The organism is Luteibacter anthropi, from assembly GCF_011759365.1.
Lineage (GTDB): Bacteria > Pseudomonadota > Gammaproteobacteria > Xanthomonadales > Rhodanobacteraceae > Luteibacter > Luteibacter anthropi.
The window spans coordinates 394,945-451,342 of sequence record NZ_JAARLZ010000003.1 but is presented as its reverse complement, the minus strand read 5'-3'; the positions used below and the strand labels follow the sequence as shown (position 1 = coordinate 451,342).

Annotated in this window: 52 protein-coding genes, 1 tRNA gene and 1 pseudogene (2 of these 54 running past the window's edge); 21 read left to right on the top strand and 33 right to left on the bottom strand. The window is 64.2% G+C overall.

The features are described from left to right. Positions 1-2,451 carry the 5' portion of an aconitate hydratase AcnA gene (acnA, locus tag HBF25_RS07585; protein ID WP_166947239.1) on the bottom strand. Its footprint begins 291 nt before the window's first position, so only the first 2,451 of its 2,742 coding nucleotides appear in the window; its start codon is at positions 2,449-2,451; the stop codon falls past the left edge of the window. 190 nt (positions 2,452-2,641) lie between these two features. Here acnA and HBF25_RS07580 point away from each other — a divergent pair, with 190 nt between their 5' ends. Then, positions 2,642-3,610, top strand: a complete 969-nt coding sequence (locus HBF25_RS07580) for a LysR family transcriptional regulator (RefSeq protein WP_243853109.1) — start codon at positions 2,642-2,644, stop codon at positions 3,608-3,610. A 193-nt stretch (positions 3,611-3,803) separates the two neighbouring features. Here HBF25_RS07580 and hflD read toward each other — a convergent pair whose 3' ends face one another. The 3 genes from hflD to HBF25_RS07565 form a co-directional block, all read right to left on the bottom strand. Next, positions 3,804-4,430: a high frequency lysogenization protein HflD gene (hflD, locus tag HBF25_RS07575; protein WP_166947238.1), complete on the bottom strand. Its 627-nt coding sequence runs from the start codon at positions 4,428-4,430 to the stop codon at positions 3,804-3,806. A gap of 196 nt (positions 4,431-4,626) precedes the next feature. Continuing rightward, a complete protein-coding gene (mnmA, locus tag HBF25_RS07570) occupies positions 4,627-5,721 on the bottom strand; it encodes a tRNA 2-thiouridine(34) synthase MnmA (protein ID WP_166947237.1) in 1,095 nt (364 codons plus the stop codon). Then, positions 5,718-6,206, bottom strand: a complete 489-nt coding sequence (locus HBF25_RS07565; protein WP_166947236.1) for an NUDIX hydrolase — start codon at positions 6,204-6,206, stop codon at positions 5,718-5,720. The genes mnmA and HBF25_RS07565 overlap by 4 nt, the downstream gene beginning before the upstream one ends. Before the next feature lie 122 nt (positions 6,207-6,328). Between HBF25_RS07565 and clpS the strand changes: the two genes are divergently transcribed. After that, positions 6,329-6,661, top strand: coding sequence for an ATP-dependent Clp protease adapter ClpS (gene clpS, locus HBF25_RS07560; protein WP_166947235.1), 333 nt, complete (start codon positions 6,329-6,331; stop codon positions 6,659-6,661). Positions 6,662-6,737: 76 nt separating this feature from the next. Continuing rightward, positions 6,738-9,005 carry an ATP-dependent Clp protease ATP-binding subunit ClpA gene (clpA, locus tag HBF25_RS07555; protein ID WP_166947234.1) on the top strand — a complete coding sequence of 756 codons (2,268 nt, stop codon included), beginning with the start codon at positions 6,738-6,740 and terminating at the stop codon, positions 9,003-9,005. 158 nt (positions 9,006-9,163) lie between these two features. Here the strand turns inward: clpA and HBF25_RS07550 are convergent, their stop codons facing one another. Continuing rightward, the gene (locus HBF25_RS07550) at positions 9,164-9,817 is read right to left on the bottom strand and encodes a sigma-70 family RNA polymerase sigma factor (protein ID WP_166947233.1); all 654 of its coding nucleotides are present in this window, start codon (positions 9,815-9,817) and stop codon (positions 9,164-9,166) included. Positions 9,818-9,874: 57 nt separating this feature from the next. Between HBF25_RS07550 and HBF25_RS07545 the strand changes: the two genes are divergently transcribed. Beyond that, complete coding sequence (locus tag HBF25_RS07545) at positions 9,875-10,474, top strand: ATP-dependent Clp protease proteolytic subunit (protein WP_166947232.1); 600 nt, start codon at positions 9,875-9,877, stop codon at positions 10,472-10,474. Between the two features lie 63 nt (positions 10,475-10,537). On the opposite strand, the gene infA is transcribed toward HBF25_RS07545, so the two are convergent. Together infA and HBF25_RS07535 are read right to left on the bottom strand one after the other, a co-directional pair. Beyond that, a complete protein-coding gene (infA, locus tag HBF25_RS07540) occupies positions 10,538-10,756 on the bottom strand; it encodes a translation initiation factor IF-1 (protein WP_019466733.1) in 219 nt (72 codons plus the stop codon). Positions 10,757-10,853: 97 nt separating this feature from the next. Beyond that, positions 10,854-11,132 (bottom strand): polyhydroxyalkanoic acid system family protein, encoded by a 279-nt coding sequence (locus HBF25_RS07535; RefSeq protein WP_166947231.1) that lies wholly within the window; start codon positions 11,130-11,132, stop codon positions 10,854-10,856. A 128-nt stretch (positions 11,133-11,260) separates the two neighbouring features. On the opposite strand from HBF25_RS07535, the gene HBF25_RS07530 reads away from it, so the two are divergent. The 11 genes and pseudogenes from HBF25_RS07530 to HBF25_RS07480 form a co-directional block, all read left to right on the top strand. Then, positions 11,261-12,034, top strand: a complete 774-nt coding sequence (locus HBF25_RS07530; RefSeq protein ID WP_166947230.1) for an FHA domain-containing protein — start codon at positions 11,261-11,263, stop codon at positions 12,032-12,034. A 78-nt stretch (positions 12,035-12,112) separates the two neighbouring features. Further along, the gene (gene serC / locus HBF25_RS07525) at positions 12,113-13,198 is read left to right on the top strand and encodes a 3-phosphoserine/phosphohydroxythreonine transaminase (RefSeq protein WP_166947229.1); all 1,086 of its coding nucleotides are present in this window, start codon (positions 12,113-12,115) and stop codon (positions 13,196-13,198) included. Positions 13,199-13,277: 79 nt separating this feature from the next. Further along, positions 13,278-14,378 carry a prephenate dehydratase gene (pheA, locus tag HBF25_RS07520; RefSeq protein ID WP_166947228.1) on the top strand — a complete coding sequence of 367 codons (1,101 nt, stop codon included), beginning with the start codon at positions 13,278-13,280 and terminating at the stop codon, positions 14,376-14,378. Next, the gene (gene hisC, locus HBF25_RS07515) at positions 14,375-15,487 is read left to right on the top strand and encodes a histidinol-phosphate transaminase (RefSeq protein WP_166947227.1); all 1,113 of its coding nucleotides are present in this window, start codon (positions 14,375-14,377) and stop codon (positions 15,485-15,487) included. Before pheA ends, hisC begins: the two co-directional genes overlap by 4 nt. Next, positions 15,484-16,791, top strand: coding sequence for a 3-phosphoshikimate 1-carboxyvinyltransferase (aroA, locus tag HBF25_RS07510; RefSeq protein ID WP_166947226.1), 1,308 nt, complete (start codon positions 15,484-15,486; stop codon positions 16,789-16,791). Before hisC ends, aroA begins: the two co-directional genes overlap by 4 nt. A gap of 174 nt (positions 16,792-16,965) precedes the next feature. Further along, positions 16,966-17,751, top strand: a complete 786-nt coding sequence (gene kdsB / locus HBF25_RS07505; protein ID WP_166947225.1) for a 3-deoxy-manno-octulosonate cytidylyltransferase — start codon at positions 16,966-16,968, stop codon at positions 17,749-17,751. A 208-nt stretch (positions 17,752-17,959) separates the two neighbouring features. Further along, positions 17,960-19,783 carry an excinuclease ABC subunit UvrC gene (uvrC, locus tag HBF25_RS07500; RefSeq protein WP_166947224.1) on the top strand — a complete coding sequence of 608 codons (1,824 nt, stop codon included), beginning with the start codon at positions 17,960-17,962 and terminating at the stop codon, positions 19,781-19,783. Between the two features lie 44 nt (positions 19,784-19,827). Then, entirely contained in the window at positions 19,828-20,442 is a 615-nt protein-coding gene (pgsA, locus tag HBF25_RS07495) for a CDP-diacylglycerol--glycerol-3-phosphate 3-phosphatidyltransferase (protein WP_166947223.1), read from the top strand. A gap of 38 nt (positions 20,443-20,480) precedes the next feature. Next, positions 20,481-20,556 (top strand) — tRNA-Gly (locus tag HBF25_RS07490). Positions 20,557-20,780: 224 nt separating this feature from the next. Continuing rightward, positions 20,781-22,724, top strand: a complete 1,944-nt coding sequence (locus HBF25_RS07485) for a tyrosine-type recombinase/integrase (protein ID WP_034012210.1) — start codon at positions 20,781-20,783, stop codon at positions 22,722-22,724. Between the two features lie 243 nt (positions 22,725-22,967). After that, a pseudogene (locus HBF25_RS07480) lies at positions 22,968-23,312 on the top strand (LysR substrate-binding domain-containing protein); the annotation flags it as partial. A 160-nt stretch (positions 23,313-23,472) separates the two neighbouring features. Here the strand turns inward: HBF25_RS07480 and HBF25_RS07475 are convergent. The 6 genes from HBF25_RS07475 to HBF25_RS07450 all read right to left on the bottom strand — a co-directional run bounded on the left by HBF25_RS07475 (position 23,473) and on the right by HBF25_RS07450 (position 31,893). After that, positions 23,473-26,592, bottom strand: a complete 3,120-nt coding sequence (locus HBF25_RS07475; RefSeq protein WP_166947222.1) for an efflux RND transporter permease subunit — start codon at positions 26,590-26,592, stop codon at positions 23,473-23,475. Beyond that, the gene (locus tag HBF25_RS07470; RefSeq protein ID WP_013391832.1) at positions 26,589-28,100 is read right to left on the bottom strand and encodes an efflux RND transporter periplasmic adaptor subunit; all 1,512 of its coding nucleotides are present in this window, start codon (positions 28,098-28,100) and stop codon (positions 26,589-26,591) included. The genes HBF25_RS07475 and HBF25_RS07470 overlap by 4 nt, the downstream gene beginning before the upstream one ends. A 15-nt stretch (positions 28,101-28,115) precedes the next feature. Further along, the gene (locus HBF25_RS07465; RefSeq protein WP_013391831.1) at positions 28,116-29,351 is read right to left on the bottom strand and encodes a TolC family protein; all 1,236 of its coding nucleotides are present in this window, start codon (positions 29,349-29,351) and stop codon (positions 28,116-28,118) included. Between the two features lie 172 nt (positions 29,352-29,523). After that, a complete protein-coding gene (locus HBF25_RS07460; protein WP_016445093.1) occupies positions 29,524-30,492 on the bottom strand; it encodes an IS5 family transposase in 969 nt (322 codons plus the stop codon). Between the two features lie 161 nt (positions 30,493-30,653). After that, positions 30,654-30,965, bottom strand: coding sequence for a hypothetical protein (locus HBF25_RS07455; protein WP_006226245.1), 312 nt, complete (start codon positions 30,963-30,965; stop codon positions 30,654-30,656). 286 nt (positions 30,966-31,251) lie between these two features. Continuing rightward, the gene (locus HBF25_RS07450; RefSeq protein WP_013391828.1) at positions 31,252-31,893 is read right to left on the bottom strand and encodes a LysR substrate-binding domain-containing protein; all 642 of its coding nucleotides are present in this window, start codon (positions 31,891-31,893) and stop codon (positions 31,252-31,254) included. A gap of 107 nt (positions 31,894-32,000) precedes the next feature. Here HBF25_RS07450 and HBF25_RS07445 point away from each other — a divergent pair, with 107 nt between their 5' ends. After that, entirely contained in the window at positions 32,001-32,306 is a 306-nt protein-coding gene (locus HBF25_RS07445; RefSeq protein WP_013391827.1) for a helix-turn-helix domain-containing protein, read from the top strand. Between the two features lie 4 nt (positions 32,307-32,310). On the opposite strand, the gene HBF25_RS07440 is transcribed toward HBF25_RS07445, so the two are convergent. From HBF25_RS07440 to HBF25_RS07400, 9 genes are all read right to left on the bottom strand, one after another. Next, the gene (locus tag HBF25_RS07440; protein WP_013391826.1) at positions 32,311-33,201 is read right to left on the bottom strand and encodes a LysR family transcriptional regulator; all 891 of its coding nucleotides are present in this window, start codon (positions 33,199-33,201) and stop codon (positions 32,311-32,313) included. Positions 33,202-33,432: 231 nt separating this feature from the next. Further along, on the bottom strand, positions 33,433-33,717 hold the full coding sequence (locus HBF25_RS07435; RefSeq protein WP_003090336.1) for a CopK family periplasmic copper-binding protein: 285 nt from the start codon (positions 33,715-33,717) through the stop codon (positions 33,433-33,435). A gap of 128 nt (positions 33,718-33,845) precedes the next feature. Further along, positions 33,846-34,757, bottom strand: coding sequence for a copper homeostasis membrane protein CopD (gene copD, locus HBF25_RS07430; RefSeq protein WP_425483444.1), 912 nt, complete (start codon positions 34,755-34,757; stop codon positions 33,846-33,848). Between the two features lie 19 nt (positions 34,758-34,776). Continuing rightward, a complete protein-coding gene (gene copC / locus HBF25_RS07425) occupies positions 34,777-35,163 on the bottom strand; it encodes a copper homeostasis periplasmic binding protein CopC (protein ID WP_008063308.1) in 387 nt (128 codons plus the stop codon). Positions 35,164-35,304: 141 nt separating this feature from the next. Continuing rightward, positions 35,305-37,743 carry a heavy metal translocating P-type ATPase gene (locus HBF25_RS07420; protein WP_425460460.1) on the bottom strand — a complete coding sequence of 813 codons (2,439 nt, stop codon included), beginning with the start codon at positions 37,741-37,743 and terminating at the stop codon, positions 35,305-35,307. A 155-nt stretch (positions 37,744-37,898) separates the two neighbouring features. After that, positions 37,899-38,171 (bottom strand): DUF2933 domain-containing protein, encoded by a 273-nt coding sequence (locus tag HBF25_RS07415; RefSeq protein WP_013391823.1) that lies wholly within the window; start codon positions 38,169-38,171, stop codon positions 37,899-37,901. A 33-nt stretch (positions 38,172-38,204) separates the two neighbouring features. Beyond that, positions 38,205-38,618, bottom strand: coding sequence for a DUF411 domain-containing protein (locus tag HBF25_RS07410; RefSeq protein ID WP_425483443.1), 414 nt, complete (start codon positions 38,616-38,618; stop codon positions 38,205-38,207). Positions 38,619-38,727: 109 nt separating this feature from the next. Next, entirely contained in the window at positions 38,728-39,708 is a 981-nt protein-coding gene (locus tag HBF25_RS07405; protein WP_013391821.1) for a copper resistance protein B, read from the bottom strand. Between the two features lie 25 nt (positions 39,709-39,733). Then, the gene (locus HBF25_RS07400; protein WP_013391820.1) at positions 39,734-41,638 is read right to left on the bottom strand and encodes a copper resistance system multicopper oxidase; all 1,905 of its coding nucleotides are present in this window, start codon (positions 41,636-41,638) and stop codon (positions 39,734-39,736) included. 253 nt (positions 41,639-41,891) lie between these two features. Between HBF25_RS07400 and HBF25_RS07395 the strand changes: the two genes are divergently transcribed. Further along, positions 41,892-42,584 carry a heavy metal response regulator transcription factor gene (locus HBF25_RS07395; protein WP_003097513.1) on the top strand — a complete coding sequence of 231 codons (693 nt, stop codon included), beginning with the start codon at positions 41,892-41,894 and terminating at the stop codon, positions 42,582-42,584. Beyond that, on the top strand, positions 42,565-43,992 hold the full coding sequence (locus tag HBF25_RS07390) for a heavy metal sensor histidine kinase (protein ID WP_425483442.1): 1,428 nt from the start codon (positions 42,565-42,567) through the stop codon (positions 43,990-43,992). Before HBF25_RS07395 ends, HBF25_RS07390 begins: the two co-directional genes overlap by 20 nt. On the opposite strand, the gene HBF25_RS07385 is transcribed toward HBF25_RS07390, so the two are convergent. The 3 genes from HBF25_RS07385 to mobH are packed head-to-tail and all read right to left on the bottom strand — an operon-like array spanning position 43,952 to position 46,341. After that, positions 43,952-44,209, bottom strand: coding sequence for a heavy-metal-associated domain-containing protein (locus tag HBF25_RS07385; RefSeq protein ID WP_013391817.1), 258 nt, complete (start codon positions 44,207-44,209; stop codon positions 43,952-43,954). The two genes, HBF25_RS07390 and HBF25_RS07385, sit on opposite strands and share 41 nt — an antisense overlap. 33 nt (positions 44,210-44,242) lie before the next feature. Continuing rightward, positions 44,243-44,467, bottom strand: a complete 225-nt coding sequence (locus HBF25_RS22125) for a hypothetical protein (RefSeq protein WP_034012201.1) — start codon at positions 44,465-44,467, stop codon at positions 44,243-44,245. Next, on the bottom strand, positions 44,464-46,341 hold the full coding sequence (gene mobH, locus HBF25_RS07375) for a MobH family relaxase (protein ID WP_016445100.1): 1,878 nt from the start codon (positions 46,339-46,341) through the stop codon (positions 44,464-44,466). The genes HBF25_RS22125 and mobH overlap by 4 nt, the downstream gene beginning before the upstream one ends. Before the next feature lie 299 nt (positions 46,342-46,640). Between mobH and HBF25_RS07370 the strand changes: the two genes are divergently transcribed. From HBF25_RS07370 to HBF25_RS07360, 3 genes are read left to right on the top strand one after another with little or no spacing between them, the layout of a single operon-like run. Further along, the gene (locus tag HBF25_RS07370) at positions 46,641-46,958 is read left to right on the top strand and encodes a type II toxin-antitoxin system PrlF family antitoxin (protein WP_013391814.1); all 318 of its coding nucleotides are present in this window, start codon (positions 46,641-46,643) and stop codon (positions 46,956-46,958) included. Next, positions 46,958-47,416 carry a type II toxin-antitoxin system YhaV family toxin gene (locus HBF25_RS07365; RefSeq protein ID WP_013391813.1) on the top strand — a complete coding sequence of 153 codons (459 nt, stop codon included), beginning with the start codon at positions 46,958-46,960 and terminating at the stop codon, positions 47,414-47,416. The genes HBF25_RS07370 and HBF25_RS07365 overlap by 1 nt, the downstream gene beginning before the upstream one ends. Positions 47,417-47,442: 26 nt before the next feature. Next, a complete protein-coding gene (locus HBF25_RS07360; RefSeq protein ID WP_013391812.1) occupies positions 47,443-47,820 on the top strand; it encodes a DUF3742 family protein in 378 nt (125 codons plus the stop codon). A 15-nt stretch (positions 47,821-47,835) separates the two neighbouring features. Here HBF25_RS07360 and HBF25_RS07355 read toward each other — a convergent pair whose 3' ends face one another. The 8 genes from HBF25_RS07355 to HBF25_RS07320 form a co-directional block, all read right to left on the bottom strand. Continuing rightward, complete coding sequence (locus tag HBF25_RS07355; RefSeq protein ID WP_013391811.1) at positions 47,836-49,353, bottom strand: conjugal transfer protein TraG N-terminal domain-containing protein; 1,518 nt, start codon at positions 49,351-49,353, stop codon at positions 47,836-47,838. Between the two features lie 13 nt (positions 49,354-49,366). Further along, positions 49,367-49,738: a hypothetical protein gene (locus HBF25_RS07350; RefSeq protein WP_013391810.1), complete on the bottom strand. Its 372-nt coding sequence runs from the start codon at positions 49,736-49,738 to the stop codon at positions 49,367-49,369. Beyond that, positions 49,735-51,129, bottom strand: a complete 1,395-nt coding sequence (locus HBF25_RS07345) for an integrating conjugative element protein (protein ID WP_013391809.1) — start codon at positions 51,127-51,129, stop codon at positions 49,735-49,737. Before HBF25_RS07345 ends, HBF25_RS07350 begins: the two co-directional genes overlap by 4 nt. A 9-nt stretch (positions 51,130-51,138) precedes the next feature. After that, positions 51,139-52,089: a TIGR03756 family integrating conjugative element protein gene (locus HBF25_RS07340; protein ID WP_003116802.1), complete on the bottom strand. Its 951-nt coding sequence runs from the start codon at positions 52,087-52,089 to the stop codon at positions 51,139-51,141. After that, positions 52,086-52,532 (bottom strand): TIGR03757 family integrating conjugative element protein, encoded by a 447-nt coding sequence (locus HBF25_RS07335; RefSeq protein WP_003116803.1) that lies wholly within the window; start codon positions 52,530-52,532, stop codon positions 52,086-52,088. Before HBF25_RS07335 ends, HBF25_RS07340 begins: the two co-directional genes overlap by 4 nt. 163 nt (positions 52,533-52,695) lie before the next feature. Next, complete coding sequence (locus HBF25_RS07330) at positions 52,696-53,190, bottom strand: JAB domain-containing protein (protein ID WP_003116804.1); 495 nt, start codon at positions 53,188-53,190, stop codon at positions 52,696-52,698. Between the two features lie 175 nt (positions 53,191-53,365). Beyond that, complete coding sequence (locus tag HBF25_RS07325) at positions 53,366-54,130, bottom strand: DsbA family protein (RefSeq protein ID WP_003116805.1); 765 nt, start codon at positions 54,128-54,130, stop codon at positions 53,366-53,368. Positions 54,131-54,143: 13 nt separating this feature from the next. After that, on the bottom strand, positions 54,144-56,398 hold the 3' portion of the coding sequence (locus tag HBF25_RS07320) for a conjugative transfer ATPase (RefSeq protein ID WP_166947221.1). Its footprint extends 628 nt past the window's final position; only the last 2,255 of its 2,883 coding nucleotides appear in the window; its start codon lies beyond the right edge, outside the window — the gene reads right to left on this strand; its stop codon occupies positions 54,144-54,146.

The window sequence follows — 56,398 nt, the reverse complement described above, 5'->3', positions numbered from 1 at the left end:
GGTGATGACAGCCTTGACGCCCAGCAGCAGGGTGCCCTTGGCTGCCCAGTCACGCGACGAACCGGTGCCGTATTCCTTGCCGGCGAGCACGACCAGCGGGGTGCCGTCGGCCTTGTACTTCATGGCGGCATCGTAGATGGCCATCTGTTCGCCGGACGGGATGTACTTGGTGTAGCCGCCTTCGACGCCATCGAGCATCAGGTTCTTGATGCGGATGTTGGCGAAGGTGCCGCGCACCATCACGTCGTCGTTGCCGCGACGCGAACCGTAGGAGTTGAAGTCCTTCGGCTCCACGCCCTTGGAGATCAGGAAGCGGCCCGCCGGGCTGTCCTTCTTGATCGAGCCTGCCGGCGAGATGTGGTCGGTGGTGATCGAGTCACCGAAGATACCCATGGCGCGGGCGCCGTGGATGTCCTCGATGGTGCCGGCTTCGGCGGACATGCCGTCGAAGTAAGGCGGGTTCTTGATGTAGGTGGAGTCGTCCCACGCGTAGGTCTGGCCATCCGGCGAGGCGATCTGGTTCCAGCGGCTGTCGCCCTTGAACACGTCGGCGTAGCTGTCCTTGAACATCTGCGGCGTGATGGCGCCGGCGATGAGGTCGCTGATTTCCTGGTTGCTCGGCCAGATGTCCTTCAGGTACACCGGCTGGCCATCGCTGCCCGTGCCGATCGCGTCCTTCGTGAGGTCGATGTTGAGCGTACCGGCCAGGGCGTAGGCGACCACCAGCGGCGGCGAGGCCAGGTAGTTCATCTTCACTTCCGGATGCACGCGGCCTTCGAAGTTGCGGTTGCCCGAGAGCACCGACGCCACGGCGAGATCGCCTTCGGAGATGCCCTTGCTGATTTCGGTCGGCAGCGGACCCGAGTTGCCGATACAGGTGGTGCAGCCGTAGCCGACCACGTAGAAGTTGACCTTTTCCAGCTCGGCGAGCAGGCCGGTCTTCTTCAGGTATTCGGTGACCACGAGCGAGCCCGGTCCGAGCGAGGGCTTCACCCACGGCTTGGAGGTGAGGCCACGCGCGGCGGCCTTCTTCGCCACCAGGCCGGCGGCAAGCATCACGGCCGGGTTGGAGGTGTTGGTGCACGAGGTGATGGCGGCGATCACGACGGAGCCGTCGTTGATGCGGAAGTTCTGGCCGTCCTTGTGGACGAGCACGCCTTCCTCGTTGATGCCGTTGGCTTCGTTGCCGATGGCGGTGCCGCCGCCTTCATTGCTGAAGCGCGAGGTGTCGCCGTTCTTGGTCTTGCGGTTGGCGGTGAGCGGACCCACGACGTCGAGGAAGCTCTGCTTCACGCCTTCGAGCAGCACGCGGTCCTGCGGACGCTTCGGGCCGGCCAGCGACGGCTTGACCGTGGCCATGTCGAGCTCGAGCACCGTGGTGAACTCGGCTTCCGGCGTGTTGGCGTCGTGCCACAGGCCCTGGGCCTTGGCGTAGGTTTCCACCAGCTTGATCTGGGCGTCGTCGCGACCGGACAGGTGCAGGTAGTTCAGGGCTTCCTGGTCGACCGGGAAGATGCCGCAGGTGGCGCCGTATTCCGGGGCCATGTTGGCGATGGTGGCGCGGTCGGCCAGCGGCAGGTTCTGCAGGCCGTTGCCGAAGAACTCGACGAACTTGCCCACCACGCCGAGCTTGCGCAGCATCTGGGTGACGGTGAGCACGAGGTCGGTGGCGGTGACGCCTTCGGAGAGCTTGCCGGTGAGGCGGAAGCCCACGACCTGCGGGATCAGCATGGACGACGGCTGGCCCAGCATCGCGGCCTCGGCCTCGATACCGCCCACGCCCCAGCCCAGCACGCCGATGCCGTTGATCATCGTGGTGTGCGAGTCGGTGCCGAACACGCTGTCGGGGTAGGCGAAGGATTCGCCGTCCACTTCACTGGTGAACACGACGCGCGCCAGGTTCTCGAGGTTCACCTGGTGGACGATGCCGGTGCGCGGCGGCACGACGGCGAAGTTGTTGAAGGCCTTCTGGCCCCAGCGCAGGAAGGAGTAGCGCTCCTGGTTGCGCTCGAATTCGATTTCGACGTTCTTTTCGAGGGCCGACTCGGTACCGAAGGCGTCGACCTGCACGGAGTGGTCGATGACCAGCTCGGCCGGCACCAGCGGGTTGATGCGCTTGGCATCGCCGCCGAGCTTCACCACGGCGTCGCGCATGGCGGCGAGGTCGACCACGCAGGGCACGCCGGTGAAGTCCTGAAGGACCACGCGGGCGGGCATGAAGGAGATTTCGGTGTCCGGCTCGGCCTTGGCGTCCCACTTGGCGACGGCCTCGATTTCCTTCGAGGTGACGTTCACGCCGTCTTCCTGGCGGAGGAGGTTCTCCAGGAGGATCTTCATGGAGTAGGGCAGGCGCTTGAGGTCGAACTTTTCGCCGAGCTTGGCCAGGCTGGCGATGGCGTGGCGCTTGCCGTTGACTTCGATACTGTCTCGGACCGAGAACGAGTCTTTCATGCTGTACTCCTGGCGTGACGTTCTTTAGCTGGGGAGGCCTGACGGACCCGGTCGGGTCCGTCAAAGCGTCGATTATCGCGCAGTCTGCCGCCCGTATGCGACCGCCATGCGGCCTGGGTGCGGCTACAATGCGCGGTCCGTGGCGCAAGCCGCGCGAAATTCGGCGGCTGAAGGATGAAGGCGGGGACGCATGGGCGCAAACGCATTTGATGGCACGCAGCGTTCGATGATTTCGATGGCCCTGTCGTCGGTGTCGTTGCGCGACCTCGCGCTCGTCCAGGCCGTGGCGCGTGAAGGCAGCTTCAACAGCGCCGCGCGGGCCATGTACATCAGCCCTTCTGGGCTTTCCCACCAAGTGCAGAAGGTGGAGCAGGCCCTGGGCATGCCGCTCTTCGAGCGCGGTGGCCGGCGGGTTGCGCCCACGGCCAGCGGTCAGCGTCTGTTGGGTTACATCGACAGCGTGTTATCGGCCGCGGAGCATCTGGAGCACGCCGCGCGGGCCGGTGACGTGGCCTTCGGTGGGGAATTGCGACTGGGCGTGCCATCCACGCTGGGGCCTTATCTGCTGCCGCATGTCATCGAGCCGTTTCCGCAGCGCTTCCCGGATACGCGCCTGACCATCTCCGAAGGCAAGCCACGCGGACTGCTCCGGCGACTGGGCGAGGGCGAACTGGATGCCGTGCTGGCGCCGCCGAGCACGGCCATGACGGGGCTGGATTCCGTGGCGCTGTTCTTCGAGCCCTATGAGCTGATGCTGCACAAGGGTCACCCGCTGGCGGGCCAGGAGGCCATTGCCCTCACGGAACTGGATGCCGCCGATGCGACCCTGATGGCGGAAAGCCACGGCAACGGGGTGTCGGATCTGGGCATGCCCGGCGCGGCGCGGCCGGAGCGCATCCAGGATCTCAGCATCGAGAGCCTTGCCACCCTGGTGGCCCTGCGCGGCGGCTATTCGCTGGTGCCGATCCTGGCCCACGAGCGACTCAATTCCATCCCGAACGTGGTGCTGGCGGCAGTGGAAGGCGCGCGACCCGGGCGGCATATCGCCCTCTACTGGCGCAGCGCCACCCCCTGGCGCGACGACCTGGTGGGCTTCGGCGAACTGCTCAGAACCCTCGCAGGCACCATCCCCGGCCTGGACACCACCACCCCCCTGTAGGAGCGCGCCTAGTGCGCGACCTGCATGGCGCTACGACGGAACGGTCGCGCGCAGGCGCGCTCCTACAAGGCGGCGGTCAACTGGCGGCACCGTCTCCCTGTAGGAGCGCGCCTCGCGCGCGACCTGCATGGCGCTACGACAGAGCGGTCGCGCGCAGGCGCGCTCCTACAGGAGGGCGGGCTATGCCAGGGGCTCAGAGGCCGTTATCGAGCGTGGAGCCGGTAAGAAGGCCGCGGGCCAGCATCGCGCATTGCTTGCGATAGAACAGGATCTGCCACTGCCGTCCGCCGATCTGGTGCCACAGCACCGCGGAACGCACGGCGGCCAGCAGTGCGGCGCGCACGCGCTCCACGTTCGCCTTCTGCTGGAGATGGGCCGGGGTGCCGGTGACCATCACCCGCGGTTTCAGCGTGGACAGGGTGCTCGCATACACCTCGGCGAGCCGGGCGGTGACGTTCGGATGGTCCATTCCGAAATGCTCCACCTGGCGCTGGGTGGCGACGATGCCTTCGCGCAGGCGGTCGAGCAGGGGGCGGTTACGCGACAGCGAACGTTCCAGGCGCAGCACCGTGACGGCCATGCGCATCACGGCGATGTCGCGGGTCTGGTCCTCGAACTGGGCCACGAGGGTGCGCAGGCCTTTCCGCACGCCGGCCACGCCGCCGTAGACACCGGCCACCGTATCCGCGTCGATGCGGAACACGCTGGCCATGCTGGCTTCGAACGCGACGTCGTCGCAGCGGCCGTCGGTGGCAAGCTGCTGGGCGAGGGCGGCCCCCTGGAAAACTCCGGCAAGGGCTAGGACGCGTTCTTCATTCATTCGTGAGACTCGGAAAACATTTCATGTAGGAGCGCGCCTCGCGCGCGACCGGTATCGCGATATGGCTGAACTGTAGGAGCGCGCCTTGCGCGCGACCCACATCGCGAGCATCTGCGGAAAGCGGGGGCCCTGTGTTCTTCAGCCATATCGCGATACCGGTCGCGCGCAAGGCGCGCTCCTACAGGGGGATGGGGGTTCATGTCAGGCCGCCGTAGGCTGCATCCGTGGCGGCTATCACCGCGCCGCCCAGGCAGGCCTCGCCGTCGTAGAGCACCACGGACTGGCCCGGGGTGACCGCGCGCTGGGGCTCGTCGAAGACGACATGCAAGGTGTCACCACGGACCTCGACCGTGCAGGCCTGGTCGGACTGGCGGTAGCGGGTCTTGGCGGTGCAGCGGAACGACAGGCCGGGCGCCTCGCCGGCCACCCAGGTGGCATCGGTGGCTTCCAGCCGCGTGGACTGCAGCCAGTGGTTCTCACCACCCTGTGCGACGATCAGCACATTGCTGGCGACGTCCTTGCCCACCACGTACCAGGGATCGTTCGAGGCGCCCACGCGCCCGCCGATGCCCAGGCCGTTGCGCTGGCCCAGCGTGTAATACATCACGCCCTGATGCTCTCCGATGACGTTGCCGTCCGGATCGACCATGGCGCCCGGCTTCGCGGGCAGGTACTGCGACAGGAAAGCGCGAAAATCCCGTTCGCCGATAAAGCAGATACCGGTGGAATCCTTCTTGGCATGCGTGGCGAGGCCGGCTTCACGGGCCAGCTCGCGGACCCGTGGCTTCTCGATTTCCCCCACGGGGAACAACGTGGCCGCCAGCTGCTTCTGGCCCAGGGCGTGAAGGAAATAGCTCTGATCCTTGCTCGCATCCACGGCGCGCAGCAGGCGGTAGTGGCCGTCGCGAAAATCCACCCGGGCGTAGTGGCCCGTGGCGATCTTCTCGGCGCCGAGCGCCTGTGCATGCTCAAGGAAGGTCTTGAACTTGATCTCGCGGTTGCACAGAACATCCGGATTGGGCGTGCGCCCCGCTGCGTATTCGGCCAGGAAATACTCAAACACGCCATCCCAGTACTCGCCCGCGAAGTTGCGCGCGTGGAACGGGATGCCCAGCCGGCCGCAGACGGCCACGGCGTCCTTGCGGTCCTCGTCGGTGGTGCAGGGGCCGGAGCGGTCGTCTTCTTCCCAGTTCTGCATGAACATGCCTTCCACCTCGTGACCGGCCTGCTGGAGCAGGAGGGCCGCGACGGAGGAGTCCACGCCACCGGAGACGCCCAGGATCACCTTCATGCCGGGTTCTCCGGCAGCAGGCTGGCCACGGCCTCCAGCGGCAGGCGCCGCCCGGACAGCCAGGTGTCGATGGTGGTGAGGATGAGCGGGCTGCGCAGGCGCGGGCCCAGGGCCTCGATTTCGTCGCGGCGCATCCACAGGGCGCGGCGGATGCCGGTGTCCAGCGGGCGCGCGGGATCGTGCAAGACCGAGTGCCCGCTGAAGGCGAACCTGATCACCTGTTCGCCGTGCTCGGGGCTCAGCCACTGCCAGGCACCGAGGAAGGCATCCAGTTCGATGGTGTGGCCGGTTTCCTCTAGCGCCTCGCGGATGGCGGCGGTGCGGAGGCTCTCGCCCGGATCGAGGTGGCCGGCGGGCTGGTTATAGGCCAGTTCGCCGAAGACCTCCTCCTCGACCATCAGGAAGCGGCCTTCGTGCGCGACGACGCAGGCCACCGTGACACGGGGGCACCAGACGTTTTCGGCCGGGACGGGGCGGGAAGTCATGACTTGGGAGGGGAGGGGCTCTGGAAATCGGCCTATTGTGCCATCACCTCGGGGGATCGACCCGAAAGCCCGGCGAAAATCGGGTGTATATAATCGAATCGCGTACCCAAGGTTCTTCTTACATGTCCCAGGAACACGAACACGAACAGGAAGGCGACCGTGGGCATGGCCTGGCCGTCGAGACCAGCCGCCCCGAGACCGCACGGCCGCCGCTTTTCCAGGTCGTCCTGCTGAACGACGACTTCACGCCGATGGATTTCGTGATCGAGGTACTGCGCAGTTTCTTCGGCATGGACCAGGAGAAGGCGGTCCAGGTGATGCTCCACGTCCACACCCGCGGAAAAGGCGTGTGCGGCGTGTTCACCCGCGAGGTGGCAGAAACCAAGGTGACCCAGGTCAACGAGTACTCACGTTCCAATCAACACCCGCTGTTGTGCACTATGGAAAAGATGTAGCCAGTCCCCCATCTGGAATACATGCGGCAACCAACGGGTTACACCCCGCCGCCCACAGCTATCGGAGACGGTCCGTATGTTCAGCAAGGATCTCGAAGTCACCATCGGGCACTGCTACAAGCAGGCCCGCGAGCAGCGCCACGAGTTCATGACCGTGGAGCACCTGTTGCTTGCCCTTACCGAAAACACCTCCGCCCTGGCAGCCTTGCGCGCCTGCGGTGTCGACCTGCCGCGCCTCGCGGCCGACCTCCAGCGGATCATCGCCGAGACCGTCCCGGTCCTCCCCGCCGGCGACGAGCGCGACACGCAGCCCACGCTGGGTTTCCAGCGCGTGCTCCAGCGCGCCGTCTACCACGTGCAGTCCTCGGGCCGGAAGGAAGTCACCGGCGCGAACGTGCTGGTGGCCATCTTCGGCGAAAAGGACTCCCACGCGGTCTATTTCCTGCACCAGCAGGAGATCACCCGCCTGGACGTCGTCAACTACATCTCACACGGCATCGCCAAGATCGGCGACGAATCCGCCGCGGCCGCGTCCAGCAATGAGCGCGACAGCGAGGAGGGCGGCGAGGGCAAGGGCAACCCGCTCAGCGAGTACGCCTCCAACCTCAACGAGCTGGCCATCCAGGGCAAGATCGATCCGCTGATCGGCCGCCACGACGAGGTGGAGCGCACCATCCAGGTGCTCTGCCGCCGCCGGAAGAACAACCCGCTCTACGTGGGTGAGGCGGGCGTGGGCAAGACGGCCCTGGCCGAAGGCCTCGCCAAGCGCATCGTCGAAGGACAGGTGCCCGAGGTGCTGGAAGACTGCACCATCTGGTCGCTCGACCTCGGCGCGCTCGTGGCCGGCACCAAGTACCGTGGCGACTTCGAAAAGCGCCTGAAGGCGGTGATCGCGCAGCTGAAGAAGCAGCCGAACGCCATCCTCTTCATCGACGAGATCCACACCATCATCGGTGCGGGTTCGGCGTCGGGCGGCACCATGGATGCCTCGAACCTGATCAAGCCCATGCTGGCCTCCGGCGAGCTGCGCTGCATCGGTTCCACCACGTTCCAGGAGTTCCGCGGCGTGTTCGAGAAGGATCGCGCCCTGGCCCGCCGCTTCCAGAAGATCGACGTGGTCGAGCCCACCGTGGCCGACTCCATCGAGATCCTGCGCGGCCTGAAGACCCGCTTCGAAGAGCACCACTCGGTGGAGTACACCGGTGAGGCGCTGCGTGCGGCGGTCGATCTGTCGGTCAAGCACATCCCTGACCGCCTGCTGCCGGACAAGGCCATCGACGTCATCGACGAGGCCGGCGCCCGCCAGCGCCTGCTGCCGGAAGACCAGCGCACGGGCAAGGTCGACGTGCCGGAAATCGAGTACATCGTGGCCAAGATGGCGCGCATCCCGGCCAAGCAGGTCTCGGCATCCGACCGCGACGTGCTGCGCAACCTGGAGCGCAACCTGAAGATGGTGGTGTTCGGCCAGGATGCCGCGATCGAGGCCCTGGCTTCGTCCATCAAGATGGCGCGGTCGGGCCTGGGCGATCCGTCCAAGCCCATCGGCAGCTTCTTGCTCGCCGGCCCCACGGGCGTCGGCAAGACGGAAGTCACGCGCCAGCTCGCCATGCAGCTGGGCATCGAGATGGTTCGCTTCGACATGTCCGAGTACATGGAAGCGCATTCGGTCTCGCGCCTGGTCGGTGCCCCTCCGGGCTACGTCGGCTTCGACCAGGGTGGCCTGCTCACCGAGCAGATCACCAAGCATCCGCACTGCGTGCTGCTGCTGGACGAAATCGAGAAGGCGCATCCGGATGTGTACAACATCCTGCTGCAGGTGATGGACCGCGGCGTGCTTACCGACACCAACGGTCGCGAGGCCAACTTCAAGAACGTCATCATCGTGATGACGACGAATGCGGGCGCCCAGCTCGCTTCGCGCCGGGGTATCGGCTTCGTGAAGCAGAACCACGCACCGGACGCCATGGAAACCATCCGTCGCCTGTTCACGCCGGAGTTTCGCAACCGTCTCGACGCCATCATCCAGTTCAACGCGCTGGACTTCGACCACATCCTGCGCGTGGTCGACAAGTTCCTCATCGAATTGGAAACCCAGCTGGCCGAGAAGAAGGTGAGCGTGGACGTCACGCCGGAAGCCCGCCGCTGGCTGGCCGAGCACGGCTTCGACCCGCAGATGGGCGCACGCCCGATGGCTCGTGTCATCCAGGACAAGGTCAAGCGTGCCCTGGCTGACGAACTGCTCTTCGGCAAGCTGGCCGAGGGCGGCAAGGTCACCCTGTCGGTGGAAGGCGAAGAGCTGCACGTGGAAACCGAGTCGGCCGAGCCAGCCACGGCCACGGCGTAACCCGAAGCGCGCTCCTGTGCAGGAGCGCGCTTCGTGCGCGACAGTCCCAAAGAAAAAGCCGCGGCCAGCCCGCGGCTTTTTTTTGCAGCTGCCCTGTAGGAGCGCGCCTTGCGCGCGACCGGATTTTCGCGAGACCCGGTCGCGCGCAAGGCGCGCTCCTAGAGGGTCAGAGTGGTGGCCAGGTCCATCAGTGCCACGGGCGACGATACGCGCAGTGTCGCGATCAAGCCGGCGGGGTCCCTATGCCATACCGCCAGCTGGCAAAGCGCCAGCAGGTCGCCCGTGTCCTCGTCGCCATACGCATCGTCCCAGCTCTGCCGGTCCCCGCGCACGCGGGCCAGCAAGCGACGCACATGCTGGCGCGACGCGGCCTCAGTGCGCCCCGACAGCTCGCCAAGCCGCGCATGGTCCAGCTCGAACACTTCATGCAGCAGAAGAAGGGCGACATCACCGGGCGGCAGCGCGCGCACGAGATGCGCCAGTGCCATTGCCACGCGCTGTTCCTCGTCGGCAAGGTGCTCGGGTGTATCGGTATCGGTAGCGGCGCCCTGCGTGACATCCAGCTTCGCCAGGATCGCCCGGTACCGTTCATGCCGTCGCAGGCCGTCGATGCACAGGTTGCGCAGCACCGTGACCATCCACGCCTCGTGGCCGGCCGCAGGCAAGGCGCCCTGGGCCGTGCGCAGATAGGTTTCCTGCACGAGGTCTTCGGCGTCACCCCCAGCGACCGTCCAGCGCGTGGCCAGTGCCAGCAGGCGCCGGCGCAGGGCGATGTCGCCGACGAAGGGGTGGAAAGGAGCAGGAGATGTCACGTTCGCGGCCGCTCGTTCGTATAGGGAATGAACCCAGCACGCCATGGAGCCACGTACATGTTCACCAGCGAAACCGATAAGCCTTCCTCGCCCGCCCCGGGCCAGAACAGCGCCTTCCTCGAAGAAAAGGCCTTCCGCGCCCGCACGGTACTCGTGTTCGGCACCATTACCGACACGGTGGCCGCCGAAACGGCGCGCCGCCTGCTGGCGCTGGATGCCGATTCCGATGCCCCCATCGACGTCATTGTCTCCTCGCCGGGCGGCCACCTGGAATCCGGCGACGTCATCCACGACATGCTGCGTTTCATCAGCGCACCGGTGAACATGATCGGTTCCGGCTGGGTCGGCAGCGCGGCGACGCACCTGTTCCTGGGCGTGCCCCGGGAGCGTCGCGTGTGCCTGCCGCAGACACGTTTCCTCATCCATCAGCCCAGTGGCGGGGCGGGTGGGCAGGCCAGCGATATCGCCATCCAGGCCAAGGAGATCATCAATGCACGCGAGCGCATCGCCCAGGTGATCGCCCGCGAATGCGGGCAGCCGCTGGAGCGCGTGAGGGCCGATATCGAGCGCGATCTGTGGATGCCGGCGGAGGAGGCGAAGGAGTACGGCCTTGTCTCGCGGATCATCGAGCGACGCACGGAGCTGGCGAAGGCCTGACAATGAAAAAGCCGCGGCGAGGGCCGCGGCTTTTTTCCTTCCGGCGAAGTGGCGCGGTGGCGCTTACTTCATGCGGTAGGTGATACGACCCTTGGTGAGGTCGTAGGGGGTCATTTCGACCTTCACCTTGTCGCCCGTGAGAATACGGATGTAATGCTTGCGCATGCGGCCGGAGATATGGGCAGTAATGACGTGCCCGTTCTCGAGCTGCACGCGGAACATGGTGTTGGGCAGGGTCTCCTGGACCGTGCCTTCCATTTCGATGACGTCGTCTTTTGCCATGTGTTCCGGGTCGGATAGTTGGCCGGCGTGGCCGCATAAGTCCCGTATTATGGCATGGCAGGGAGGCCAAGACCACCCGCCCGGGAGTGACGCCCGCTCAGTGGCCGAAATGCTCCTCGAGCTTGCGGCGGATTTCGTCCTCGATGGTGCCCTTCATGAGGGCCAGCATCATGCCCAGCTCGACCATCACGCGGACCTGGGTGTCGTCGACGTTGATCGAGCCCTTGGCCCCCGGGCCGGTAAAGGTATAAAGGCCATCCTGCCACTGGCCCTTGGTGCCCAGCTTCTCGCTCATGCGCGAGGCGATCTTCTGTGTCGTCTCGAGGGCAGCGGCGCGCGTGGTGCCATGGGGGTGATGGATGTCGATCGTGGGCATGGGGATTTCCGGAGAACGTGTCGACTCACGAGTCTAGCAGGCACGTTGGGCGACGATCACGACATCTTTACGTTTCAAACAGATACCGCAACCTGCTAAAGTCGCGTCGTCAACGTCCCGGTTCATTCATGCGCATCGAATTCGTCAGCTCGGCACGCGGTGATTTCCACTGGTCACGGCCCGTGCTCACGATCGGCCGCGCCGAGGATAACGACCTCGTGGTCTCCGAAGCCCAGGTCGCCGCCCGCCATGTCCGCATCCATCGCGACCGTCGCGGCCTCGTGCTCGAGGTGGCGCCGGAGACAGGCCGCGTGTACGTCAACGCGCGTCCCGTGCGCGAGTGGGCCCTGCTGCGTTCGGGCGACAGCCTGTCGATGGGCGACTGCCGCATGCTCATCCGCGACGACGCCGACATCGATAACCGCGAGTTGGCGGCGCCCACCGATGCGCGCTGCACCGTTGCCCTGCGGCCGGTTGCCGGCCCGCTGTCCGGTCGCACCGTGGCCGTGGGCGAGCGCCTGGAGCTGGGCGCCACCCATGGTGCGCTGCCGCTGGAGCTTCCGGGCAACGACGCGGCCCTGCTCAGCCTGTTCTGGGAAGACGACCAGCTGATCCTGGACGCCACCCGCGTCCCTCCGCGTCACGCGGTGCGTATCAACGGCGTCACCGTGGCCCGTGCGGCCCTGCAGCCCGGCGACCAGATCGGCATCGCCAACCATCGCTTCGTGCTCGATGCGCCCGGCTGGGCCGCCGAGCCGGTGGTAACCGTTGTCGAGGAGATTCCCGATGCCACCGCCGAGTCCGAGGAAAGCGCCGGCTCGCGCAACGATGTCTGGTGGCTGATCCTTACGGCGGCCCTGCTGGCCGCGGGTATCGCAGCAGTGCTGTTCATGCCCGGCTGATTGCAGGGCAAAGCCCTTTCAATTGCACAGGGCGCTGGGAGCATAATCGGGGTTCCCCCTCTTCAAGGTGCTTCTGGCGTGACAAGAGCCTGGAATTTCAGTGCGGGCCCGGCTGCGTTGCCGGAACCGGTCCTGCGGCGTGCCCAGGCGGAGCTGCTCGAGTGGAATGGCTCGGGTGCCTCCGTGATGGAACTGTCCCACCGGGGCAAGCGTTTCATGGAGCTGGCGGCCGAGGCCGAAGCCAGCCTGCGCCGACTGCTGGGCGTGCCGTCCGGCTACAAGGTGCTCTTTCTCCAGGGCGGGGCCACGCAACAGTTCGCCCTGGTGCCGATGAACCTCGCCGGCCCCGGCGATCATGCCGACTACATCGTCACCGGGCACTGGGGCGAAAAGGCCGTGCGTGAAGCGGCGCCCTATATCGATGCACGCATCGCGGCCACGTCGGAATCCGATCATTACCTGAAGCTGCCTGACCGCGACACGTGGCGCCTGAGCCCGGGTGCTTCCTACGTTCACTACACAACGAACGAGACGATCCACGGCGTCGAATTCCACGACATCCCTGACGTCGGCGACGTGCCGCTGGTGGCGGACATGTCGTCGAACATCCTCAGCGAACCCCTGGATGTCTCGCGTTTCGGGCTCATCTACGCCGGCGCGCAGAAGAACATCGGACCTTCGGGCTTCGTGGTGATGATCGTGCGCGACGACCTGCTCGCACGCGCAGGCCGGCCGATGGCGAAGATCTTCCGTTACGCCGAGCATGCGGCAAACGATTCCATGCTCAACACACCCAATACCTGGGGCTGGTATCTCGCGAAACTCACCTTCGACTGGCTGGAAGAGCAGGGTGGTCTTGCCGCGATGGGCGAACACAACGCACGCAAGGCAACGACGCTCTACGACGCCATCGATGGCTCGGGCGGTTTCTACCGCAGTCCGGTGGAGGTGTCCGCTCGCTCGCGGATGAACGTGCCCTTCACCCTGCACGACAGCGCGCTCGATGCGGCATTTCTCGCCGAATCGGAGAAGGCGGGGCTGCTGGCGCTCAAGGGGCACAAGGCCGTGGGCGGCATGCGCGCATCGATCTACAACGCCGTGCCACAGGAGGCCGTGGACGTCCTCGTGAAATTTATGCGGGACTTTGCAACGCGGCACGGTTAAAGTCGGAAGTCGCCGCAATGCAGCATGCCTGCGGCGACAATTCCCTTTCAATTGCAACCATTTAGCCGCCCGGACGTCCATGAGCAAGACCCCTGCCGACAAACAAGCCACGCTCGTCGAAGCGCGCCAGCGCATCGACAGCATCGACCAGCAACTGCAATCGCTCATCAGCGAGCGCGCCCAGTGGGCGCAGCAGGTCGGCCGGGCCAAGGGCCCGTTGAAGGCGGCTGTGGACTATTACCGACCCGAACGCGAAGCCCAGGTCCTGCGCGGCGTGATCGACCGCAACGACGGCCCGCTGCCCGATGGCGAGCTTGTGCGCCTGTTCCGCGAGATCATGTCGTCGTGCCTCTCGCAGCAGCAGCCGCTGAAGATCGGCTTCCTGGGACCCGAGGGCACCTTCAGCGAGCAGGCCGTGCGCAAGCACTTCGGCCATGCCGCCTACGGACTGCCGCTGGGCAGCATCGAGGAAGTCTTCCAGGAAGTGGCTGCCGGCAATGCCGACTTCGGCGTGGTGCCGGTGGAGAACTCCGGCCAGGGCATGATCCAGATGACCCTGGACATGTTCCTCGTATCCAAGGCCACCATCTGCGGCGAAGTGGAGCTACGCGTTCACCAGAACCTGCTCTCGCTTACCGGCGAGCTGAAGGATGTGAAGCGCATCTACTCGCATCCGCAGTCGTTGCAGCAGTGCCAGGGCTGGCTGCGCGTGAACCTGCCCAACGCCGAGCGCATCGCGGTATCCAGCAACGCCGAGGCCGCGCGCACCGCGCGCCTCTCGCCGGATTCCGCCGCCATTGCCGGTGAAACGGCCGGGCGCGTGTACGGCCTGAAGACGGTGGCAGGCCCCATCGAGGATCGCTCGGACAACACCACGCGATTCCTCGTGATCGGCCGCTCCATCTTCCCGGCCTCCGGCAACGACCGCACCTCGCTGCTCGTCGCCGTGAAGGACAAGCCGGGCGCGCTCTACGACGTGCTCAGCCCGCTGGCAAAGCACGGCGTCAGCATGAATCGCATCGAATCGCGCCCGGCGCATACGGGCAAGTGGCAGTACGCGTTCTTCATCGACGTTTCCGGTCATGTGGACGATGCCGCCGTGCAGGCCGCGCTTGAGGAAATGAAACCCTCGGCCGCCGATGTGCGTGTGCTCGGTTCCTACCCGGTCGCCTTGCCGTGACCGCCGGGTTCGACGCAGCGACGCTCGCCAACCGGGCGACGTCGGCACTTCGCGCCTATGATCCCGGTCACGACCTGCCCACGCTCCGTGCGCGCTTCGGCGACGTATTGTCGGAGCTGGGCTCCAACGAAAATCCGCTGGGCCCCAGCAAGCTGGCCATGCGCGCGGCCACGCGCGTGCTCGACGACATCTTCCGTTATCCCGATCCGCTGGGTGCGTCGCTCAAGCATCGCATCGGCGACGAACTGGGCGTGCCGGTGTCCGGCATCACGCTCGGCAACGGTTCGCACGAACTGCTGATGCTGCTGGCGCAGTGCTTTGCCGATGCCGAGCATCTGGTGGTGCATTCGCAGTACAGCTTTGCGGTGTTTCCCATCGCCGCTGCGGCCGCTGGTGCGCGCGGCATCGTGGTGCCGGCCTTGCCCGTGGATCATCCCGAGGCGCCTTACGGGCACGATCTGGATGCCATGGCGAAGGCGGTTACGCCCGATACGCGGCTGGTCTACCTCGCCAACCCGAATAACCCCACCGGCACCTGGTTCACCGATGCCGCGCTCGAACGCTTCCTTGCACAAGTGCCGTCGAGCACGCTCGTGGTGGTAGACGAGGCCTATAACGAATACGTGGATGCACCGGGCCTCAGCACCGCGCTGCATCTGCTGAGCCGTTACCCGAACCTGATCGTCACCCGCACGTTCTCCAAGGCCTATGCCCTGGCAGGGCTGCGCGTGGGATACATGCTCAGCCATCCGTCGGTGGCGGCGGTGTGCGAGCGCCTTCGCGAATCCTTCAACGTGAACGGCGTGGCGCTGGCCGCTGCCGAGGCCGCGCTGGGCGATCACGAACACCGTGCACGCGTGCGTGACACCAACCGTCGTGATCGCGAATGGCTGGCCGGAGAACTCACGGCGCGTGGCATGCGCGTGTTTCCGTCGCAGACCAATTTTCTCCTGGTGGACGTCGGTCGCGATGCCACCGAGCTGGAATCCCACCTGTTCGGCACCGGCGTGATCGTGCGCCCCATGGTCGGCTACCGCCTGCTCACCACGGTGCGCATCAGCATCGGCAGCCGCTCGGAACTGCAACGCCTGCTGGAGAACCTGCCGTGAGCCGTATCGACTGGACCAGCCACCAGGGTGGCCCGCTGCGCGGCGAGATCACCGTGCCCGGCGACAAGTCGGTATCGCATCGCTCGCTGATGTTCGGCGCGCTGGCAGAAGGCACGTCGCATATCCGAGGCTTCCTCGAAGGCGAGGATACCCGTGCCACGGCAGCCATCCTCGGCAAGCTCGGCGTGCGTTTCGAGACGCCCGCACCCGGCGAGCGCATCGTGCATGGCGTGGGCCTGCATGGCCTGCGCGGCACGGCGGACACGCTCGACTGCGGCAACGCAGGCACCGGCATGCGCCTGCTCGCCGGCCTGCTTGCAGGCCAGGCGTTCGACTCGACCCTGGTGGGCGACGAATCGCTCTCGCGTCGTCCGATGCGCCGCGTCACCGATCCGCTCGGTGAGATGGGCGCGCAGATCGACACGAACGACGGCAAGCCGCCGCTGCATATCCACGGCGGGCGTAAGCTCAAGGGCATTACGTACCACCCGCCGGTGGCCAGCGCGCAGATCAAGTCCGCGTTGCTGCTGGCCGGCCTGTATGCCGATGGCACCACCGAAGTCATCGAGCCCCATCCCACCCGCGACTACACCGAGAGCATGCTCAAGGCGTTCGGCTGGCCCATCGAATACTCGCCGGGCAAGGCGAAGCTCGACGGTGGTCATACGCTGCGGGCGGTGGATGTCGACGTACCGGCGGATTTCTCGTCTGCGGCGTTCTTCATCGTGGCCGCCTGCATCGTGCCGGGCTCCGAGCTGCGCCTGAAGGCCGTGGGCCTGAATCCGCGACGCACGGGCCTGCTGGCCGCGCTGGAGCTGATGGGTGCCGATATCACGGTAGAAAACGAGCGCACCAGCGGTGGTGAGGATATTGCCGACCTGGTGGTGCGTTATCGCCGGCTGCATGGCGTGGCCCTGCCGCTCGACATCGTGCCCGACATGATCGACGAGTTCCCCGCGCTGTTCGTTGCCGCTGCGGCGGCCGAAGGCATGACCACGATCCGTGGCGCGGCCGAGTTGCGCGTGAAGGAATCCGACCGCATCGCCAGCATGGCAAACGGCCTGAAGGCGTGTGGCGTGCTTATCGATGAACTGCCCGATGGCGCGATGATCCGTGGTGGCCAGATCCACGGCGGCACCATCGACAGCCACGGCGATCACCGCATCGCGATGAGCTTCGCCATCGCCGGCCTGCTGGCCTCCGGCCCTATCGTCATTGGCGATTGCGCCAACGTGGCGACGTCGTTCCCGGGGTTCATGGAGCTGGCCAATGGTGTGGGGTTCAACCTCGGGCCAGTCCGGTAAGTTTTCGTATTTCCGGTCGCGCGCGAGGCGCGCTCCTACAGGGCAGCTCTCCCATGTCCACGACATCCTTGTAGGAGCGCGCCTCGCGCGCGACCGGGAACGCGGTACCCATCCCCACCTTGCACCCGCCCCCCATTCGCGACACGCTTCCGCATCCCCCTTACGGAAGCCGACATGGCCGCCAAGCTCCCTCCCTTCGTCGTCGTCGTACCCGCACGCTTCGGCTCCACGCGGCTGCCCGGCAAGCCGATGCTGAAGATCGGCGGGGTGTCGATGATCCGCCGCGTGGCCGAGCGGGCAGGGCAGGCGGGTGCGGCACAGGTGGTGGTGGCGACCGACGACATGCGCGTGGCCGGCGAATTGCGTGGCTGCGGCGACATCCTCGTCTGCATGACCCGCGAAGACCACGCCTCCGGCACCGACCGCATCGCCGAAGTGGCCACCCACTACGGCTGGCCCGAAGACACCATCGTGGTGAACCTCCAGGGTGACGAACCCTTCGCCCCGGCCGCCGGCATCCGCGCCGTGGTGGCGGCACTGGCGGGCGATGACGCCCCCATGGCCACCCTGGCCACCCCCATCGACCACGCCGACGAACTGTTCGACCCCAATATCGTCAAGGTCGTACGCGCCGCCAACGGCCGTGCCCTGTACTTCACCCGCGCCCCTTCGCCCTGGGCCCGCGACGCCTTCGCCCGCGACCGCACCTCGCTGCCCGCCGACGTCCCCTTCCTGCGCCATATCGGCATCTATGCCTACCGCGCCGGCTTCCTGCGTCGCCTCGCGGCCCTGCCGCGCACCCCGCTGGAACAGGCCGAGTCGCTGGAGCAGCTGCGTGCCATGGAACATGGCTACGCCATCTCGGTCCAGCCCACGCCCGAGCCGTTCCCGCCGGGCATCGACACCGCCGAGGATCTGGATCGCGCCGAGCGCTGGCTGGCTTCCTCAGGCAACGTGTAGGAATTCCCGTACACGGCAACGGGCCGAAGACCCACCCCCTTTCATGGCTTCACCCGAATGCCCTACCCGGGGCAAGCCCGTAATCTATCCCTGTCGCCACAGTCACCCCCTAAGGACGGCGACACTCCCACGGAAGGTCCACGCCGGCATGGCCACCCCATGCCGGCGTTTTCGTCTGCGGTCATCGTCGACGCGGTAAAATGCCCCCATGGAGCACACCGAGTCGCATCCGTTCGACGGCAAGGCCTTCGTTCGCCACCTCACCACCTCGCCCGGCGTCTATCGCTATTTCGACGCGGAGGGCGAGCTGCTGTACGTGGGCAAAGCGGCGAACCTGAAGAAGCGGGTCAGCAACTACTTCCTGAAGCCCCCCATGGATCCGCGCATCGCCTCGATGGTTTCGCAGATCGATCGTGCGGAAGTCACGCTGACGCGCACGGCAGGCGAAGCCCTGCTGCTGGAATCCCAGCTCATCAAGTCGCTGAAGCCGCGATACAACATCGTGCTTCGCGACGACAAGAGTTATCCGTATATCTACCTGTCCGGTAACGAGTCCTACCCGCGCCTGGCTTTTCATCGTGGCGCCAAGACCGGCCCGGGCCGCTATTTCGGGCCTTATCCCAGCACGTTCGCCGTGCGCGAGAGTCTCGGCCTCATGCAGAAGCTGTTCAAGGTGCGCCAGTGCGAAGACAGCTACTTCCGCAACCGCTCGCGCCCCTGCCTGCAACACCAGATCGGTCGTTGCAGTGCGCCCTGCGTGCAGCTGATCGAGGTGGATGACTACCGCAACGATGTGCGCCACGCCGAGATGTTCCTCGAGGGGCGCAGCAGTGCCGTCATCGACGAGCTGGCGTTGTCGATGGAGCAGGCCAGCGCCGCACTGAACTTCGAGCGCGCCGCGTCGCTGCGCGACCAGGTGGCGGCGCTGCGTCGCATCCAGGCCCAGCACTTCGTGCAGGGCGCCAGCGCCGACATGGACGTGATCGCCTGCTGCATGGACGGCGGCATGGCCTGCGTCAGCGTGCTGTTCTTCCGCAACGGCGTGAGCCTGGGATCGCGCGACTTCTTCCCGCGCCTGCCCACCGATGCCTCGGTATCCGACGTCATGGAGCAATTCCTCGCCCAGTACTACCTGGAGCGCCAGGTGCCGCGCGAGCTGGTGCTTAGCGATGCGGTGGAAGACGACGACGTGCTGGCTTCCGTGCTGTCCGAGCATGCGGGTCACATCGTTGCATTGAAAACGAATGTGCGCGGTGAGCGCGCCCGCTTTCTTGAAATGGCCCAGCGCAACGCCAGCGCGGCACTCACGTCGCGTCTGGCCAGCCGTCACACCTTGCTCACCCGTTTCGATGATCTGCAGAAAGTGCTCGAACTCGACGCGGCGCCGCGCCGTATCGAATGCTTCGACATCAGCCATACCCGTGGCGAAGCCACCGTGGCCTCGTGTGTGGTGTTCGGCCCCGAAGGCCCCGAGAAGTCGCACTACCGCCGCTTCAATATCGCGGGCATTACGCCGGGCGACGATTACGCCGCCATGCATCAGGCCCTCACCCGACGCTTCAAGAAGGTGGTGGAGGGTGGTGCGAAGCCCGACATCCTGCTGATCGACGGTGGCACGGGCCAGGTGGGGCAGGCCGTGGACGTCCTGCGCGAGCTGGGCGTGGAGGGTATCCGCGTAGTGGGCGTGGCCAAGGGGCCGGGCCGTCGCGCGGGCGAAGAGACTCTGGTACTGGCCGAGAGCGGACGCACGCTGCACCCGGGCACCTCCTCGCCGGCCCTGCACCTGGTGGCCGCGGTACGTGACGAAGCGCACCGTTTCGCGATCAGCGGCCATCGCCGTCGTCGTGAGGCGGCTCGCGAGCGGAGTACCCTTGAAGACGTGGCAGGCGTGGGCGCACGGCGCCGTGCGGCCCTGCTGAAGGCCTTCGGCGGGCTGGCGGGCGTGGAAGCCGCGGGCGTCGAGGAATTGATGAGCGTGAAGGGTATTGATCGCGGTCTCGCAGAACGCATCTATGCCATGCTTCATCCCTGAATGTACGAGGCGGCTGGATGGCTGCCCGGAAGACCGGCTCACCTATGCGAATCAACCTGCCTACCTGGCTGACCCTTTTCCGAGTGCTGCTGCTGCCGGTGATGGTCGTCGTGTTCTACCTGCCGTTCCGCGGCGCCAACCTGGGCGCGGCCATCGTCTTCGTCCTGGCGGGCGTCACCGACTGGCTCGACGGCTATCTGGCCCGAAAGCTGAACATGACCTCGGCCTTCGGTGCCTTTCTCGATCCGGTAGCCGACAAGCTGATGGTCGCCATCACCCTGTTCCTCCTGGTGCAGTCCCACCCCGGTGGCTGGCAGGGCATCCTGCTGGCGGTGACGGCGGCGGTGATCGTGGGGCGTGAGATCAGCGTCTCGGCACTGCGTGAGTGGATGGCCGAGATCGGCGCCCGCTCCAAGGTGAAGGTGGCCTTCCTGGGCAAGCTGAAAACCGCGATGCAGATGGTGGCCCTGGTGGTCCTGCTGCTCCAGCACGACGCCGAAACCCTGCGGCTGTACCACATCGGCGAAGCCCTGCTGGTGATCGCAGGCATCCTCACCATATGGTCGGGCGTGGACTACCTGCGGGCCGCATGGCCGGCACTACGCGGTGATGACGTCGACGTAAAGAAAACGGAAAAAAATCCGGTGCAAAGTAGTTGACACATTGTCGAACTCATCTAGAATAGCTGGACCACGACGCGGGAATAGCTCAGTTGGTAGAGCACGACCTTGCCAAGGTCGGGGTCGCGAGTTCGAGTCTCGTTTCCCGCTCCAAGTTATGATCTACGGACTTCCACTGACGTCTGTAAGTCGTTGAAAAGAGGAGCTTCGGCTCCTTTTTTCATTCCAGCGAAAGCCACGGAAATCCACTGACAGCCAGCGTTTTTGAGGCCAAAAACAAGGCCAAAGAATGCGGGTGGTGCCGGTTCCGGGTTGTTGCTGGGGTTGGATCGGGATGACAAGCAGCATCGGGCCTAAGTCCAAGACTTAGGAGCTTGATGATGACACTCTCTGATCTGACCGTGCGGCAAGCCAAGGCCGCCGAGAAAACGTACAGCATCCCCGACACCGATGGCCTCGGCCTGGTGGTCGCCCCCACCGGCGGCAAGTCGTGGCATTTGCGCTATTACTGGCTCGGCAAGCAAAAGCGCATCTCCCTGGGGAACTACCCCGAGATCGGTTTGCGCGAAGCGCGCACCTTGCGCGACGAAGCCCGGGCGCTTCTGGCAAAGGGCATCAACCCCCATACCGATCGCAAACAGAAGCGACACGCGGTCAAGCTTGCGGCCGACTACACCTTCAAGGCCGTCTTCGATGCGTGGGTCGAGCATCGCCGCAAGGAAATCAAGGAGGGCAGGAACAGCACGCTGTCGCAGATCCTGCGGATCTTCAACAAGGACGTGCTGCCCAGCCTCAAGCAGATGTCGATCTACGACATTCGCCGGCCCCAACTCCTGGGCGTCCTGGCGAGGATCGAGGAGCGCAAGGCGTTCACCACTGCCGAGAAGGTCCGCACCTGGCTGGGGCAGTTGTTCCGCTATGCCCTCGTCATCGTGGAGGGGCTGGAAGCCAATCCGGCCTCCGACCTGGACGTGGTGGCCGAGCCCAAGCCCCCGGTGAACCACAACCCCTACCTGCATCTTCGGGAGCTTCCCGAGTTCCTGCACAAGCTCAGGCTCTACAACCCTCGTGGTTGGCAGACCCAACTCGGCATCCGGCTGCTGTTCCTGACCGGCGTGCGTACCGGCGAGCTGCGGCTGGCGACCCCGGACCAGTTCGATCTCGACCGTGGCCTGTGGATCATCCCGCCGCAGATTGTCAAACAACTCCAGGACGAGATGCGCAAGGCCGGCAAGCGCCCGCAGGACGTTCCGCCCTACATCGTGCCGTTGTCCGTGCAGGCCATCGAGATCGTGCGCTACCTGTTGGGTGTGATGAAGCCGGCCCAGGTCCATCTGCTCACGCACCGCAGCGAACTCAAGAAGCGCATCAGCGAGAACACCCTCAACGCGGCCTTGAAACGAATGGGCTACGAGGATCAACTGACCGGGCACGGCATCCGCGGAACCATCTCGACGGCGCTCAACGAGATCGGCTATCCCAAGATTTGGGTGGACGCGCAGCTTTCGCACTCGGACCCGAACAAGGTGAGTTCGGCCTACAACCACGCCAAGTATGTTGAGCCGCGCCGTCGGATGATGCAGGACTGGGCGGATCGCCTCGACTTACTCGAACAGGGCCAGGTCGAAGCGGCCAGCGCCCACCTCACCATCCATATCGAGGGCGTGCCAGCCATCGCAGGGGAGGACAACCCCGACGCCATCGTTGCAGGCACTTCTGCGGCTTCGGCTCCGCCCGTGGTGGTCACCCCCATTGTCGTGACGCCAAACGACGCGGGAATCACCTTCCAGCGGCTGTCGCAGGTGCCACCGCCCCCGACGCGTGCGCCGGCGCCGGCGCCGGAAGTATCCGCCATCCAGCGCGAGCGCGAGGAAATGCTCGCCATCTACGAATCGCCGAGCAGTTTGCCGGTTCCGCTGTTCGGTAAGCTGGCCGGAAAGTCCAAGGACCAGATAAACCGCGAGCTGAAGGCGGGCAAACTGCTGTCCATCAGCTTGGGCAATCGCGGGCAACGTGTGCCCGACTGGCAACTGGTGCCGCTCAAGCACAAACTGGCCCAGGTGCTCATGAACCAGTGTCCGCACGCGGATTCGTGGGACTTGTACCGGATGCTGACCCGCGTACACCCGGATCTGGGTGATCGCGCGGCCATCGACATCGTGACACCCGGAAATTTGGGCATGGTCGTGCGGGTCATCGCGGGCACCCAGCAGCAGCCAAACAGGCCCGGACCTGATTCGTCTGCGCAAGGTATTCCAGAGGAGATTCGCCAGCGCATTCAACGGTTGCTAAATGATGCGGCAATGCTCGAAAGTGCCTGACGCTGGCCGACGGCCAAAGATGGATGCTTTGGCCGTCGGAAGTGAGCTACAGGATGCGGGCCTTTGCAGTCCGCAGCGCATACGGCGCGGCGCGATGAGGCGTGCGGCCATCCTGAAGGCCATAGCCTTCTGAGCGCCTACAACCGGACTGAGTCAGCCCCTACGTCGTCCCAGAATGTAGTGGTCGTATTAGTGAGCGCGCCGCAGTAATTACCGAGAAGTAATGGGGTAAGGCATCGGGACTGCATCACTGGTCCTCGGGGACGGCAGAGACCCACTTGGTTGCTCCGCGTATCGGACCAGCGCGTACGTCGGCAGGAAATCTATCCGCGCCATGAATTCAGTGATGGTGAAGCAATGTTGGCGGCGGGTCTGGCCGGCTGCGGCATCATGCAGATGCCGACATGGCTGGTGGCCGAAGATATACGGCAGGGGCGCTTGATCCCCTTGCTGCCGGACTGGGCAGGTGGTGAGATGCCTATCCATGCAGTGTGGCCGCAATCGCGTTACCTGCAGCCCAAGGTTCGGGCTGTCATAGAAATGCTGACGATTCTGTCTGAACGGCCGGGGTCAGGTTTTGTTCCCTGATATGGCTCGTCACTGCCAAGCGGTTAGTCGTGCCTCCGCGCCTTCGGCCAGTTCTTACGCCGGCTAAAGCGCATGTGTCGAATGGTTATTCGCTCGGGTGCCGATAGGCCGCACCGGAAACGGCAGGGCCTTGGTTATGAGACCCTGCCGCGTTGCAACGTTAGCGCGGCTTACGCATCAGCATGTAGGCAGCCGGAATCACGAAGAGCGACAGCAACGGAGCGGTCACCATCCCTCCAAGCATCGGGGCTGCGATGCGGCTCATGACCTCCGAGCCCGTACCGCTGCTCCAGACAATGGGTACCAGGCCCGCCAGGATGACGGCGACGGTCATCGCCTTGGGCCGCACGCGCAGCACGGCACCCTCCCGGATCGCATCGAGCAGTTCTTCTCGCGTCGGGTCGCGTCCATCGGGGCAACGTTCCGCCAAGGCCTGCTTCAGATAGATGAGCATCACCACGCCGAACTCCGCCGCCACACCTGCCAGCGCGATGAATCCCACGCCGGTGGCGATGGACAGGTTGTAGTTCAGCAGGTACAGGAACCAGATGCCCCCCGTGAGCGCGAAGGGCAAGGTCGCCATGATCAAGCCCGCTTCGTCCACACGCGCGAAGGTCAGGTACAACAGAACGAAGATGATCAACAGGGTGGCAGGCACCACAACCTTCAGGCGTGCATTGGCCCGCTCCATGTATTCGAACTGCCCGGAGTAGGTGATGCTCACACCCGGCTCCAGCTTGACCTGCTGCCCGATGGCATCGCGCAGTTCGTTGGCCACCGAGGCTAGATCACGGCCGCGCACATCGACATAGACCCAACCGGAGGGCCGTGCGTTCTCGCTCTTGAGCATGGGCGGCCCATCGGTGATCGCGATGCGTGCCACGGTCCCCAACGTGATCTGCTGACCCATCGGCGTGAAGATGGGTAGTTCTGCCAGCCGTTGTGGTGAATCACGCCATTCTCGCGCGTAGCGCAGATTGATCGGAAAGCGGGCAAGCCCCTCGACCGTTTCCGAGACGTTTTCGCCACCCACCGCGCCGGCGATGACGGCCTGGACATCGGCGATGTTCAGGCCGTAGCGACCGGCGGCTACGCGGTCGATCTGAACATCCACGTAGCGCCCGCCCGTCAAGCGCTCCGCGAGGGATGACGTCACGCCGGGAATGCCCTTGGCGACCTGCTCGACCTCTGCAGCGATGCGATCGATCACGCCCAGGTCGTTGCCGGTCACCTTCACCCCGATCGGGCTCTTGATGCCGGTAGCCAGCATGTCGATGCGATTGCGGATAGGGGGAATCCAGATATTGGACAGGCCCGGGATCTTCACGGCACGATCCAGCTCTTCCACGAGCTTCTCGGGCGTCATGCCTGGACGCCATTGTTCCCTGGGCTTGAGCTTCACCGTGGTCTCGAACATCTCAAGGGGCGCCGGATCGGTCGCAGTTTCGGCCCGTCCTGCCTTGCCGAACACCTTGTCCACTTCAGGTACGGTCTTGATCATGCGGTTGCTCAGCTGCAGCAACTCCGTGGCGCGCTGCGCCGAGAGTCCCGGCAGGGCCGAGGGCATGTAGAGCAGGTCCCCTTCGTCCAACCTCGGCAGAAACTCACCGCCGAGCCGCGCCAAGGGCCAGGCCGTGGTCGCCAAGGCCAGCACGGCGATCAGCAGCGTCGCCTTAGGCCGGCGCAGTACCCACTCCAGTGCTGGCCGGTAGACTGCAATCAGGATGCGGGTGATGGGGTTCTTCTGCTCATCCGGGATACGCCCGCGAATCCAGTAGCCCATGAGTACGGGAATCAGCGTCACTGACAGCCCTGCGGCCGCGGCCATCGCGTAGGTCTTGGTGAACGCCAGCGGGCCGAACAGCCGGCCTTCCTGCGCTTCTAGGGTGAAGACCGGGATGAACGAGAGCGTGATGATGAGCAGCGAGAAGAAGAGCGCAGGACCGACTTCCTCTGCGGCCTGTGTGATCACGTCCCACCGTTCCTTGCCCTGCAGTCGTTGATCCGGGTGCGCGTGCTGCCAAGCCTCCAGCTTCTTGTGGGCGTTCTCGATCATCACCACCGCTGCATCCACCATCGCCCCCACGGCGATGGCAATCCCCCCCAGCGACATGATGTTGGCGTTGATGCCCTGGTAGCGCATGACCAGGAACGCCGTCATCACGCCCAGAGGTAGCGAGATGATGGCCACCAGCGCAGAACGAAGATGCCAAAGGAACAGTGCGCAGACCAGCGCCACCACCAGAAACTCTTCGCCCAGCTTGGTCGTGAGATTGCGAATGGCCCGCTCGATCAGCGCGCTGCGGTCGTAGCTGGTGACGATCTCGACGCCCGGCGGCAGGCTGCCCTGCAGCTCCGCGAGCTTGGCCTTGACGGCAGCGATCGTCTCCTGGGCATTCTTGCCGGAGCGCAGCACCACCACGCCGCCGGCGACCTCGCCTTCTCCGTCGAGTTCGGCAATGCCACGCCGCATCTCCGGGCCTATCTGGAGCGTCGCCACATCCCCCAGCCGCACCGGCACACCGCCGCGTGCCGTCAAGGGGATCTCCCGGAACTCGTCCAGGGTCTTGAGGTATCCGCTCGCGCGGACCATGTACTCCGCGCCTGACAATTCCAGGACGGAGCCGCCGGTCTCCTGGTTGGCCCCCATCAGGGCATCGCGGACTTGAGCCTGACTGAGGCCATAGGACGCCAACTTGATCGGGTCGAGCACGACCTGGTACTGCTTGACCATGCCCCCCACCGATGCCACTTCGGCCACGTTGGGCAGGCTCTTGAGTTCGAACTTCAGGAACCAGTCCTGCAACGCACGCAGTTGCGCCAGATCGTTCTTGCCCGTGCGATCCACGAGCGCGTACTGGAAGATCCAGCCGACGCCTGTGGCGTCCGGACCCAGGGCCGGCTTCGCCGTGGCGGGCAATCGGCCCTGGACCTGGTTCAGGTATTCCAGTACCCGTGAGCGGGCCCAGTACAGGTCGGTTCCGTCCTCGAACAAGACATAGACGAACGAGTCGCCAAAGAACGAGAAGCCGCGCACGGTCTTGGCCCCTGGCACCGACAGCATGGTGGTGGCCAACGGGTAGGTGACCTGGTTCTCGACGATCTGCGGCGCCTGTCCTGGGTAGTTGGTGCGAATGATGACCTGCACGTCTGACAAGTCCGGCAGCGCATCCACGGGCGTGCTGCGAACGCCCCACACGCCCCATGCCGTGAGCATGGCGGTGGCCAGCAGCACCAGGAAGCGATTGGCCACCGACCATCGAATCAGTTTGGCGATCATGGCTGCACCTTTTCGATGGCGGTGATCACGTAGTCCTCACCTTGCTTGGAGAAGGTGAATCGCACCTGCTGCCGAACCGAAAGACCCGCGGCGAGCTGCGGGCTGCTCAGCTTGAAGCCCATGGTCATGGCCGGCCATTGGAGGGCTGGCACGGCCTCGTGCGCCAGCGTCAGCTCGGTGGGCGACATCTCCTCGATCACGCCGCGCACCACGAAAGCGTTGGTGGCCGCGGCCGGTGGCGACGAGGTGCCGTGCCCGTTGTGCGGCGATGCAGGCGCGGACGCCGCGGCACCTGCAGGCAGCACGCCCCGCAGGCTGGCTTCCGAATCGATCAGGAACTGCGCCGAGGCCACCACCTGCTGTCCCGCCGCGAGCCCGCCGTTGACCACCAGTTGATCGCCTACCTCCGCGCCCACCTGGACCTCCACGGGATGGAACTTGCCGGGTCCATCGACCACATAGGCCAGTGCGCGCTTGCCGGTGCGGATGACCGCCTCGCTGGGAACAAGCAGCGCGGGCTGTTCGTTGCCTTTGAGCGCGATCTGGCCGGACATGCCGGCCTTCAGGCGCTGGCCGGGATTGGCCATTTCAAGCCGCACTCGCACCGTACGGGTGTCGCGGTTGGCTTCGGGCAGGATGCTCACGATGCGCGCCTGGAGCACTTCACCGGGAAACGCCGCCAGCCGGACCTGCGCCGTTTGGCCGACCTGCAATGGCCCGCTTTGTGCTTCGGGGACAGCCGCTTCGATCCACACCGTGGCCAAGCCATTCACCCGGGCCAGGCTTTCCCCGGCGGAAACCGTCATGCCCTGACGCACCATCAGTTCGGCCACCAAGCCGCCTTGAGGTGTTGTGACCGTGTACAGCCCCTTGGGCTCGCCTGTGCGCTCCACCTGGGCGATCAGGGCTTGCGGCATGCCGAGCAGCAGCAGCCGTTGGCGGGCAGCTGCGGTCAACGGTGCGTCGCCCATCGCGCGAACCGAGAGAAACTCGCGCTGTGCGGCGATCCACTCCGGCAGCAATAGGTCAGGCAGCGGTGCCCCTGCTGCGATCACGTCGCCCGCAGCCCGTGCGTAGACACGCTCGACGAAGCCAGCGGTCCGCGCCTGCACGATGCTGACGTCGCGGTCGTTGAGCAGCACGGTGCCCACGACGTTCACATCTGCGCCGATCTTGCCTTGCACGACTTCGGTTGTACGCAGGCCCAGGGCTTGCACCGCTTGCGCCGACACGCTCAGGCCCGTGCTGTCCTGAGTGTCTTCATCTGCGTACTTCGGCATCAACGCCATGTCCATGTAGGGCGATTTGCCGGGCTTGTCGAACTTCTGGGCCGGCACCATCGGGTCGTACCAATACAGCACCTTGCGCTCGGTCGGAGCACTTGCAATGGTGGCAGCGGGGGAGCCGCTGAGGTGGCCGGCGCGCCATTGGGCGACGCTCCATCCAACGGCAATACCGGCAGCAATCAGCGTCAAGCCGGCAAGGATGTTTCTCGAAGAGGTGTTCATGGCGAGGGTCTCCACTCAGTCCGCGATCAGGCTGTTCAGTCGGGCGACGAGGCTGTCGCGCTGCGCTCCGAGGTCGATCAGACGCATGCGCGTCTCCAGTACCTGGGCGCGTGCACTGAGCACAGCGCTCAGGTCCCCCTTGGCGGATCGGTAGTTGCTCAACGCAAGCGCCGCTCGGTTCCGTACCAGCTGCAAGCCTGCGGTCTGCAGGCGGTCGATCTGGCTGTTCAACGCTTGGAGTTCGGCGGCGCTGTCGTCCAGCTCCTGCAAATGACGCCGCGCCACGTCTTCGCGTTCGGCGTCCAGACGCTCCAACTCGTGCCGTTTTGCCTCGATCATGGGCACTTGGCGTCGATCCTTCTGCCATGGCAGATCGAATGTCACCTGGAATGACACCATGTCGCCCCATCGGCGATCCCGCCGGCTATAGGCAATCTCCCAGGCCCAATCGCCGCGGGTCTCTGATTGGGCTTCGCGGGACTCGGCCCGGGCCATGCTTTGCATCGCCGGATAGAGTTCAAGCTCCGCGTGATTCGCCAGTTCTGTGCGCAGTTGCGCGACGGGGTGAGTGAGCGGGCCTGGATCGCCTTGCAGTGCTTCGTCGGCCCTGGAGCCCACCCAGCGCCGCAATGCGGCCCTGGCCTTGGCCCGGTCCCGCTGTAGATCGTCACGGCGGTCCGTGAGTGTCAGCGCCTCCTGTTGCGCGACCAACAGGTCGCCAGTCTGGGCCGTGCCGCCGGCGACGCGAGCGGGGAGACTGTCTTGCAGGCGCTGGTTCTCCGCGAGCAGTTCCGTCAGCAGTATCTCCCGTTGCTCCACCGCCTGCGCGGCGATCCACGCCAGGCTGAGTTCCTGGCGGATCTGCAATCGCTGCAAAACCAGCGCCGCGCGCTCTCGATCCACACGCGCCTGCGCACTGGCGACCTGGGCGTCGCGCTTGGCCCTGTTGGGCACTTCCTGCATGAGCGCCAGGCGCTGCATCGTCATGGATTCGCGCGTCATGCTCCAGCGATCCATGCCGCTGATGGGATAGTTTTCGATGCCGAGCGAGAGCTTGGGGTCGGGCAGCGAGCCTGCTGCCTTCTGCACGGATTCGGCGACGTTGACCTGCAACTGCTGCGCGCTTATGCGCGGGCTCTGCTGCTCCGCGATAAGGCGTGCCTCAGCAAAATCGAGGGCGTAGGCCACAGGCGAAACAAGCGCACTGCCTGCCAACGCGATGCTGATAGCTTTCAGACGATGCAATCGCATCGAGGCCGGCGTTGTGCCTCGGCCGTACGCTGACGGGCGCCCCTCGGGAAGGTCTGATCAAAGCGCTCTGATGCTTGGATTTCAGCGTCAAGGCGCCAAGTCGACCTCGATATGATGGATTTTGCGCCGTTTCTGACGCTTTTCGACGGCTTTCCCCGTCCAACAGACGGATTTACCCCGTCGGCAGCAACAGACGTCGCCGCGCCATCCACAGATTCGACAGCGCGAACAGCGTCAACACCTGCGCCGTGTTCTTCGCCAACCCGCGATAGCGCACCTTGGTGTAACCGAACTGCCGCTTCACCACTCGGAACGGATGCTCCACCTTCGCCCGCAGGCTGGCCTTGAAGTGCTCCCAGCGTTCGGCGTATTTGCGATCACGCTTGTTCTTCATCGCACGAAGCTTCGACGGCTTCTCCGCGATCCAGAACGCAGCCTCCACGCCTTGCAGCTCCTCGCGCTTGTCCGCGCCCGTGTAGCCGCTGTCGCCGCAGATTGTGTCTTCCTTGCCGTGCAGCAGCTTGTGCACCTGCGTCACGTCGTTGACGTTCGCCGCCGTGCACTCCACGTGGTGCACCAGGCCCGACTCCTCGTCCACGCCAATGTGCGCCTTCATCCCGAAGTGCCACTGGTTGCCCTTCTTCGTCTGGTGCATCTCCGGATCGCGCTTGCCGTCCCTGTTCTTGGTCGAACTCGGCGCCGCGATGATCGTGGCGTCCACGATCGTGCCGGCCTTCAAGCTCTGGCCCTTGCGCGCCAGGTGCGCGTTCACGCGCTCCAGGAGCTGCGGCGCCAGATCATGCGTCTCCAGCAGCCGGCGGAAGCTGAAGATCGTGGTCTCGTCCGGAATGTTGTCCAGCCCGCTGAGGCGGGCGAAGCGGCGCATCACCGCCGTGTCGTACAGCGCCTCTTCCATGGCCGGGTCACTGAGCGCGTACCACTGCTGCAGGAAGTGGATGCGCAGCATCGTCGCCAGCGCGTACGGCTGCCGGCCACGCTGGCCCATCTTCGGGTAGTGCGGTGCGATCAGCGCCAGCAATGCGTTCCACGGCACAACCTGCTCCATCTCCGCCAGGAAGATCTCGCGTCGCGTCTTCTTCCGCTTGCCCGTGTGTTCCGCGTCCCCGAAGCTCAGCTGCATCGTCGTCATCCGTCGAACCTTGCGCTATTGTCGCCGAGGAATTGTTCAGAGCATCCCTCGGGGGCGCCAAAAAAGGGAGTAAACATGGTTGTCCTCGGAATTGGTGTTCACGAAATCACGTGGTCTGCCGCATCGGTGCGCGGCGAGCACGGACACATAAATCAATTCCGCAGGACTTGGAACGTGAGGTAGATCGGCGGAAAGCCCGCGCGGGGATTGGGAGGAATGTAGGTAACGTGCCGCCTGAGGGCTACCCGGTCGAGAACCAACCCGGGCAGCGAGTTGGCGAGCCACATCACGTGCGCCGCGAGAAACTGAATGTCCAGCCCCTGCCATGAAAGCGCCGACTCCCGATCGCCACTGCAATGAGCGTGGCACAACTGTGGCGCTTCGCTGTCCATGGAATCAGGCATGCCGGTGCAATCCGACATTGGCAACTTGTCAGCCTGCTGCATCGAGATCGTGGCACGCATTTGCGTGGTTTCCACAGATGCCCTCGGGTCTGGCTTGGGACAGACGTACATCGCCATCGCAACCTGCGAGAAAAGCAAGGTTACGACTAGGCCGCTGGTAATCCAGCGGCTCCATCTTGCGAGAAGGCGCCTTAAGCCGATCATGTGGACATACTATTGGAAGTTGTGGGGAGTTGAATTGATCAAGGTCAGTTTCCAGGATGAATTGATGCGTCTGGACGGCGCCTTGGCCCGAACCGGCATCCACTGCAAATCCACCGGCAAGGGCGGGCACCGCACGTGGCTGTCATGCTTTACGCGCCTCGGCAACTCGCAAGGCTCTAAGCTCAAATCGATCAGCTACAAGATTCGTCTGTCCCGAGAGTCGCTGCAGGTGCGTAATGACCTCGTAGGGGCCATCGGCTATTGGACGCGTGCAGATTCCGCACTGGCTAGCGGTTTCGATGCGTGATCGCGAAGAAATCCCTACGCCATATCCAGCTGCGACCCAGAGCAACAACATCTCAAAAGAACTGACATGCTGGACATTCGGCCTTTCCGTTGATGACATGGAGGACAGGTACTGGTCCAGCGAAGGAGAATATTCGGCCTTCCATCGAAACACGGAGTGCTCCTTAAGTTCGTCTATTCTGATTGACTGCTGCCGGAGCAGTGGGTATCCCAGCGGCGTGGCAAGAGCTGTCGCCTCAAACCAAAGAGAAAGACTCTTCAGCGAAGAATCGCTCACCTGCTTCAGAGAAAGGCCGACGTCGAAGCGCCGTTTGTAGAGGCCTGTAATGAGATCGCTCGTCGTAACCTCATTAAATTCCATAAAAACTTCGGGCTCCTCCGCGCGCTGCAGGGCAAGCAATGCAGCTAGGTTCGAAGAGGCCACACCAGGCGCTATGGCGAGCCTGAGCTGTGGGCGTGGGCTGGTGGCGTCGTGCATGAGAGGCCCCAAGAAGCGATAAGACAAGGATGGAAAGTCTTCATGATAGCTAGTTTGAGTTAAACTTAACGTGGTTAAATTGTCGGGACTGTTCGACGCTTCCAAGGATGGAGAAGCGAACTGTCCGACGAGGCCGTCCCCCAGGCACTACCACTTTCGACGCCGAGCCAGCGTTGGCATTCGGAGCGGCCGTTCGTGTCGCCCGCCTGACGCAAGGTATTGCTCAGGAAGAACTGGCTGCGAAAGCAGGGATCGAGCGATCGCACATGGGCAAAATAGAGCGTGGGGAGCACATGCCCACTCTCGCTCTGATCTTAAGAATCGCCGCCGGACTCAAGCTTAGTGCTGCGGAACTCGTCAGCGCAGCCGAACGCAATCTTCGTGCTGCGGCGCACGATTCAGATGGGCATTGACGCTTTAGTCATCCGGAGGTCCTCGCAGACGTTCCATGAAGCGATCCAGCGAAACCGATGAGTTGCTGCTTTCTGGCCGAAGCAGATAGGTTGTGATTACCGCCGTGTCCTGCGCCAGAGGGCGAATCACCACGTCCGGCCTCTGGCTGATGGGAATCTTGGTCGCTGTCATGAAACCAATCCCATAGCCTGCGCCGACCAGCGTTAGCATCATGTCCAGCGACGACACTTCTTCGACAACGTTGAGCCTGTGTTCCAGAACCTGTAGCAGCCGATTTAGTTCTCGGCAGTAGCCTTCGCAGGCCAGTTTGTCGCACAGAACCAGTGGGTGACCCTGAAGTTCGTTGAGCGGAACTTGCTTGTGCGCAAGAAGCGAGTGCCGCGCTGGCACGGCGATCACAATCGGGTCTCGCCAGATCGGTTCAGCCACGATGCCTTCGCCAACATCCGCCGCGTGTGCAAATCCGATCGTGAAGTCGCCAGACCGTAGGCCCCGTATCTGCTCGGTCAGCGGTACCTCGGAGAGACGTATCTCGACCTCGGGCTCTTCCGCGCGGCAACGAGCTAGGAACGCCGATAGTCGTGGGTCCATCGCACCATCGGAAATTGCAATGCGCAGGCTGCCCCTCAGGCCCGCGGCAATGGCTCTGGCATTCTCACGCGCTTGCTCCAGGACAGTGAAGAGTCGGCGGGTGTCCTGCAAGAATGCCGCCCCCGCCACGGTCAGCCGTGTACCCCTGCGGTCGCGGTCAAACAGCGTGACCCCAAGCTCATCTTCCAATTCCTTGATCGCGCGAGACAAGGGGGGTTGCTCTATATGCAGCCTCTCGGCCGCCCGCGTGAAATGCAACTCCTCTGCCAAGACGACAAAGCATCGTAGATGACGCAACTCCATAAATCGGGCTCCTCGCAGGTTCTCATTCGCGCAAGATGTCCCGTGGACGAATCACGGTGGATGTGGAGGCTGGATCCATTCCAGGGAAGTTGATGCGCTTGACATCGCAAAAACTGGCATCTTGAGCGCTCGTGGTTGCTCGTGACGCGTCCCAATCGCGCGCGCCCAATCGGGGCGCGCGTCTCTGTCACACTGTGCAGAAGCTTTGAAAAGCACCGCACACCCGCGGCGTCATCCGCCGTGCTCTTTTTGTAGCAGCGAGCCGAGGCGAGCGACTTCATTGCTGGTGATCGCGATGTTGCGCCCATCCTTCGTCGACACCGAAGCCCCGACATTGAGATAGACGGCGCGCCCGAAGCGGCTTTCCTGTGCCATCTTTCCGTCCTTGAAGATGTACAGCGTTCCCCCGTCAGCCAAGGGAACCATCTCCTTGGCTGCTTGGGCTGCTGCATGACCGGCGAAGGCTGGCACGGAGAGAGCGCTCAACAGGGCGGCAATGACAATTTGCGATTTCATGATCGACTCCTTTGTAAAAACGACGACAACTTGCGCCGCGTCGTTAAATGTAGAAGCAGGCGGTCTACAGAGGGCTTACCCGTGCATTACATTCAATTCATGCGCTGTCATCTGCCGCCCATGAAGGATTAGGTTCCAGTGGGAGACAAGATGCCAAGCCATGCAACGCTCGCCAGAACCAAAACGGCCAAGGTTGCCTCCGTGAACAGACTCTGCCTAAGCTTGATGACTGCCTGTGCGCGATTGCCTGCCTTCAAAGCTGCCTCCAGGCTCGGGCTCAACCGATACCGATTGGCAGCAGCCAACGCCAGCATGCCTGCGAAAAGCAGGAGCTTTACCATCAGCAGCCGGCCATACAGCGTCGAGATGAGCGGATCAAACGATGGTCCGGCGATCAACAGGTAATTGAGAGTTCCACTCACGACGAGTGCAGCCACGATCGCTGTACCTATGCGAGCAAAGCCATTCGACGTCCGACTGAGGACCGCTACCGGGTCTTGCGCGACATCCCGCTTGTGGGATGCCAGCATCAAGAACGCCAACAATGCGCCCACCCAAGCGCCCGCTGCCCAGAGGTGGGTGATATCCGACGCAAGATGGATGTAGCCGCGAACGCCGTCGTCCATGGCGCCGTGGCCTGCCCACGCAAGGGTCGCCAGCGCCACGCCGGTGGAGAGCGCCATCACTGCAAATCGCAAGGTAGCGTTCAATTTCAACATTGCGACGAGCACACACACCAACAGCGCGAGGATGCGAATGCACCAGGCGATGCCCATGTGCGTGCCCGTAATGAGCATGTCGAAAACGTGCGTTGACAGCTCCGCGTAGCTTTGGGCGCCGGACATGGCCTTGGCCATGACCGTCATGCCCCACATCGACAGGGCAATGCCGATGGCAGCGGATGCGCCAATGAGGACGCGATAGCGGCGCGAGATCGTCGAGGATCGCTCGTCGTTGCCCAAAGCATAGAGTCCGAACATGGCGACGCCAAACGCCGCCGCCAGGTCCAGATAAAGCGCCAGGCGCAGGACGATGGTCAACCAATCCCCGGCCATGGGCTTACTTCACCTTGAAGGTGACGTTACCCGTGATCGGATGCGTGTCCGAGGAGACGGCACGCCATTCGACGCGATAGTCGCCGGGCTGGAGCGCCTGTGCTGGCGTGATGACCATGGTCTTGCCGTCGCCGGCACCCGCGACGCTGGCGTTGATCTTCATCGGGCCATGGCTCGCCATTCCCGGCATGCCAGTCATGACAAGGCTCGCGGCGGAGAACTGCGGCACCAGCGTTTCGGAGAACTTCAGCTCGATGGTGGCTGGCGCGGAAACCTGCGACTTGTCGGCTGGCGTTGAAGACACCAGCGAAGGATGCGCGAATGCGGCGGTGGCGAACAGACCAGCAGCGATCGGCGCGACGAGCTTGGCGATGAAATGTGAACGGGTCATAGAGATTTCTACCTTGATGTGTGAGGAGTGGTTTAAGAACGAAGTGCCGAGATAAGGCTTGCACCTTCGCAACGGCGTGGAACGAAAGAAACGGTTCGCTGGGCGATAGCAGGCTCCTGTAGGTTCAGAAAGAAAATCCGGTCACAGTCGGCTCGCTCTCAGGCGCAAGGCGTTGCCAACGACCGACGCCGAACTCAGGCTCATCGCCAATGCTGCGATCAGCGGCGACAGCAGCCAGCCCGTGAGGGGATAGAGAACCCCGGCGGCGATGGGGATGCCCAGCGCGTTGTAGAGGAAGGCGAACATGAGGTTCTGCTTCATGTTGCGCACGGTACTCACCGAGAGCGTGCGAGCGACAGCGATGCCACGCAGGTCGCCCTTGACCAGCGTGACCTGGGCGCTGTTCATCGCCACGTCGGTCCCCGTTCCCATGGCGATGCCCACGTCTGCCTTCGCCAAGGCCGGCGCGTCGTTGATGCCGTCTCCGGCCATGGCGACGATGCGTCCTTCTTTCTGCAGCCGCTCGATCAACATGAGCTTGTCCGCCGGCTTGACCTCACCATGCACCTCGTCGATGCCTAGGCGTGCACCGACGGCTTTGGCGGTGGTCTGCCCGTCCCCGGTGGCCATGATGACCCGCAGGCCCGCAGCCTTCAACGCGGCCAGGGCCTCGGGGGTGCTGCCCTTGACCGGATCGGATACGGCGAGCAAGCCCGCGAGCTGCCCGTCCACAGCCAAGTACATGACGCTTGCCCCTTCGCCGCGCAGAGCTTCGGCCTGGGGTACGAGCGGTTCCACCGATACGCCAGACTGTTCCATCAGCACTGTGTTGCCCAACGCGAGTTGCCGGTGCTCAACCTTTCCGCGCACGCCGATGCCGGTTCCCGATTCAAAGCTCTGAGGCTTCACGAGTTGGAGGCCCTGGGCACGCGCGGCCTGCACGATGGCGTCGGCCAGGGGGTGTTCACTGCCCTGGTCCAGGCTGGCCGCAAGACGCAGCACCTCATCGTTCGTAAAGCCGGGTGCTGCGACGACCTGATCGAAAGCAGGTCGGCCTTCGGTCAGGGTTCCTGTCTTGTCGATGACGAGGGTATCGACCTTGCGAAGATTCTCGATCGCCGCGGCATCGCGGAATAGCACGCCCTGCGTGGCGCCACGGCCCGTTGCGACCATGATCGACATCGGCGTGGCCAGACCCAGCGCGCACGGGCAGGCGATGATCAGAACGGCCACCGCATTGATGAGTCCATAGACCCAGGTGGGCTGCGGCCCGAAGAATCCCCATACAAAGAGCGTCGTGACCGCAATGGCAACGACGGCCATCACGAAGTAGCCGGCAACGACATCGGCCATGCGTTGCATCGGCGCCTTGGAACGCTGCGCCTGGGCGACCATCTGGACGATCTGCGACAGAACGGTGTCCGAGCCGATCCGCTCCGAACGCATGACCAGCGCGCCGCTGGTGTTGAGTGTGGCCCCGATGACCTTGTCGCCCGCGCGCTTGCTTACGGGCAGCGGTTCGCCGGTCAGCATGGATTCGTCAATCGAGCTGCTGCCCTCGTGCACGATGCCATCCACCGGCACCTTCTCGCCGGGTCGGATGCGCAGCAGATCGCCGACGTGCACATGGCTGAGCGGCACGTCTTCCTCGCTGCCGTCCGCATTGATGCGCCGCGCGGTCTTGGGCGCCAGCCCCAGCAGCGACTTGATGGCCGCCGAAGTCTGGGAGCGCGCCTTGAGTTCCAGCACCTGGCCGAGCAGTGTCAGCGAGATGATGACGGCGGCGGCCTCGAAATACACGCCGACCCGTCCCATGGACATGAAGGAAGCTGGAAACACTTCCGGCGCAACGGTTGCCACGACGCTGTAGATGAATGCCGCACCCGTTCCCAGGCCGATCAGTGTCCACATGTTCGGGCTGCGGTTGACCACGGACAGCCAGCCGCGGGAGAAGAAGGGCCAGCCGGCCCACAGCACGATCGGCAACGACAGCACCAACTCGACCCAGCTCTGTGTAGCCATGTCCATCAGGTGTAGCCGCTCGCCCAGCATCGCCAGCGCCAGGACCACGAGCGTCAACGGCAAGGTCCACCAGAAGCGACGCGAGAAGTCACGCAACTCCGGGTTGTCGTCGTCGAGGTCGGGCAGCAGAGGCTCCAGCGTCATCCCGCACTTGGGGCAGATTCCCGGATGATCCTGGCGGATCTCCGGGTGCATCGGGCAGGTGTAGATTGTTCCGGGTGCGGTTGGCGATGCCGCCGGGGCCGGTGAAATCGCGGTGCTGGCATGGTGATGCGGTGCATGGCCGCTGCCTGTGCCTATGCCCGCGCCACCGCTGGCATATCGCGCCGGATCGGCGTCGAATTTGGCCTTGCATCCGGTGCTGCAAAACAGGTACGTGTTCCCCAAGTGCGTGGAGCGGTGCTCCGACGCCGCCGTGACCGCCATCCCACACACCGGATCTCGTGTCGAGGCATCGGGCTGCGAGTGGCTTGAGGGCCCGCCCGCATCGTCACTTCCAGCATGGCTGGCGTGATGGTGGTGGGTATGCGTGCCGGACGTTGTGGCACCCGCCGCCATGCCTGCGTGCTCATGTCCTGAAGACTTGCTGGGTGAATTCATAGTGACAAGTGCCCTCCGCCGTTAACCGTTGGTGTCTGGTGATCGCAGCAGGCCGCACGCGCGCAAGGAGACAAGCGCGGCGTCGCGTGCTCGCACGGTGCGAGTGCCTCGACTCATTGCTTCTGCTCCTTGGAGGCTGCGGCACCTTCCTCACCCTGACGCGCGGCATGATCGTGTCCGCCGTGGCCGTGACCACGGTGCATGAACAGGTGCATCAGCGGACAAGCCGCCAGCAGCAGGAAGGGGAGATAGCCGGCAACATGTGCCGTGTGCTCCTTGAGCAGGAAATACGCGGCGACAGCGGCGATGATGAGGAACGCCACGCCGTAGCGCGATCGCCAGAACCGGGGACGATCGCTGGGGGTATGTGTGTGCTGATGCTGCATGGCATATCTCCACGGAGAAGGGTTGATGGATGGTCAGCGATGCGACTGATAGACCGTGCTGCTACCGTTTTTCCCGATCAGCAGCACGTCGTAGGCGTCCTTGCGTCCACCATAGGCCGGACCATCCATGCCGGGCGAACCGACCGGCATGCCGGGCGCCGCAAGGCCGATGGCCTGCGGGGCTTCGCGCAGCAAGCGTTGAATGTCCGAGGCAGGCACATGACCCTCGATGGCATAGCTGCCGATCTGCGCCGTGTGGCACGAACCGTACTTCTGCGGGATGCCCAGCCGCGTGCGCGCTGCCGTGTTCCCGGTGTCGAGAACCTGCACATCGAAGCCTGCGCCTTGCAGGTGTGAGACCCAGTCCTTGCAGCATCCGCAGCTCGGGTCCTTCCAGACCTTGGCAATCGGTCGGCTCTGCGCCAGGCTCGGTCCTGCGAGTGCCATCACCAACAAGCCAGCGATCAATGCCTGGCGTCTCGGCACTTTGCCCTGGCTTCTGTCGTAGTGCATGTTCATAGATTGCCTCTCATCAGATGATCAAACCCGCTAGGTTCTAGAACCAGAATCGCACGCCAGCCACCCAGCGCGTCTGCTGCGCGCGGCCGCCTTCGGCACGCACATAGTCCGCGGTGCGTCCGAAGCTGCCCGCCCGTTCCACGCCGATATAGGGGGCGAACTGGCGACTGAATTCATAGCGCAGGCGCAAGCCAGCAGACGCTTCGGCCAAGCCCTTGCCGATACCGCGTTCCGGGTCGTCCTTGCCATAGAACTGCAACTCGGCGCGAGGCTCCAGAATCAGTCGCTGGGTCAGCAGCAGCTCGTAGCTGCCTTCGACACGCAGCGCCGTACGTCCGCCACTTCCCACGTAGCCCGTCGCCTCCAGCTCGAACCAGTAGGGGGCGAGGCCCTGGATGCCGAAAGCCAACCATTGACGGCTCGGGCCTTCGCCGTTATCCACCCGAATGCCGAGCTGGGTGTCCCAGTACGGTGCGACGGCGTGCCCCCAGAGAAGCTCGGTACGCGATTCTTCGAGCTTTCCTTTGGCGATATCGCCTTCGGCCTTCACGACGGCCTTGTTGTAGGTCGTCCCATACCACGCCTGGAGGTCGTAGGCCGTGGAATCGTCCCCTTTGCGCGTGAAGCGGCGTTCCAGGGTTTCGCCGCGCAACGAGAAGAACCTGTGTTCGTCGGCCAGCATCAGCCGCGGCACACCGGGTACGGCGTAGTCGCCCGATCCCAATGTCAGGCCATTGGAGTAGCCATGCGGATCGCGGGCGTCAGGAGGCGCCGACCCGCCCTGCATCTGCATGTTGCCGTGATCCATGGCCGGGGCCGCGGTCGAGCCGCTCGCCGACGCCGCGTGACCCGCGTGCGGGTCGGCGGCAGGAGCCACGGTCTGAGTGGATGGCGCGGCCGTTTGAGAGTCGGCCTGGCCGTGCGCAGCATGGTCGTTCTGTGCTTGTGCCTGTGCGGCGACGCTTACCAGGGCCAGTAGCGTCGTGGCCAGTGCGCGAGTGGGGAGTGCTTTGGACATTCTTGGTCTTCCTTGTGCGCTGGGTTCAAGACACCACGACTTCGCGGAACATGCCGGCATCCATGTGGAACATCAGGTGGCAGTGCCACGCCCAGCGGCCGAGCGCGTCGGCTGTCACCAGGAAGCTGATGCGTTGTGCCGGCTGCACCGGCAGGGTGTGGCGGCGCGCAAGGAAGCGACCGTCGGGGCTTTCCAGCTCGCTCCACATGCCGTGCAGGTGCATGGGATGGGTCATCATGGTGTCGTTGTGCAGAATGACCCGCAGCCGCTCGCCGTGTTTGAAGTGCACCGGCGTGGACTTTCCGAACTCCAGCCCGTCCAGGGACCATGCGTAGCGTTCCATGTTGCCCGTGAGGTGCAATTCGACCTCCCGGCCAGGGCCTCTCTTGTCCAGCGGCCCCGACGGGGTATGCAGATCCGCGAGGGTCAACACGCGCCGACCGTTGTTGCGCAGTCCAATGCCGGGGTCATCGAGGTTGGTGCGCGCCATGTCAACGCGCATGTCCGTGCTGGCACCATACTCGGTGCGAGCGTGGCGGGCAGTAGTGCTGGGCACGGCCAGTCCCCCCGCAGCCGCGGCGTGTTGGCTGTGATCCATCGCCATGCCACCGTGGTTCATGCCAGCCATCGCCCCATGATCCATCCCGGACATCGAACCCGAGCCCATCCCGGTCATCCCGGTCATCCCGGTCATGCCCGTCATGCCCGTCATGCCCGTCATCCCGGTCATCTCCATGGCCTGGCCGGACCCGCCATGGTCCATGCCCCCCATCATGCCGCCCATCATGTCGTTCATGGTCAGCCATTCGACCGGATCGAGGGCAGGCACGGGAGCTTGAAGACCTTCACGCACGGCCAGCGTGGCACGCGCGTAGCCTGTCCGGTCCATCGCCTGGGCGAAGATCGTGTAAGCGTCATCCCGTGGCTGGACGATCACATCGACGGTTTCGCCCGGACCGAATCGGAACTCATCGACCGTCACCGGCTCCACGTCAACACCATCGACGTGCACCACCGTGAGTTTCAGTCCGGGAATGCGTACGTCGTAGAAGGTGTTGCCCGCACCGTTGACCATGCGCAGCCGCACGCGCTCCCCCGGTCGGAACAACGCCGTCCAATTGCCGGCGGGGGTGACGCCGTTGGCCAGATAGGTCAGCGTGGCGGCGGACAGATCGGCGAGATCCGTCGGATTCATCCGCATCTCGTTCCACATCTTGCGCTTGTCGATCGCAGCGGCCATGCCGTCGCGCGAGGCGTCCCGGAAGAAGTCGAAGACGGTAGGTTGGTTGTAGTTGTAGTAGTCGCTTTGGGACTTGAGCTTGGTGAACACCCGCATCGGGTCTTCGTCGGTCCAATCCGAGAACAGCAGCACGTGGTCACGGTCGGCGCGGATGGTCTCGGCGCCAGCGGGGTCGATGATGATCGCCCCGTACATGCCCGTGAGTTCCTGGAAGCCGGAGTGCGAGTGGTACCAGTAGGAGCCGCTTTGCTGAACCTTGAAGCGGTACGTGAAGGTCTCGCCGGGAGCGATGCCTTTGAAGCTAATGCCCGGCACGCCATCCATCTGATACGGCAGGATGATCCCGTGCCAGTGGATGGATGTGGCTTCACGCAGCTTGTTGGTCACACGGATTGTGACGGTGTCACCCTCGCGCCAACGCAATGTCGGTGCCGGCAGCGAGCCGTTGATGGTCGTAGCCACGCCTGGCTTGCCCGTGAAGTTCACGGGCGATTCGGCGATCACCAAGTCGAACTCGGTGCCTTTTAGCACAGGGGCGGCACCGCGCGTCGCGGAGCCTTGCTGGGCAAATGCCTTGAACGCCGGCGTGGACAGCCCAGCGAGAACGCCGCCGGCGGCTAACCCTTGGACGAAACGCCGACGAGAAAGGCCCTGTGGGGGCACGATAAAAAAGGGTGAACGAGGCGGCATGGCCTGAAATCCTCCATAGATGACTCGGAAGTCGTTCTAAACGCCACCCCATCCTGAGCGGCACAGTTCGACGCAATGCAGGTCATGCTATGGGTTGGGCACTTTCCACCGAATGACCCTTGAATTACATTCATGTAATGTTCGTGTCATGTTCGTGGAAGCTGGCAACCAGTAAATTGCTGATTGAAGTGGATGAATGCGTACATCGTGAGCGGCTATTTTTCTGCGCCGCAGCGATTTCATGGGACATGCGATGAAACTGCTGGTCGTTGAAGACGAGAACAAGACGGCGGATTACGTCCGCCAAGGTCTCATGGAGGCGGGATTCGTAGTGGATCTGGCGCGCAACGGATTGGACGGACACCACCTGGCCATGGGCGAGACATACGATCTGGTGGTCTTGGATGTCATGCTGCCGGATGTCGATGGCTGGCGCATCGTGCGTGCCCTTCGAGATGCCGGTAAACAGGTCCCTGTACTCTTTCTGACGGCGCGTGGCGGTGTGGACGACCGTGTCAAGGGATTGGAACTGGGAGCGGACGACTACCTCGTCAAGCCATTCGCCTTCTCTGAGTTGCTGGCGCGGGTGCGGACGCTGCTGCGACGCGGAAGCGCTCCGAGCCAGCCTGATCGCATCCAGGTTGCCGATTTGGTACTGGACTTGGCGCGCCGACGTGCAACGCGCGCTGGCCAACGCATCAATCTCACCAGCAAGGAGTTCGCGTTGCTTGAGCTCCTGGCCCGTCGCCAGGGGGAAGTCCTTCCACGTTCTCTGATCGCGTCGCAGGTATGGGACATGAATTTCGACAGCGACAGCAACGTCATCGATGTAGCCATCCGCCGCCTACGCGCGAAGATAGACGATGCGTTCAATCCGAAGCTCATCCACACCGTGCGTGGAATGGGATACACGCTCGATGCGCCCGATGATGCCCCTGCGCCATAAGCCGCGGCAAAGCCGTCCAGCGTCGCTTGCATTGAGGGTCACGGCCCTGGTTGGTATCGCCACGACCTTGGTGTTTCTTGTGTTCAACTGGGTCATTCTCCGGTCGTTGGAGCACCACTTTGCTCAACAGGATGCCCACGAACTGGAGGCAGTGACAGCCGCTTTGGCTCAGCCCTTGCACCAGCTTGCAAGTGACATCGCAAGCGACGAACTGAAGCAACACTTGGCCAACGCAGTCGCAGGACATCATGGGATGACGTACGGCGTCTACGATGGGTCTGGCAATAGCATCTATGCCACGCCCGGTCCTGACCTGTCGAAACTTGACAGTAACAAAAAGTTGGTGAACCGCATCACCGCTGACGATTTGATCGTGTGGCACGAGGATCAGAGGTCATATCGAGGTGTGGTGGTACAACTGCCTGCTGACGATTCAGCGGCGTCCGGCTACCGCATCGTCGCCGCCATGGACATCGGCTTTCATCTCGACTTCCTGGCGGAGTTCAAGCGCATGCTTTGGTGGGCAACCGGCTTGGTCATGTGTCTGGCGCTCGGTGTGGCTTGGCTGGCGGTGCAGTGGGGCCATCTGCCGATTCGCAAGGTCAATGAAGAGATTCGGGCGATTCGCTCTTCAAAGCTGGATGTGAGGTTGGATCCTCGGGATGTGCCGATCGAACTGGCGGAACTGGTATTTGCCTTCAACGATATGTTGGCGAGAATCGAGGAAGGCTTCACCCGGCTATCACACTTTTCCGCAGACATAGCGCACGAGTTGCGCACGCCCGTCACCAACCTGGTCACGCAGACTCACGTAGCGCTTGGCCAGCCGCGCAGCAACGAGGAATACAGAGAAATCCTCTATTCAAATTTGGAAGAGTTTGATCGGATGGGACGCATGATTGGAGACATGCTGTTTCTTGCCCAAACGGAAAATGATCCCCGCAACTTGCGCTTGTCTACAATTGATCTGTCCGAATTGGTGCGGAGTCTGTTCGACTATTTCGAGGCGCTGGCAGAAGATAGCGGCATTACGCTTGGCGTTAAAGGGGCGATCGGCAGCATAGCGGCGGATCGGGAAATGCTCACCCGGGCGCTGAACAATCTTCTCTCGAACGCAATTCGACACACTCCTCGCGGGAAGAGCATCACGGTCTTGCTCTCGCAGGATGAGCAGTGGACAACGATCAGTGTGGTCAATCCCGGTGAGAAAATTCCTGAGCCCGATCTACCAAAGCTCTTCAATCGATTCTACCGAGTTGATCCGGCACGGCAACGAAATACGGCGGGCGCCGGTCTTGGCCTTGCCATCGTGAAATCGATTGCGGAGGCGCATGGTGGTTCTGTTGCCGTGACCTCCAGCGAGCTTGTCACAAGATTTGACTTGGCACTGCCCCATCTGCGGCAGTAGTCCGGGTGAGCTTCGGTGCCGGATAGCCGCATTCGGAGATGCAATGGCGCAGATCCTTGACCCTGAGGCATCGCTCGTCGAGATGAATCGTTGCGCTTCCCGCAACATAGTTGGCATCCGCATTATGGACGCCGTGAAGATACAGCAGCTTGCGGCGCACTCCCTCACCGCTCAGGCTCGATACAAGCCCTCCGACTTCAACGTTGATCGACTTCATGAATGCTCTTTCCTGTTAGCTGTATTTGTGGTGTCAAGGAGCGAATCGGCCCGAGTCCAGACAGTCCTGCGAGAACTCGAAGACAATCTCCCGGTCGGGAGCGATGACCTTATGCTTCTTGCCGGCGTAGTGCAGCCCAGAGACGGGAGAGGCGCTGCCTTGTTCCATCATCGCTGCGCTCATCGGGCCTTTGGCTCTGTCTGAATAAAGGTGCGCTTTGGCGGCAATAGACTGCCCCGGCGAAATTGAGGAGGTCATGTTGACGCCCCTTGCTTTCCTGAAGTCTGTTCGCAGTGTCTGGTCTCACCCAACAGGGATAGATAGGGATTGCTCGGAGGCGTTTCCGAGAAAAGCAGGCTCGGATCTTCCAGAAGGTATCCATGCAGACGGCGGGATTTTCTAGGCCCGGTTACTTCACAGGTCCAGATGTTCAGGCCGTTCGGTTGCTTGCGATGCAGCTGCAGCCTCTCGAAGCGCTTTTGTATCCACTGCCAGTCTTGCTGGCTCTCCTGCTTGGCCAGCGCGCTGACTTGCGGATGCTCCTGCGCATAGCGCTGGAATACGCCGGGGCTGACCAGGTAGGCGGTGCCGCTCGCGGTATGCACGAGCGCTTTCGCGTCGTTGATGATGAGCCGGCGGGAAGCGATGCCTTGTTTCAGCCACGCCATGAAGTGCTCTCCGGATGGCGCTGTCGTGGGCTTGGGCGCTGGGGACGAACGCTGAGGTGCGGTCAAGGTCGTCGCTTCAGTACGCGCGGCAGACACCGGCTCCGAAGGTGCTTCAGCGTCCTGCCGGGTTGCGGGTGAATTCACCATGCCCACCATCGAAAGCATGTCTTCCATGGCGTCGGGCAGCGGTTCACCTTTCGCTGGACGAGAGGGGTTACCTCCCTCCCATGGCGGAACCTCTTGGCCCTCCGAGGCTGACTGCGCTCCGGCCGGCGGAGTAGTGGCTGACACATCGGGCCCTTTGTCCGTGGCCGCCGCGTCGATCGCCACTGTGCCGGCGAACAGCGCCGGCCTCTCGCTTGGCTCCCAGATCAGCGCGGGCCCGAGGCGCAACAGCGTGAACGAGTGACACCAGCCGGTGGAACTGGTCACGGTCGCGCGCCAGATCGCCTTGCCGTCGGGCGTCGGCTGCAACATGCCGTGATCCTGGAGGACGTTGAACACCGCGGTGTTGTTCGCAGGAATGCCGTCAACGCCTTGGGACAGCAGGTGCGCACGCAGTTTGTCCGATACCGTCTTGCTCACCAGCCACAGCGCGTCCTCGGTGAGCCAGCCATCGGAGGCTTCCGGCTGGTTCAGCTTCAACTGTTCCTTGAGCAGGTAGCGCAGCCCGTCGAGCAGCTTGCGTTGCAGCGCGTGCTTGGGAGCGGCCATGGCGCGCGCCGGATCGCCGCCCAGTTCCTGGGCCACGGAAGCGCGGTCGGCCTGCACGACCAGTTCGCCCAGCACACCGGCGTGCTCGTACTGGCCGGCCAGGACGTAGAGCAGCGGTCCCCACAGGTCGGGATAGCCACTGAGCCAGTCCAGGAGTTGGGTGTCCAACAGTTGGCGGTAGAGCAAGCCCGTCGCCGCGCTGTGCAGGTGGTATTCGCGATCGTCGCGGTAGCGGAAGCGGTACGGCTGGTGCAGCGGACCGTACCACGGGTGCCACAGCGAGCCATCGGCCAGTTCGACGTGCAGATCGACGGCGATCTTGCCGATGTCGTGCAACAACGCGGCATAGGCGACTGCAGCAGTCCAGGCCTCAGCCTGCGCAGCCTGGTCCTCGGGGCTTGCGCCGATGGGAAGCAGATGGGACTGCCGCAGCTTCAGACTGTAGGCGACGATTTCCAGGCCATGGTCCAGCATGCCGCCGGGGTAAGCGTGATGATGCGCCTCGGAAGCCGGGAAAGCCTGGACCAGCTCGGCGTAGCGTTCCAGTGGCGCCCGGTACAAGGTGGCGAACTGCTTACGTGAGAGCGACGTGCGCTGCCAGATGTGCTCCAGCAGCTTCTGCCGGCGCGGGGTGGCCAGCAGCGATGCGGCCGACTCGGGCCGCATCAACCCTTTCGGGAGGTCGGTGACCGATGGTGGCGTCGGAGCAGCAGCAACCGCGGGCCGTTTTCGCTGGAACAGAGAGAGCATGCGGGTGTCCTGTCGCGGGCCGAGCGGGGAGGCCTTTTTGCCTTTTCGGGATAGAGCCTTTCCCCTTGCACCCCATTCCCTTGCCATTTCGACCCTTTACAGCCTTTGGGTATAGGGCGACGGGTGCTGACCGTCCACCGCCAATGCGGGTTGCAGCAGGGCCGGATTGATGCAGGAAGGCTGGCTGTTCACGCCCTACGATGGGCCGATTCTTGGACTCGGAGAACGCCGTGAGGCTTCACGTTGACAAAGTAAGGAAATTTCCTTACCATGCGGGTATCGCAATCAGGAGAGCCGCCATGCCTGCCATCCACGAAGTTGCCACGCTGACCTCCAAAGGCCAGATCACGCTGCCCAAGCCCATCCGGCAGGCGCTCGGCGTCGATGCCGGTGGCAAGCTCGCGTTCGATCTGCGGGGCAGCGAAGTCGTCGTCACCCGCGTCGATGCCGAGCATGAGGACCCCGCCATCGGCGCATTCCTGAGCCTGCTGGCCCGCGACATCGAAGCTGGCCGGAACGTCCAGGGCCTGCCCGAGGATCTGGCCCGCGCCATGCTGGAGCATGCTGGCCACGGTCTGGACCTGGACGAGGAGATCGACGGGAAAGTGGAACTCTGATGCAACGGCATGGCTGGACGCTGCTCTTCCACGACTGCGTGATCGAGCAGTTGCAGAAACTGCATGCGACCGCGAGGCGCGCGCAGGAGAACGACCCGACGGGCTTCGAGTCCAATGCCAACGTCAAGCTCTTCCGGGCCTTGAGCCAGTTGATCTTGGATGTGGTGCCAGGCGATCCGGCACGCGACGAGTACCGCCAGGGCAACACCTTGGGACCTGCCCACCGCCACTGGCGAAGGGCCAAGATCGGACGGCGGTTCCGGCTGTTCTTCCGGTATGACTCGAAGGCGAAGGTCATCGTGTACGCCTGGGTCAACGATGAACAGACCCTGCGGTCTTCGGGTAGCAAATCGGACCCGTATGTCGTGTTCGAGAAGATGCTCGGGCGCGGGAACCCACCAGACGACTGGCATGCGCTGATACAGGCAAGCAAGCAGGATTGGAGCAAACTGGAATAGGCATCGCTCAATAGCAGGAGACGACCATGAACACCACGACACGCATCCGTACCGCAGAACGACTCGGCCGCACCTTGGGTCGCGGATGGCGTGCCTACGTGCGCGGCGAACGCCGGGCATCGAGCTGGTTGGTGTCAAAGGGGGGGGCGGCGGCCGGTGCCACCGCGCTCGTGTGGGTGGTCAAGCTGGTTGCGCTCGGGGTGCTGCTGTACACCACCTTCTGGCTGGCGGTGTTGCTACTGCTGGGCGTTGCGGCGGTATGGATGGCTGGCAATTCGGCTAGAGATGAAGACCGCTGGACGCAACAGGATGAATTGCGCAATGGCGAGGCGGGCTTTGGCCTGTATTCTTCCAATGGCCAGCGGCTCGACCCTCACGACCCGAACGATCCGTTCGATGACTGAGGTTTGGCCTGTTTGTCACAGAACCTTGCCGGCTACCTTGTTTACACCTGACCCGGCGCTATCACGCGCTTCCTTGGAGCCGACAGCAAGGTTCTGAGCAATCACCCCAGCCTTAACTCCGACCCACCCCAAAGCAGCGACCCAAAACGTCGGCAGGACCAGAAACATCGTGCCTGTGACGAACATCAGGAGCATGTCGCCGAAGGCGTTGTTCAGCCCCACCAGCGGGTCGAAGTTGGTGTGCGGCCGGTTCCAGCCGAACCCCCAGCCATAAAGTGCGTCCAGGATCGTCGAATCGATCCAGCGCGCAAGCTGAAACCAGAAATCCGTGAAGAACAGCGCGAACTGCACGACGCTGACCGTGACGACCGTCTTCAAGTCATAGGTGCCCACGACCAGCACGAGCGGGATGCAGATTACCAATGCCATCTTGAGCAAGGCGAGCACCATCGGCAGCGCCTGCCGCACGACGTCCATCGCGGGAAACGAGGCAATCGCGCCAACTGCCATTCCAACGTCTCCCGTAGCCCGCGTCACGATGTTTGGCAAGGTCTTGTCGATCTGGCCGCCGTAGTCGGTATAGACGCTGCCTTGGTTCAGCTTCTGCTGCCGCGGTGACGCGATCGCGCGGATCACCGAATTGTCCACCTCGGCCCGGCTCAGGAAGCCAGCCCAGCCCGCCAGGCGATTGAGCAGGCTCGGGTCCACCTGTCCCAGCAGCCGTGCCCGCAGGCCATTGCTGCCATCAGCCCACCATTGCCTGCAGGTCGGGTAGCCACCGCCACTGGATACCTGGGCCAGCCCAGCGTCGCGGTTGCTGTCATAGGGCCAGTCATCGCGCGGCGTGCTGGAGCGATACGTGTCGTAGTACCCGTTCGTGTCGGTGAAGAACCGCGATCCGATCCAGGTCACGTCGTGCATCTGCTGCTCATCAAGTTGAGGGCGCTGCATGAACAATTTGGCCCGTGCAGGCCCATAGCAATCCCGAGAGAAATCCGCTACTTCCTGAGCCAGCACCGGATCATCGATGCGCGTGGCGTCGATCTCCATGCGCATCTGCCGCAGGTCCGTGCCGCACGGGATTGCCGCCACCGAAGCGCCCGTGACGGCGCGCGAGAGCGCGTGCATGAACGCCCACCACACCGGCACCTTCGCCGACTGGTTGTTGATGGTGCTGAAGGACTGCGACCAGCCGGTATCCGCGGGCTGCGCCACGCTGACCTGGCACTGGGCCGAGCGCGAGCTGTCGTACTGGATGGTGTTTAGGTCCACGTCGATGAACGGAATGCCGGCGAACATCACCACCACGATGGCGACGAAGACCCGGTTCTCGATGCGGGCGGCGCTCAGCACGCCTTTATTGCCCTCGTCGGCGCCTTCAGCACGAGCTTTCAACCACTCCTGCACGACGATGGCGACGAAAGGCAGCGCGAATACCCCGCTGGATACGAGGGCCGCCCAGATGCCGTTGTTGACGATCCAGGAAACGAGTGTGAGGTAGTACTCCAGGTAGTCGGTCGTGAAAAGCGTCATGGCCTCGATCCCCTCAAGCGGCCTGCATCAACAAGCTGGCTTCCAGCACGACGATGGCGACGACGCCCGCGATCTCGCTGCGCATCAGGCGGCGCCGTGCCTGCCCATCTGCCCCGTCCTGGTCTTCGCGCGCCAGCAGCCGGCGGCGCATCCAGAGCCACCCGTAAACCGTGGCCCCGTACAGACACAGCCGCCACACGAAGAAGTAGCCCGATGCGGCCGCGAGCCACCGCTCCCATCCGGCCACGCTGCCGACCAGGTAGATGCCGGCGATGTTGGCACCCACCGCAGCGGCGACGAGCACCACCGCCCACAGCAGCGCCGTCGCCGCGCGCCGGCTGAAGAGCCAGCGCAAGGGGCGCCAGGCCATGCGCTCCGCGTTCATGGCCTGGCTCCGGGATTGCCCTTCTGCAACTGGTCAAGGCGGTCGGGTACCGGATCGCCCTCGTAGATGCCGCGCGAGCCGGCCGCCCGCGTGCCGTGGCGCTGGATGATGGCCATCGGCGAGTTGTTCGCCAGTTCGCGCCGCAGCTCCAATTCCGTCTTCAGGTTGCGGATCTCCCGGTCGAGCGTGTCGCTCTCATGGTTCACGGCCTGCACCGCAAGTTCGTTGGCTGCGACGTTGGGCTCCTTCTTGCCCGTGAGCAGCGTGCGTTGGAGCAGGAGCGCCTTCTCCAGCACCGATGACAGCGCCACTTCGGACGCGAGGCGCCGCGCCAGCAGGTCCTGGTCCGGCTCGTCGCGCAGCGCCTCGATCACGCCGCGGGTGATCGGCAGCGACGTGCTGCCGGCCTCGCGCAAGTTCTCGAAGGTGGTATTACGCGTGCCGGAAACCAGCTCCTGCAAGACCTCCAGCTTGGCTTCGTACTCCTCCTGGATCAGCGGCGTCAGCCCGACGCCGGGCACCGTCTCGGTCTTAGTGCAGGAGTCGCACGTGCGCTGCACCTGCTCTCCGAGGGCGCGCGTGGCCCATTCGGTCGCCTGCTGCGGCGACGTCCAGGTCTGGCAGGACAGGCTCGCGCAACTGGTGGACGCGATGGAGGAGGTGTCCGTCACGCCGCGACCGTTGACCAGGTTGTAGCCCGCGCGGGTGACGTCGCCGACCACCCGGATGGCGGACTGGCCCGCGCCACCGGCATTGCTGCCGCCCACCCAGGGCACGCCGTCGTTGCCGCGGCGCGTCTCGGCCTGCTCGACGGCCGATACGGCATCGTTGCTGCCAACCGCGTCACGCAGGGCCATGCCTTCGGCCATCTGGCTCCAGCCAAGCTGGCCACCCGCCGTCTCGGCCATCTTCTCCGCCATGGCGCGGCACGTCAGCTTGGAGCGGTCGAAGTCCAGCCGCGCCTGCAGCACGCCGTTAGTCAGCAGGTTGTACAGGCCCGGATCGGCGCGCTGAATGATCAGCGCCGGCAGCGATGCAACCGCGCTGGTCGCGCTCTGGATCACGTTGCTCATGATCTGCTGAAAGCCGTTCGTGATGCCGTTAAGCTGATTGCGCAGCGTGGTCTGGATGCTCATGTCGCCGCAGATCAGGTTGCTGTTCCACCCCACGCCGACCCCGATGGAACGCATGCCGGCCGCGCGGCCCATGGACACCGCACTGCCACCGCCGATCGAGTACATGACGTCATCGCCGAGGACGGGGCCGCTGTTCTGGTATCCGACCTGCGCCCACGCCATGCCGCAGACCAGAGCGAGCGTGCCGGCCAGCGCCGTCGGGCGCAGCAGGCGGCACGCCTTGGCGGAAAGGTTCATCGGTTCAGGACGCTTCATCGTGGCACCTCAGAGGAAATCGACGCTGCCCAGGAACACCTGACCGCGGCGTTCGCAGCACGCATAGGGACGCCACAGCGCCCAGGCGTAGTCGCCTTGCTGGGCCTGGGTCAGCGTGCCGCTGTGCGGGAACACCACGCAGGTGTTGGACAGGCGCGGCGTCAGCTCCTGCCACTTGCCCGTAGAGGCATCACCCTCCATCAGCTCGCCGGCCGGCCAGTAGCCGTCGCGGGCGTTGGCAAGCAGCGGCTGGTACACGTGGATCTGCCCGCGGCGCGTGACGACATCGCCCGCGCGCTGGGCCACCACAGCCCCGGATTTTTGGTCGTCGGTCTGGTGCAGGAAGCCGCCGCGCGGATAGACGTTGCCCCAGAGATTCATCGTGGTGCGCGCACCGACCTCGCGCATGCCCGGAATCAACGCCTCCGGGTAGGCCATTTCAGGCACGTTGTAGCGCCAAGCCAGCGTGTCCAGCGTGCTGAGTAGATACGGCATGAAGGCCGTGCCCGCGCCTTGGCAGAAATAGCCCGACGACGATGCGAACTGGTTGAATACCTCGCCGCCAGGATGGCCGATGACATCGCTGTTCTTGAATTTGGCGAGGTTGTTTTCGTGGTCTTCGTTCGTGGTCCCATCCCCACCTGCCTGTGCGGATGGGTTGGGCGTGCTCATCGCCTGCACTTCGACCCAGGGGTTCTCCCCGGTGTTGCTGTAGCTGGAGACGACCGCATCGGGCACGTAGTGCCGGACCTTGGTGGACGTGCGCACCGTGCAGCCCGTCCAGGTGCAGTAGAGCCAGTAGCAGATGCCCACCACCCGGTATTCCAGGCAGTCCGGCGACATGACGGAGGACACGATGGTGGCGGTGTTCAGGGCGTAGCTGCCGGTGGCGCTGACCAACAGCAGCGAGGCCACGGCGACGCGCAGGCGGCGCAGCAAGTCGAATGGGCGATGGGTCACGGCTGCGTCCTCCGGTACTGCTCGATGCGGGACACCGCCCGGGCCACGTCCGGCTCGCCATAGACCACATAGCGTTGATCTACCACGACGGCCGGGATGGCGGCGACGCCCAGGCTCCATGCATCGGCGACGCCCTGGTAGGCGGTGCCGATGCGGCGCTGAAGATCGGTGCCGCCTTGGTTCAGTCGTTGCCGGACGATGGCTGCTGCCCGCTCGGGGTCGGCCGGCAGATCCGCGGAAAGCTCGGCCTCGATCCGGGGCGCTTCGTCCAACTCGATCAGCCGCTCGCCGCCGGCGGTCTTGACCGGGTGGCGGCTGTCGGTGACGACCACCACGTCGGCGGCGAAGGTGGCCGGGCTGAACACGGCCAGAGATGCCGGCAGCGCCACGGCCAGGCCAAGGGTTCGCCAGCCTGGTGCGAACCGGGTAAAAGCTGCTGGCATGTCATGCGCCCCGGAAGTTGATCAGGGCCATAGTCAAACGCCGAACCCCACGCGGCCCCAACAAACAATGCGCATCGCGGCCACCCCGCATACCTGCTTGCGTCGCTGCGAAGAAAAAGCGGAGGCCGAAGCCTCCGCGCTGATCAACGAAGCAGTGCAACCTTTACAGCAGGCCGGACTCCGCAAAGGAGAACGGGGCACCCTGGCCGACGATGATGTGGTCCAGTACCCGCACATCGATGAGCGCCAGCGCGACCTGCAGTTGCTGGGTCAGCATGCGATCCGCGCTCGACGGTTCGGAGATGCCCGAGGGGTGCTGGTGGCTGAAGACCACCGCGGCGGCATTCAACTCCAGCACACGCTGCGCGACGACACGCGGATAGACCGATGTCGAGTTGATCGTGCCCCTGAACAACGGCTCGTAGGCCAGCACCTGGTGCATGCTGTCCAGGAACACAGCGGCGAATATCTCATTGGGCTCAGCGACCAGTTTCAGACGCAGGTAGTCCCGCACAGCGGCCGGTCGGCTGAGGCACGGTCCAGCTTTGAAGATCCGTCTCTCCAGCAGCACGATGGCTTGCTGGATGATCCAGTCCTCGTGTTGGGTAGCGATGGCGGAAAGCGACTCCAGGTAGGAGTCATTGACGACGAAAGACATGGCGAACCTCCAGACGGTGAGATCGGAGGGCGCGCGCCCTGGGAGGGCAAGCCCTCCTGGGGAACGAACAAGGTGCATCCATCACCGCGGTAGCGGTGATCGTTCGCGGCCAGGACGCGAGGCGAACGGGTTGCGGTCAGCGCAGCGGACTGCGCCGTAGCCTTGAAGACCGGGGCTACCTGGGCATGTCGCCGACGACGTCGGCAGGCATTTCCGATGTGGGTGTGGTGGCGGGATCGCCGGCGGCGAGCATGTCCATGGCTGACAGCAAGGCATCGCCCTCGATCGGACCCTGCAGCAGGATCGCCTTGCCGCTTTCGCGATCGTGCAGCCGCAGCGACGGCGTGGCGGTCACGCCGCTGTTCGTGGCTTCCGCAGTTTGGGTACGAATCGCCGCGTCGGGCCGCTCGCTCGCGATGCACTGCTCGATGGCTGGCGTCAGGTCGGGGTAGCGCAGGTCCTCGGGCAAGCCCTGGCCGTCGCTGCGCGTGTGGGCATATACCCACTCGACGGCTTGCCAGAAGGTGGCATGCCCGCCGGCTTCGCCGGCGCATTCCGCCAGACGCGCTTCGGCAGAAGCGGCCGGTTCATGTGCGGCCAACGGCAGGTGGTGCCATTGCAAGGCCACGTCGGCATTGCCGGCCACCCAACGTTTGAGCACAGGGAAATAGGACCGGCAGAACGGGCATTCGAGGTCCGCGTACAGCGTCAGTGTGAAACGACCTTCCGGATTGCCCATCTGCCACGGAGGCCCTGCCACCTGTGTCTCGCTGACTGGCGCCGAAGTCTGAGGTGTGGACCCGCCTGGCGAACGGGACACGAGCCAGATCAGCAGCAGCGCAACCAGCACTGCAGCCAACGCCCACGGCCAGCGGGTCCCCCAGCGCCGACGGCGGAACGCCTGCACCTGCATCGGGATGGAAGGATGTTTGTGTTCCATGGCGTTCTCCGGCTTACGACAGTTCCAAGGCGGGCGACTCGATGCCGCGTGCCTGGTCGATCTTCTCGGCCACCTTGAAGGCGGCTTCCAGCTCGGTGCAGCCGTATTGCTGCATGAGCTGGTAGCGCTCGGCCTTCTCCTCGGGTTCGGTCTGCGCAAGCGCGAGGTAAAGGCTCGGCGGCACCGCGCGGAACAACACTTCCATCGACTTCGACAGGATCACGCCCTCGGTGAATTTCCCCCCCTCCTTGCGCGCAGAAAGCATCAGCGCTTTCTGCGCTGGTGAGAGTTCACGGAAGCGTGCAATCTTCTCGACCTCATCGGGCGGCATCGACAGGCAGATCCACCACTCAATCATGTTGAGCATGGGCTCTGCGGCACGCGGCAGGTCGTCGATGTTCTGGGTCGCCAGCCAGAACCAGGCGCCCAATTTGCGCCACATCTTGGTAATTTTCACGACGTAGGGCGCGAGCAACGGGTTCTTCGTGATGATGTGGCCTTCGTCGGTCACATTGATGATCGGACGACCCAGGTACTGGTCGCGCTCGGCGATGTTGTTCACCGTGCTGATCAGGCTGATGTAGGCGATGGAGAGCTGCGCGTTGTAGCCCTCGCGGGCATAGGTCGCCAGATCCACCAGCGTGATGTCGGCCTCGGGCCACGGCGTGCCATCGCGGTCGAACATCTCGCCATCGGTGCCTTGGCAGAACATGTCCATCGCGTCCGCCATCTCCAGCAGCCGCATGCGCCGCATCTCGGGAAGCGTCGAGTCCTGACCGCGGGCGCGCAGCGCGTTGCGCACGTCGCGAGTGAGCACCGTGCGCTTCTCAGCCACGCAGTGTTCGGCGGCGTCGAGGATGCACTGGCGGATCAGCGAACGGTCGGCCCGCGTCATCCGGGCTTCCTCCTTGTCCTCGCCGCCGGTGATCATCAGCCGTGCCGTGATCTCCAACTCGCCCAACACGTCACGCTGTTCGTCTGCCTCCATGACCGAGGCATCCGGTGGCAGGTCTTCGTCCAACGCATCGGCATCGAGCGTCTGCACGTCGCTGGGTGTTTCGATCAGCCGGCGCGCGTCGGCGAACGGCGCTAGGCTGATGCCCGATCCGGGGGCCAGCTTGACCCGATTCACGGTCAGGCCCAGGCGCCTGGCGAAGTCGCTGAACAAGCCGAAGCTATTGCCGGCTTCCACGATGAAGAGGCGCGGCCGATAAATGGCCGTGACCTGGTTCAGCAGATTGTTGAGCGTGGCCGATTTGCCGGAACCCGTCGGGCCGAACAGGAACAGGTGGGCGTTCATCTGCCGGTCCAGGCGATTGAGCGGATCGAAGGTGATCGGCCCGCCGCCGCGGTTGAACATCGTGATGCCTGGATGCCCCGTACCCTGGGCACGGCCCCACACCGGCGACAGGTTTGCCGCGTGCTGGGCGAACATCAGTTGCGTGTACCACCGGCGCCGATCCTTGCCGGGGTTGTAGCAGCACGGCAGCCAGCGCAGGTAGCTGTTGAGCGGCGCCACCTCATCATCCTCTCGCACCGGCTGCAAACCAGCGTTGAGCATCACGTTCGCCAGGTCCAGGCCGCGCCGATCCAGTTCCGCCTCGTCGCGCCCGCGCAGGTAGAACGCCAGCGTGCCCCGGTAGAGCTTGTGCGCGCTGCCGATCAGCGAGCGGGCTTCATGCACGTCCTTGAGCGTCTGCTCCGACGCCAGCGTCTCGCCCACGGCCTTCTTCGCCAGGTGGTTCAGATCCGATTCCAGGACATCCTGGGGCGTGGCAACCATCGTGAGACAAAGCAAGGTGTCTTCCGGCATCTGGTCGAACAGCGTGTTGATCGCATCGCCCTTGCGGGTCTCGCCGGTTAGATGTCCCGTGCCGGGCGGCATGCGCAGCCGGTCGGTGATCAGCACACGGTGCGGCATGCCGTCGAAGTACCAGGTGCCGTGCTCCACGTCGGAGCGTGGCTGGCCGAAGAACAGCCGCTGGCTGAAATCCCGCCCGCTCGCCAGTTCGATCTCGCCGGCCTCAGTCTCGTCCGGGTAGCGCGCCAGTGCGTAGAAGCGCTCCCGGTCCTCTGTACTGGGCCCGAGCATCGCGGGGCGCGGATTGAGCCACCGCAGCAGCCAGTCGTGGACGTCGGCTGCGACCATGCGCCGTGCCTGGATGCCGGCGTTCGCCAGCCCGCCACACAGGCGGTCGCAGACGATGTTCAGCATCTGCTCGGGCGTCTGGCCGCGGCGGCTTGCCTGCCCGGTGGCACGTCGATAGA

What these genes read in the sequence shown, in the direction of transcription:
- HBF25_RS07580 (WP_243853109.1), top strand. Translation starts at nt 2,642, where the DNA reads ATGGGCGCAAACGCATTTGATGGCACGCAGCGTTCGATGATTTCGATG.
- hflD (WP_166947238.1), bottom strand. Translation starts at nt 4,430, where the DNA reads ATGAATGAAGAACGCGTCCTAGCCCTTGCCGGAGTTTTCCAGGGGGCC.
- mnmA (WP_166947237.1), bottom strand. Translation starts at nt 5,721, where the DNA reads ATGAAGGTGATCCTGGGCGTCTCCGGTGGCGTGGACTCCTCCGTCGCG.
- HBF25_RS07565 (WP_166947236.1), bottom strand. Translation starts at nt 6,206, where the DNA reads ATGACTTCCCGCCCCGTCCCGGCCGAAAACGTCTGGTGCCCCCGTGTC.
- clpS (WP_166947235.1), top strand. Translation starts at nt 6,329, where the DNA reads ATGTCCCAGGAACACGAACACGAACAGGAAGGCGACCGTGGGCATGGC.
- clpA (WP_166947234.1), top strand. Translation starts at nt 6,738, where the DNA reads ATGTTCAGCAAGGATCTCGAAGTCACCATCGGGCACTGCTACAAGCAG.
- HBF25_RS07545 (WP_166947232.1), top strand. Translation starts at nt 9,875, where the DNA reads ATGTTCACCAGCGAAACCGATAAGCCTTCCTCGCCCGCCCCGGGCCAG.
- infA (WP_019466733.1), bottom strand. Translation starts at nt 10,756, where the DNA reads ATGGCAAAAGACGACGTCATCGAAATGGAAGGCACGGTCCAGGAGACC.
- HBF25_RS07535 (WP_166947231.1), bottom strand. Translation starts at nt 11,132, where the DNA reads ATGCCCACGATCGACATCCATCACCCCCATGGCACCACGCGCGCCGCT.
- HBF25_RS07530 (WP_166947230.1), top strand. Translation starts at nt 11,261, where the DNA reads ATGCGCATCGAATTCGTCAGCTCGGCACGCGGTGATTTCCACTGGTCA.
- pheA (WP_166947228.1), top strand. Translation starts at nt 13,278, where the DNA reads ATGAGCAAGACCCCTGCCGACAAACAAGCCACGCTCGTCGAAGCGCGC.
- kdsB (WP_166947225.1), top strand. Translation starts at nt 16,966, where the DNA reads ATGGCCGCCAAGCTCCCTCCCTTCGTCGTCGTCGTACCCGCACGCTTC.
- uvrC (WP_166947224.1), top strand. Translation starts at nt 17,960, where the DNA reads ATGGAGCACACCGAGTCGCATCCGTTCGACGGCAAGGCCTTCGTTCGC.
- pgsA (WP_166947223.1), top strand. Translation starts at nt 19,828, where the DNA reads ATGCGAATCAACCTGCCTACCTGGCTGACCCTTTTCCGAGTGCTGCTG.
- HBF25_RS07485 (WP_034012210.1), top strand. Translation starts at nt 20,781, where the DNA reads ATGATGACACTCTCTGATCTGACCGTGCGGCAAGCCAAGGCCGCCGAG.
- HBF25_RS07475 (WP_166947222.1), bottom strand. Translation starts at nt 26,592, where the DNA reads ATGATCGCCAAACTGATTCGATGGTCGGTGGCCAATCGCTTCCTGGTG.
- HBF25_RS07470 (WP_013391832.1), bottom strand. Translation starts at nt 28,100, where the DNA reads ATGAACACCTCTTCGAGAAACATCCTTGCCGGCTTGACGCTGATTGCT.
- HBF25_RS07465 (WP_013391831.1), bottom strand. Translation starts at nt 29,351, where the DNA reads ATGCGATTGCATCGTCTGAAAGCTATCAGCATCGCGTTGGCAGGCAGT.
- HBF25_RS07460 (WP_016445093.1), bottom strand. Translation starts at nt 30,492, where the DNA reads ATGCAGCTGAGCTTCGGGGACGCGGAACACACGGGCAAGCGGAAGAAG.
- HBF25_RS07455 (WP_006226245.1), bottom strand. Translation starts at nt 30,965, where the DNA reads ATGCGTGCCACGATCTCGATGCAGCAGGCTGACAAGTTGCCAATGTCG.
- HBF25_RS07450 (WP_013391828.1), bottom strand. Translation starts at nt 31,893, where the DNA reads ATGCACGACGCCACCAGCCCACGCCCACAGCTCAGGCTCGCCATAGCG.
- HBF25_RS07445 (WP_013391827.1), top strand. Translation starts at nt 32,001, where the DNA reads ATGGAGAAGCGAACTGTCCGACGAGGCCGTCCCCCAGGCACTACCACT.
- HBF25_RS07440 (WP_013391826.1), bottom strand. Translation starts at nt 33,201, where the DNA reads ATGGAGTTGCGTCATCTACGATGCTTTGTCGTCTTGGCAGAGGAGTTG.
- HBF25_RS07435 (WP_003090336.1), bottom strand. Translation starts at nt 33,717, where the DNA reads ATGAAATCGCAAATTGTCATTGCCGCCCTGTTGAGCGCTCTCTCCGTG.
- copC (WP_008063308.1), bottom strand. Translation starts at nt 35,163, where the DNA reads ATGACCCGTTCACATTTCATCGCCAAGCTCGTCGCGCCGATCGCTGCT.
- HBF25_RS07420 (WP_425460460.1), bottom strand. Translation starts at nt 37,743, where the DNA reads ATGGCGGCGGGTGCCACAACGTCCGGCACGCATACCCACCACCATCAC.
- HBF25_RS07415 (WP_013391823.1), bottom strand. Translation starts at nt 38,171, where the DNA reads ATGCAGCATCAGCACACACATACCCCCAGCGATCGTCCCCGGTTCTGG.
- HBF25_RS07410 (WP_425483443.1), bottom strand. Translation starts at nt 38,618, where the DNA reads ATGGCACTCGCAGGACCGAGCCTGGCGCAGAGCCGACCGATTGCCAAG.
- HBF25_RS07405 (WP_013391821.1), bottom strand. Translation starts at nt 39,708, where the DNA reads ATGTCCAAAGCACTCCCCACTCGCGCACTGGCCACGACGCTACTGGCC.
- HBF25_RS07400 (WP_013391820.1), bottom strand. Translation starts at nt 41,638, where the DNA reads ATGCCGCCTCGTTCACCCTTTTTTATCGTGCCCCCACAGGGCCTTTCT.
- HBF25_RS07395 (WP_003097513.1), top strand. Translation starts at nt 41,892, where the DNA reads ATGAAACTGCTGGTCGTTGAAGACGAGAACAAGACGGCGGATTACGTC.
- HBF25_RS07390 (WP_425483442.1), top strand. Translation starts at nt 42,565, where the DNA reads ATGATGCCCCTGCGCCATAAGCCGCGGCAAAGCCGTCCAGCGTCGCTT.
- HBF25_RS07385 (WP_013391817.1), bottom strand. Translation starts at nt 44,209, where the DNA reads ATGAAGTCGATCAACGTTGAAGTCGGAGGGCTTGTATCGAGCCTGAGC.
- HBF25_RS22125 (WP_034012201.1), bottom strand. Translation starts at nt 44,467, where the DNA reads ATGACCTCCTCAATTTCGCCGGGGCAGTCTATTGCCGCCAAAGCGCAC.
- mobH (WP_016445100.1), bottom strand. Translation starts at nt 46,341, where the DNA reads ATGCTCTCTCTGTTCCAGCGAAAACGGCCCGCGGTTGCTGCTGCTCCG.
- HBF25_RS07370 (WP_013391814.1), top strand. Translation starts at nt 46,641, where the DNA reads ATGCCTGCCATCCACGAAGTTGCCACGCTGACCTCCAAAGGCCAGATC.
- HBF25_RS07365 (WP_013391813.1), top strand. Translation starts at nt 46,958, where the DNA reads ATGCAACGGCATGGCTGGACGCTGCTCTTCCACGACTGCGTGATCGAG.
- HBF25_RS07360 (WP_013391812.1), top strand. Translation starts at nt 47,443, where the DNA reads ATGAACACCACGACACGCATCCGTACCGCAGAACGACTCGGCCGCACC.
- HBF25_RS07355 (WP_013391811.1), bottom strand. Translation starts at nt 49,353, where the DNA reads ATGACGCTTTTCACGACCGACTACCTGGAGTACTACCTCACACTCGTT.
- HBF25_RS07350 (WP_013391810.1), bottom strand. Translation starts at nt 49,738, where the DNA reads ATGAACGCGGAGCGCATGGCCTGGCGCCCCTTGCGCTGGCTCTTCAGC.
- HBF25_RS07345 (WP_013391809.1), bottom strand. Translation starts at nt 51,129, where the DNA reads ATGAAGCGTCCTGAACCGATGAACCTTTCCGCCAAGGCGTGCCGCCTG.
- HBF25_RS07335 (WP_003116803.1), bottom strand. Translation starts at nt 52,532, where the DNA reads ATGCCAGCAGCTTTTACCCGGTTCGCACCAGGCTGGCGAACCCTTGGC.
- HBF25_RS07330 (WP_003116804.1), bottom strand. Translation starts at nt 53,190, where the DNA reads ATGTCTTTCGTCGTCAATGACTCCTACCTGGAGTCGCTTTCCGCCATC.
- HBF25_RS07325 (WP_003116805.1), bottom strand. Translation starts at nt 54,130, where the DNA reads ATGGAACACAAACATCCTTCCATCCCGATGCAGGTGCAGGCGTTCCGC.